At 69.5% G+C, this 55,356-nt stretch carries 56 protein-coding genes and 2 tRNA genes (2 of these 58 running past the window's edge); 28 read left to right on the forward strand and 30 right to left on the reverse strand.

All coding sequences use genetic code 11. The annotated features are described in order from the left end of the window. The 3 genes from BMH31_RS06830 to BMH31_RS06840 form a co-directional block, all read left to right on the forward strand. Positions 1–827 carry the 3' portion of an LssY C-terminal domain-containing protein gene (locus tag BMH31_RS06830; RefSeq protein ID WP_099724537.1) on the forward strand. The gene continues 40 nt to the left of window position 1, outside the view, so the window shows 827 of its 867 coding nt (coding positions 41–867); its start codon lies beyond the left edge, outside the window; its stop codon occupies positions 825–827. Next, positions 814–1,380, forward strand: a complete 567-nt coding sequence (locus tag BMH31_RS06835) for a hypothetical protein (RefSeq protein WP_099724538.1) — start codon at positions 814–816, stop codon at positions 1,378–1,380. The genes BMH31_RS06830 and BMH31_RS06835 overlap by 14 nt, the downstream gene beginning before the upstream one ends. 87 nt (positions 1,381–1,467) lie before the next feature. Further along, positions 1,468–2,331 (forward strand): siderophore-interacting protein, encoded by an 864-nt coding sequence (locus BMH31_RS06840; protein WP_099724539.1) that lies wholly within the window; start codon positions 1,468–1,470, stop codon positions 2,329–2,331. Between the two features lie 39 nt (positions 2,332–2,370). Here the strand turns inward: BMH31_RS06840 and BMH31_RS06845 are convergent, their stop codons facing one another. The 10 genes from BMH31_RS06845 to BMH31_RS06890 form a co-directional block, all read right to left on the reverse strand. Beyond that, complete coding sequence (locus tag BMH31_RS06845; RefSeq protein ID WP_099724540.1) at positions 2,371–2,652, reverse strand: hypothetical protein; 282 nt, start codon at positions 2,650–2,652, stop codon at positions 2,371–2,373. Beyond that, positions 2,649–3,257, reverse strand: coding sequence for a hypothetical protein (locus BMH31_RS06850; RefSeq protein ID WP_241898175.1), 609 nt, complete (start codon positions 3,255–3,257; stop codon positions 2,649–2,651). The genes BMH31_RS06845 and BMH31_RS06850 overlap by 4 nt, the downstream gene beginning before the upstream one ends. A 121-nt stretch (positions 3,258–3,378) precedes the next feature. Beyond that, a complete protein-coding gene (dnaB, locus tag BMH31_RS06855) occupies positions 3,379–4,758 on the reverse strand; it encodes a replicative DNA helicase (protein ID WP_046454979.1) in 1,380 nt (459 codons plus the stop codon). A gap of 521 nt (positions 4,759–5,279) precedes the next feature. Continuing rightward, positions 5,280–5,729 carry a 50S ribosomal protein L9 gene (gene rplI / locus BMH31_RS06860; protein ID WP_099724541.1) on the reverse strand — a complete coding sequence of 150 codons (450 nt, stop codon included), beginning with the start codon at positions 5,727–5,729 and terminating at the stop codon, positions 5,280–5,282. 11 nt (positions 5,730–5,740) lie between these two features. Further along, positions 5,741–6,001: a 30S ribosomal protein S18 gene (gene rpsR, locus BMH31_RS06865; RefSeq protein WP_046454977.1), complete on the reverse strand. Its 261-nt coding sequence runs from the start codon at positions 5,999–6,001 to the stop codon at positions 5,741–5,743. Between the two features lie 84 nt (positions 6,002–6,085). Then, positions 6,086–6,634 (reverse strand): single-stranded DNA-binding protein, encoded by a 549-nt coding sequence (ssb, locus tag BMH31_RS06870; RefSeq protein WP_099724542.1) that lies wholly within the window; start codon positions 6,632–6,634, stop codon positions 6,086–6,088. 3 nt (positions 6,635–6,637) lie between these two features. After that, positions 6,638–6,997, reverse strand: coding sequence for a 30S ribosomal protein S6 (gene rpsF / locus BMH31_RS06875; protein WP_046454975.1), 360 nt, complete (start codon positions 6,995–6,997; stop codon positions 6,638–6,640). A gap of 144 nt (positions 6,998–7,141) precedes the next feature. Next, positions 7,142–8,002, reverse strand: a complete 861-nt coding sequence (locus tag BMH31_RS06880; protein ID WP_099724543.1) for a hypothetical protein — start codon at positions 8,000–8,002, stop codon at positions 7,142–7,144. A 75-nt stretch (positions 8,003–8,077) separates the two neighbouring features. Then, positions 8,078–8,848 carry a PIG-L family deacetylase gene (locus BMH31_RS06885; protein ID WP_099724544.1) on the reverse strand — a complete coding sequence of 257 codons (771 nt, stop codon included), beginning with the start codon at positions 8,846–8,848 and terminating at the stop codon, positions 8,078–8,080. Then, on the reverse strand, positions 8,845–10,272 hold the full coding sequence (locus BMH31_RS06890; protein ID WP_099724545.1) for a CCA tRNA nucleotidyltransferase: 1,428 nt from the start codon (positions 10,270–10,272) through the stop codon (positions 8,845–8,847). Before BMH31_RS06890 ends, BMH31_RS06885 begins: the two co-directional genes overlap by 4 nt. Before the next feature lie 76 nt (positions 10,273–10,348). Between BMH31_RS06890 and BMH31_RS06895 the strand changes: the two genes are divergently transcribed. Genes BMH31_RS06895 through trxA form a run of 3 tightly spaced genes read left to right on the forward strand, consistent with a single transcriptional unit; the run spans position 10,349 to position 13,963 of the window. Continuing rightward, complete coding sequence (locus tag BMH31_RS06895; protein ID WP_099724546.1) at positions 10,349–12,670, forward strand: DUF6049 family protein; 2,322 nt, start codon at positions 10,349–10,351, stop codon at positions 12,668–12,670. 7 nt (positions 12,671–12,677) lie between these two features. After that, on the forward strand, positions 12,678–13,604 hold the full coding sequence (gene trxB, locus BMH31_RS06900; RefSeq protein WP_099724547.1) for a thioredoxin-disulfide reductase: 927 nt from the start codon (positions 12,678–12,680) through the stop codon (positions 13,602–13,604). A 35-nt stretch (positions 13,605–13,639) separates the two neighbouring features. After that, complete coding sequence (trxA, locus tag BMH31_RS06905) at positions 13,640–13,963, forward strand: thioredoxin (protein ID WP_099724548.1); 324 nt, start codon at positions 13,640–13,642, stop codon at positions 13,961–13,963. Between the two features lie 91 nt (positions 13,964–14,054). Here trxA and BMH31_RS06910 read toward each other — a convergent pair whose 3' ends face one another. The 9 genes from BMH31_RS06910 to rpmH all read right to left on the reverse strand — a co-directional run bounded on the left by BMH31_RS06910 (position 14,055) and on the right by rpmH (position 19,711). Beyond that, positions 14,055–14,525 (reverse strand): SRPBCC domain-containing protein, encoded by a 471-nt coding sequence (locus BMH31_RS06910; RefSeq protein WP_099724549.1) that lies wholly within the window; start codon positions 14,523–14,525, stop codon positions 14,055–14,057. A 68-nt stretch (positions 14,526–14,593) separates the two neighbouring features. Next, positions 14,594–15,697, reverse strand: coding sequence for a ParB/RepB/Spo0J family partition protein (locus BMH31_RS06915; protein WP_168187905.1), 1,104 nt, complete (start codon positions 15,695–15,697; stop codon positions 14,594–14,596). Then, entirely contained in the window at positions 15,697–16,602 is a 906-nt protein-coding gene (locus tag BMH31_RS06925; RefSeq protein ID WP_199068374.1) for an AAA family ATPase, read from the reverse strand. Before BMH31_RS06925 ends, BMH31_RS06915 begins: the two co-directional genes overlap by 1 nt. A 46-nt stretch (positions 16,603–16,648) precedes the next feature. Beyond that, positions 16,649–17,287 (reverse strand): 16S rRNA (guanine(527)-N(7))-methyltransferase RsmG, encoded by a 639-nt coding sequence (gene rsmG / locus BMH31_RS06930; protein WP_199068394.1) that lies wholly within the window; start codon positions 17,285–17,287, stop codon positions 16,649–16,651. Between the two features lie 79 nt (positions 17,288–17,366). Beyond that, complete coding sequence (locus tag BMH31_RS06935; RefSeq protein WP_046454965.1) at positions 17,367–17,867, reverse strand: R3H domain-containing nucleic acid-binding protein; 501 nt, start codon at positions 17,865–17,867, stop codon at positions 17,367–17,369. A 13-nt stretch (positions 17,868–17,880) separates the two neighbouring features. Next, positions 17,881–18,828, reverse strand: a complete 948-nt coding sequence (gene yidC, locus BMH31_RS06940) for a membrane protein insertase YidC (protein WP_099724551.1) — start codon at positions 18,826–18,828, stop codon at positions 17,881–17,883. A 6-nt stretch (positions 18,829–18,834) separates the two neighbouring features. Then, a complete protein-coding gene (gene yidD, locus BMH31_RS06945; RefSeq protein ID WP_256382376.1) occupies positions 18,835–19,146 on the reverse strand; it encodes a membrane protein insertion efficiency factor YidD in 312 nt (103 codons plus the stop codon). Next, positions 19,143–19,550 (reverse strand): ribonuclease P protein component, encoded by a 408-nt coding sequence (gene rnpA / locus BMH31_RS06950; RefSeq protein ID WP_099724552.1) that lies wholly within the window; start codon positions 19,548–19,550, stop codon positions 19,143–19,145. Before rnpA ends, yidD begins: the two co-directional genes overlap by 4 nt. Before the next feature lie 23 nt (positions 19,551–19,573). After that, complete coding sequence (gene rpmH, locus BMH31_RS06955; RefSeq protein ID WP_010155609.1) at positions 19,574–19,711, reverse strand: 50S ribosomal protein L34; 138 nt, start codon at positions 19,709–19,711, stop codon at positions 19,574–19,576. Between the two features lie 447 nt (positions 19,712–20,158). On the opposite strand from rpmH, the gene dnaA reads away from it, so the two are divergent. The 10 genes from dnaA (at position 20,159) to BMH31_RS07005 (ending at position 33,428) form a co-directional block, all read left to right on the forward strand. Then, entirely contained in the window at positions 20,159–21,562 is a 1,404-nt protein-coding gene (gene dnaA / locus BMH31_RS06960) for a chromosomal replication initiator protein DnaA (protein WP_241898211.1), read from the forward strand. A gap of 589 nt (positions 21,563–22,151) precedes the next feature. After that, entirely contained in the window at positions 22,152–23,294 is a 1,143-nt protein-coding gene (gene dnaN, locus BMH31_RS06965; protein ID WP_099724554.1) for a DNA polymerase III subunit beta, read from the forward strand. A gap of 9 nt (positions 23,295–23,303) precedes the next feature. Next, on the forward strand, positions 23,304–24,530 hold the full coding sequence (gene recF, locus BMH31_RS06970) for a DNA replication/repair protein RecF (RefSeq protein ID WP_099724555.1): 1,227 nt from the start codon (positions 23,304–23,306) through the stop codon (positions 24,528–24,530). 146 nt (positions 24,531–24,676) lie between these two features. Next, entirely contained in the window at positions 24,677–25,018 is a 342-nt protein-coding gene (locus BMH31_RS15720) for a DciA family protein (protein ID WP_255350837.1), read from the forward strand. A gap of 1,333 nt (positions 25,019–26,351) precedes the next feature. Next, entirely contained in the window at positions 26,352–28,349 is a 1,998-nt protein-coding gene (gene gyrB / locus BMH31_RS06980; protein WP_099724557.1) for a DNA topoisomerase (ATP-hydrolyzing) subunit B, read from the forward strand. Between the two features lie 46 nt (positions 28,350–28,395). Further along, positions 28,396–30,960, forward strand: a complete 2,565-nt coding sequence (gyrA, locus tag BMH31_RS06985; RefSeq protein WP_099724741.1) for a DNA gyrase subunit A — start codon at positions 28,396–28,398, stop codon at positions 30,958–30,960. Further along, positions 30,953–31,360 (forward strand): DUF3566 domain-containing protein, encoded by a 408-nt coding sequence (locus BMH31_RS06990; RefSeq protein ID WP_046454958.1) that lies wholly within the window; start codon positions 30,953–30,955, stop codon positions 31,358–31,360. Before gyrA ends, BMH31_RS06990 begins: the two co-directional genes overlap by 8 nt. A gap of 141 nt (positions 31,361–31,501) precedes the next feature. Continuing rightward, positions 31,502–31,575, forward strand: a tRNA-Ile gene (locus tag BMH31_RS06995). Positions 31,576–31,600: 25 nt separating this feature from the next. Then, positions 31,601–31,673 (forward strand) — tRNA-Ala (locus tag BMH31_RS07000). 249 nt (positions 31,674–31,922) lie between these two features. Further along, positions 31,923–33,428: a S8 family serine peptidase gene (locus tag BMH31_RS07005; protein ID WP_099724558.1), complete on the forward strand. Its 1,506-nt coding sequence runs from the start codon at positions 31,923–31,925 to the stop codon at positions 33,426–33,428. A 62-nt stretch (positions 33,429–33,490) separates the two neighbouring features. Here BMH31_RS07005 and BMH31_RS07010 read toward each other — a convergent pair whose 3' ends face one another. Continuing rightward, positions 33,491–34,009 carry a hypothetical protein gene (locus BMH31_RS07010; protein ID WP_143469803.1) on the reverse strand — a complete coding sequence of 173 codons (519 nt, stop codon included), beginning with the start codon at positions 34,007–34,009 and terminating at the stop codon, positions 33,491–33,493. Between the two features lie 91 nt (positions 34,010–34,100). Here BMH31_RS07010 and BMH31_RS07015 point away from each other — a divergent pair, with 91 nt between their 5' ends. Both BMH31_RS07015 and BMH31_RS15835 read left to right on the forward strand, forming a co-directional pair. Further along, positions 34,101–35,156 (forward strand): alpha/beta hydrolase, encoded by a 1,056-nt coding sequence (locus tag BMH31_RS07015; RefSeq protein ID WP_099724560.1) that lies wholly within the window; start codon positions 34,101–34,103, stop codon positions 35,154–35,156. 36 nt (positions 35,157–35,192) lie between these two features. Then, entirely contained in the window at positions 35,193–35,900 is a 708-nt protein-coding gene (locus BMH31_RS15835; RefSeq protein ID WP_306460334.1) for an NUDIX hydrolase, read from the forward strand. 18 nt (positions 35,901–35,918) lie between these two features. On the opposite strand, the gene BMH31_RS07025 is transcribed toward BMH31_RS15835, so the two are convergent. Beyond that, positions 35,919–36,425, reverse strand: a complete 507-nt coding sequence (locus BMH31_RS07025) for a hypothetical protein (RefSeq protein WP_046454954.1) — start codon at positions 36,423–36,425, stop codon at positions 35,919–35,921. A 96-nt stretch (positions 36,426–36,521) separates the two neighbouring features. Here BMH31_RS07025 and BMH31_RS07030 point away from each other — a divergent pair, with 96 nt between their 5' ends. Both BMH31_RS07030 and BMH31_RS07035 read left to right on the forward strand, forming a co-directional pair. Beyond that, on the forward strand, positions 36,522–37,031 hold the full coding sequence (locus BMH31_RS07030) for a peptidylprolyl isomerase (protein WP_099724561.1): 510 nt from the start codon (positions 36,522–36,524) through the stop codon (positions 37,029–37,031). A 3-nt stretch (positions 37,032–37,034) separates the two neighbouring features. Beyond that, the gene (locus BMH31_RS07035; RefSeq protein ID WP_241898176.1) at positions 37,035–37,985 is read left to right on the forward strand and encodes a rhomboid family intramembrane serine protease; all 951 of its coding nucleotides are present in this window, start codon (positions 37,035–37,037) and stop codon (positions 37,983–37,985) included. 198 nt (positions 37,986–38,183) lie between these two features. On the opposite strand, the gene BMH31_RS07040 is transcribed toward BMH31_RS07035, so the two are convergent. After that, the gene (locus tag BMH31_RS07040; protein ID WP_199068376.1) at positions 38,184–38,459 is read right to left on the reverse strand and encodes a cell division protein CrgA; all 276 of its coding nucleotides are present in this window, start codon (positions 38,457–38,459) and stop codon (positions 38,184–38,186) included. 101 nt (positions 38,460–38,560) lie between these two features. Between BMH31_RS07040 and BMH31_RS07045 the strand changes: the two genes are divergently transcribed. From BMH31_RS07045 to BMH31_RS07075, 8 genes are all read left to right on the forward strand, one after another. Beyond that, positions 38,561–39,274 (forward strand): NUDIX domain-containing protein, encoded by a 714-nt coding sequence (locus tag BMH31_RS07045; protein WP_099724563.1) that lies wholly within the window; start codon positions 38,561–38,563, stop codon positions 39,272–39,274. After that, positions 39,271–40,563, forward strand: a complete 1,293-nt coding sequence (gene nadA, locus BMH31_RS07050) for a quinolinate synthase NadA (protein ID WP_099724564.1) — start codon at positions 39,271–39,273, stop codon at positions 40,561–40,563. Before BMH31_RS07045 ends, nadA begins: the two co-directional genes overlap by 4 nt. After that, positions 40,560–42,161 carry an L-aspartate oxidase gene (nadB, locus tag BMH31_RS07055; RefSeq protein WP_099724565.1) on the forward strand — a complete coding sequence of 534 codons (1,602 nt, stop codon included), beginning with the start codon at positions 40,560–40,562 and terminating at the stop codon, positions 42,159–42,161. Before nadA ends, nadB begins: the two co-directional genes overlap by 4 nt. Next, complete coding sequence (gene nadC, locus BMH31_RS07060; protein ID WP_099724566.1) at positions 42,158–43,009, forward strand: carboxylating nicotinate-nucleotide diphosphorylase; 852 nt, start codon at positions 42,158–42,160, stop codon at positions 43,007–43,009. The genes nadB and nadC overlap by 4 nt, the downstream gene beginning before the upstream one ends. Next, entirely contained in the window at positions 43,009–44,166 is a 1,158-nt protein-coding gene (locus tag BMH31_RS07065; RefSeq protein WP_099724567.1) for a cysteine desulfurase family protein, read from the forward strand. The genes nadC and BMH31_RS07065 overlap by 1 nt, the downstream gene beginning before the upstream one ends. A gap of 77 nt (positions 44,167–44,243) precedes the next feature. Beyond that, entirely contained in the window at positions 44,244–45,218 is a 975-nt protein-coding gene (locus tag BMH31_RS07070; RefSeq protein WP_099724568.1) for a class E sortase, read from the forward strand. Further along, positions 45,218–45,376 (forward strand): hypothetical protein, encoded by a 159-nt coding sequence (locus BMH31_RS15545; protein ID WP_168187906.1) that lies wholly within the window; start codon positions 45,218–45,220, stop codon positions 45,374–45,376. Before BMH31_RS07070 ends, BMH31_RS15545 begins: the two co-directional genes overlap by 1 nt. After that, the gene (locus tag BMH31_RS07075; RefSeq protein WP_099724569.1) at positions 45,373–46,011 is read left to right on the forward strand and encodes a gamma-glutamyl-gamma-aminobutyrate hydrolase family protein; all 639 of its coding nucleotides are present in this window, start codon (positions 45,373–45,375) and stop codon (positions 46,009–46,011) included. The genes BMH31_RS15545 and BMH31_RS07075 overlap by 4 nt, the downstream gene beginning before the upstream one ends. Before the next feature lie 39 nt (positions 46,012–46,050). Here the strand turns inward: BMH31_RS07075 and arr are convergent, their stop codons facing one another. The 8 genes from arr to BMH31_RS07115 form a co-directional block, all read right to left on the reverse strand. Then, positions 46,051–46,461 (reverse strand): NAD(+)--rifampin ADP-ribosyltransferase, encoded by a 411-nt coding sequence (arr, locus tag BMH31_RS07080; protein ID WP_099724743.1) that lies wholly within the window; start codon positions 46,459–46,461, stop codon positions 46,051–46,053. A gap of 62 nt (positions 46,462–46,523) precedes the next feature. Beyond that, positions 46,524–48,218 carry a Stk1 family PASTA domain-containing Ser/Thr kinase gene (gene pknB / locus BMH31_RS07085; RefSeq protein ID WP_099724570.1) on the reverse strand — a complete coding sequence of 565 codons (1,695 nt, stop codon included), beginning with the start codon at positions 48,216–48,218 and terminating at the stop codon, positions 46,524–46,526. Positions 48,219–48,302: 84 nt separating this feature from the next. Beyond that, on the reverse strand, positions 48,303–50,051 hold the full coding sequence (locus BMH31_RS07090; protein WP_099724571.1) for a serine/threonine-protein kinase: 1,749 nt from the start codon (positions 50,049–50,051) through the stop codon (positions 48,303–48,305). Beyond that, complete coding sequence (locus BMH31_RS07095; protein WP_099724572.1) at positions 50,048–51,529, reverse strand: penicillin-binding protein 2; 1,482 nt, start codon at positions 51,527–51,529, stop codon at positions 50,048–50,050. The genes BMH31_RS07090 and BMH31_RS07095 overlap by 4 nt, the downstream gene beginning before the upstream one ends. Then, the gene (locus BMH31_RS07100; RefSeq protein WP_199068378.1) at positions 51,526–52,932 is read right to left on the reverse strand and encodes an FtsW/RodA/SpoVE family cell cycle protein; all 1,407 of its coding nucleotides are present in this window, start codon (positions 52,930–52,932) and stop codon (positions 51,526–51,528) included. The genes BMH31_RS07095 and BMH31_RS07100 overlap by 4 nt, the downstream gene beginning before the upstream one ends. Further along, positions 52,929–54,179 carry a Stp1/IreP family PP2C-type Ser/Thr phosphatase gene (locus tag BMH31_RS07105; protein WP_099724573.1) on the reverse strand — a complete coding sequence of 417 codons (1,251 nt, stop codon included), beginning with the start codon at positions 54,177–54,179 and terminating at the stop codon, positions 52,929–52,931. Before BMH31_RS07105 ends, BMH31_RS07100 begins: the two co-directional genes overlap by 4 nt. Positions 54,180–54,181: 2 nt before the next feature. Next, positions 54,182–54,772: an FHA domain-containing protein gene (locus BMH31_RS07110; protein ID WP_099724574.1), complete on the reverse strand. Its 591-nt coding sequence runs from the start codon at positions 54,770–54,772 to the stop codon at positions 54,182–54,184. Next, positions 54,769–55,356, reverse strand: the 3' portion of a protein-coding gene (locus BMH31_RS07115) for a DUF3662 and FHA domain-containing protein (RefSeq protein ID WP_099724575.1). 261 nt of this gene lie beyond the right edge of the window; 588 of the gene's 849 nt are visible here — the last part of the coding sequence; the start codon falls outside the window, past its right edge — the gene reads right to left on this strand; it ends in the stop codon at positions 54,769–54,771. The genes BMH31_RS07110 and BMH31_RS07115 overlap by 4 nt, the downstream gene beginning before the upstream one ends.

The raw sequence follows: 55,356 nt of genomic DNA on the forward strand, positions 1-55,356 counted from the left end.
GGTTCTCCCTGCTCGCCGTCGCCGACGAGTTCTTCTTCATCTTCGCCGGGATCGCGGCGATCTGGCTCGCCTGGCTGCTGCTCTCCGAGAGCTTCCACCTGGGCTGGTGGGGGATCCTCGTCTTCGTCGTGTTCTGGGGCATGCTCGCCTACCTGGTGCTCCCCCGGATCCACCGCGTGCTCACGACGATCTACGTGCCCGACTACTTCATCGGCCGCACGCGCACGAGCGACGGCCTGCTGGGCGATCCCGTCAACCTCGCGCTGCAGGGCGAGGAGGCGCAGCTGCACGCCGCGATGCTCGCGGCGGGCTGGACCCGCGCCGATCCCGTCACCGCACGCAGTTCGCTGCGCATCGTCACCTCGACGCTGAGCCGGCGGAGCTACCACGAAGCCCCGGTCAGCCCGCTGTTCCTGTTCGGACGGATCCAGGACTTCGCGTATCAGCAGGAGGTCGCGGGCAACCCGGCCAAGCGGCACCACGTGCGGTTCTGGCGCACACCCGACGACTGGCTGCTGCCGGGCGGCGCCCGCGTCGAATGGCTCGCCGCGGGCACCTTCGACCGCGCGGTCGGGCTGTCGCTGTTCACCCTCCAGGTGACCCACCGCATCGACGCCGACATCGACATCGAGCGCGACTTCATCGTGGGCTCGCTGCGCGGCGTCTCCCCCGGGGTCGAGCTCGAGATCCTGCGCGACTTCTCGACCGGCTACCACTCGCGCAACGGCGGCGGCGACAGCGTACGCACCGACGGACACCTTCCCGTGGTGGATCTGCGCGGGCTGCCCGCCGACGGCGAAGGAGGTGCGACCGATGCACCGCGATGAGCCCCGCAAGCGCGCCTCCGTCGAGTCCCCCGCGCCGCTCATCGCGCGCGAGGTCGCCATAGCGCCGCAGTCGCGGCGACCGGGCACCACGGCGCTCGGCGCCGGCCTCACCTTCGCCCGAGCACTCGTCGGGGCGTCCTGGCTCGGCGCGTACGCGCTCGTCTGGCGCGAGATGGGCGCCGAGTTCGACCTCGATACGGACGAGTCGCGGATCCTGCTCTGGCTCGTCCTCGGCTTCGGCGGCATCGGTGTGCTGGTGCTCCTCGTGCTCGCCGTGCTGATCTGGCGGGGCAGCAACTTCGCCCGGGTCGTAACGATGGCGGGGCTCACGGCGAGCATCATCACCGCGGCCGTCGACTACTTCCGCGCCGGCCAGGAGATCACGATCAACACCTCCCTGCTGACGGTCGCGCTCGACATCCTGGTGCTGCTCGCGCTGTCCGGCCGCGACGCGCGCGCGTGGGCGCGCGGCTCGCGCGTCCGGAGGCGGCTCCGGCGCGAGGCGAAGCGCGATGCTCGGAACAGCCCGCAGTCGGCGGCGTCCGAAGCCTGAGAGCCTTCGATCAACTTCATCAGATGATTGCTTCCCGGGTGCGCCTGGGCCAAGCTGGTAGGACACCGCCGAAAGGATCTGCTGCACATGTCGGAGTCCCAGGACACCACCGCTCCCGCCCGATTCGCCCGCGAGGGGAAGCGGCACCGCTTCACCGCACGCACGGGCACCGTCTCGGCCGTCAGCCGCCCGGTCGACGCCTTCGTGCGGGTGACGCTCACCGGCCCCGACTTCGCCGACTTCGTCTCCACCGGCCCGGGCGATCACGCCCGCGTGTTCTTCCCGAACCCCGCGACGGGCGAGTACCTCGCGCCGAGCCCGGCCGGACCGGACGCGGACGGCATCGTGCGGCCCGATGGTCCGATGTTCGCGCGCGATTTCACGCCGCTGAACGTGCGCCGCGACCCCGAGACGGGTGAAGTCTCGGTCGACCTCGATTTCCTGCGGCACCAGGATCCCGGCCCCGCAGCCGCCTGGGCCGAGACCGCCGGGGTCGGCGACACGATCGTCGTGGTCGGCCCGCGCGGTTCGCACGGGATCCCCCACGGCGTGCGCCGCGTCGTGATCGTGGCCGACGGCTCGGCCCTGCCGGCCGCGGCCCGCTGGGTCGCCGAGCTGCCCGCCGACGTCGAGATCGAGGTGATCGCCGACGTGCCGCCGGCCGATCTCGAGTGGGTCGACGAGTACCTGCGCCTGCAGGGCGGCCGCGAGGTGCTCGTCTCCGAGGTGTTCGGCGGCCTCGACGATGCCGTGCGCGACACCGGCGTCGACGCCGAGACCTTCGTGTTCGGCGCCGGCGAGGCATCGCGCCTCGTCCCGCTGCGCCGCTTCCTCAAGTACGAGCTGCAGCTGCCGCGCGAGCAGTACGGGCTCAGCGGCTACTGGAAGCGCGGCATGGTCGCGTTCGACCACCACGCCCCCATCGATCCCGAGGATCCCGACGAGGAGTAGGCGCGAGCGGGGCGGCCTTCGGGCCGCCGCGCGTACGCCCTAGTGCCAGACGTCGTCGGGGTGCTGCAGGTCCTTGCGCGCGGCCTCGTCCTCTGCACTCGGCTTGCCGCCCAGGCCGACGAGCGCCACGACCATCACGGTCACGATGAACGCCGCGCCGGCGAAGATGCCCGCCAGGGCGATCTCGCGCGTCGCCATGAGGACCACGAGTCCGGCGAACACCGCGAGCACCACGGCGAAGCCGATGAGCTCGAGCGGCTTCAGCCGGTCGCGACGCGAGGGATCGACGGGCTGCTTCGAGGAGGATTCGGGCTGGGTCATGCTGTGGGTCCTTGCGTGAGGGCGTCCGCGGGTGCTCCGTCTGCTGCGGCCCCGCGCGAGTCGAATGCCGAGATGCCGAGGAACACGCCGCAGACGACGGCGTACCCCCCGAAGAAGCCGATCACCGCGACCGCATCGTCACGAGAGAGGAAGACGAGAACCGCCAGGAGCGTCGAGAGCAGGACGGCGGGGAGGCCCGCGGCCGGCGTCTGCGTGGCCCGGAGCACGGTGGTGAGCTGGAGCAGCGCCACGAGGATCGCCCACGCGGCGACGACGAGCGCCATCGCGAGCGCCTGATCCGCGAACGGGAGCACCGCGAGGAGCAGGCCCGCGGCGAACGTCACGCCGAACTGCAGCACGGCGGTGCGCGCGAGGGCGGGATTCGTCCGCGATGCGCCGGCCTCGCACGCCCACGCCAGGCCGAGCACGATGAGTGCGGCGACGACGAGCCAGCGGTCGAATGCCGCCTGCTCGTGCAGGGTCGCGCTGAACGCGATCGCGAAGCCGATGACGAGCAGCACGCCCGCGCGGACGAACCGCGCGGCGCGAAGGCTTCGATCGGCCGTCTCCGCTTGGAGGTCTCCCTCGTTCACCGCAGCTGCCACGCGTTCTTCCCGCCTTTCAGGTCCGATCCAGTCTACCGCCCGGTGCTGGGAGCCGAGCACGCGGGCACGGACTCCCGCAGGAAACGCCGATGCGTGCGCGACTCGAGCTGCGGGGCGCGCGCTACATGCCGCTGGGCATGTCCTGGAAGCGCGAGTAGTGGCCCTGGAACGCGACCGTGACGGTACCGGTGGGGCCGTTTCGCTGCTTGGCCAGAATGAGGTCGGCCTCGCCGGCGCGCGGATTGTCCTTCTCGTAGCTGGACTCGCGGTGCAGCAGGATCACCATGTCGGCGTCCTGCTCGAGCGAACCCGATTCGCGCAGGTCGCTGATGGCGGGCATCTTGTCGGCGCGCTGCTCGGACGCACGGTTCAGCTGCGACAGCGCGATGACCGGCACATCGAGCTCCTTCGAGAGCAGTTTGAGGGCACGGGAGAACTCACTGACCTCCTGCTGACGGCTCTCGGACTTCTTTCCGCTCGAGAGCAGCTGGAGGTAGTCGATCACGACCATGCGGAGCCCGTGCCGCTGCTTCAGACGCCGGCACTTCGCCCGGATCTCGACCAGCGTGAGGTTGGGGCTGTCGTCGATGAACAGCGGGGCGTCGTTGATGCGCGCCTGCGTGGCGGCGAGCTTCTGGAAGTCACGGCTGTCGAGCGCACCCTTGCGCAGGGTCTGCATGGGGATCGTGGCCTCGGCCGAGAGCAGACGCATGGCGATCTCGGCGCGGCCCATCTCGAGCGAGAAGAAGACGGTGCAGGCATTGGCGTGCACGGACGCCGAGCGCGCGACGTCGAGTGCGAGGGTCGACTTACCCATGGCGGGACGCGCGGCGATGATGATCATCTGGCCGCCCGCGAAGCCGTTGGTCTTCTCGTCGAGCTCGGAGAACCCGGTCGGCACGCCCATCATGCCGCCCTCCTGGTTCTGCGCCTTCTCGATCTCCTCGACGGCGGCGAGCACGGCGTCCGAGAGCGGGACGTAGTCGTCGGCCTGGGCCGCACCGGTCACCGAGTAGATCTCGGACTGCGCCTGGTTGACCAGGTCGACCGCTTCGCCCTCGGCTGCGTACCCCATCTGAGCGATGCGGGTGCCCGCCTCGACGAGTCGGCGCAGCAGCGCCTTCTCGGAGACGATGTCGGCGTAGAAGCTCGCGTTGGCAGCCGTCGGCACGATGCTCGTGACGGTGTGCAGATACTCGGCACCGCCGGCGCGCTGCAGGTCGCCCGTCTTGGTGAGCTGGTCGGTGACGGTGATCGCGTCCGTGGGCTCGCCGTGGGAGTAGAGCGCGAGGATCGCCTCGTAGATGACCTCGTGCTTGGGGACGTAGAAGTCCTTGCCCGTGAGCAGACCGGTGACGTCCGCGACCGCATCCTTCGACAGCAGCATGCCGCCCAGCACGCTCTGCTCGGCGAGCAGGTCGTAGGGCGGGGTGCGCTCAGTACCGCGACCCCCCTCGTCGTCCATGAGGGGATCGGGGATGCCGAGGTGGGCGATCGACACTCGTGTGCTCCTTCGTGCTGGCCGGGGAGGGTGTTCACCCATCAGACACCGGGCCACCGACATTCACGGTAGAGGGGTGCTGCGAAGCCCACAAGCCGAACGGTTTCAAGCCTGTGGATAACTCGGTGGAGAAGTCACGGAAACCTCCCGCGTGTTATCCCCAAGCTTGTGGATAAGGTGTGGATGAATGGTGGAATCCTGTTCGCCGCAAGCCACTGACCAGGAGTTTTCAAGAAGCCGGCCTGTGTAATGCGAGAACTTTCATCCGAGACTTGAACGTTGCCGATCCTGCCTCCATTGTGGAGAGCAGGCTCTCCCGCCGAGGCCACGCGGTCCCGTTTCAACGGGACCGAGCAGGCGGACCCTCCGCTCGGGCCGGTTCGCACGAACGGCCCCCGGGTGCCGTCCCGGTGAACGATCGGCGAACGCGCGGCAGAACGCACTGGGGCGGCGGTTCCGAAGAACCGCCGCCCCAGTGCGTGCTCCCGCCGCTCGGCGAGCGAGCGGCGGCGCGTCAGCGACTAGCGCTGCGCGATGACCTGCAGCGTCACGTCCGCGTCGACACCCTCGAAGAGGTGGATCGTCGCGCGGTACTCGCCGGTCGCCTTGATGGTCGGGAGCGTGATCTTGCGCTTGTCGATCTGGCCGATGCCGGCCTCGGCGACCGCGTCTGCCACGTTCGCGGGCTTGATCGAGCCGAAGAGACGGCCCTCAGCACCGGTCTTCGCGTACAGGCGGATCTTGCCCTCCTGGAGCTTCGCCTTGAGCGCCTGAGCGTCCTCGGCGGAAGCGTGCGCGCGCGCCTCGCGGGCAGCGCGGATCTGCGCGACCTGGGCCTCGCCACCGCGGGACCAGTTCACCGCGTAGCCCTGGGGCACGAGGTAGTTGCGCGCGTAGCCGTTCTTGACCTCGACCACGTCACCCGCGGACCCGAGACCCTGAACCTCGTTCGTGAGAATCACCTTTGCCATGATTCGCCTCCTTAGCGGCCGGAGCCGGAGTAGGGGAGGAGCGCCATCTCGCGGGCGTTCTTCACGGCCTTCGCGATGAGACGCTGCTCCTGAACCGACACACCGGTGATGCGGCGGGCGCGGATCTTGCCGCGCTCAGAAATGAACTTGCGGAGGGTAGCGACATCCTTGTAGTCGATGACGCCGACCGTCTGCTTCTTCGCGGGCGCGGCGGCCTTCGCGTTCTTGCCGCGGCCCGGCTTGCGGCCTGCGCCGCTTGACTTGCCAGCCATATTGATCTCTTTTCGTGATCCGCCCCCGAGGGGGCAAAAGTGTAGTGAGAGGGTGTTCGCCCGAGGGCGAACGTCCGAGCCCTGTTAGAAGGGCTGCTCGTCGTCGAAGCCGGAGCCGAAGTCGCCTGCCGACCCGCTCTGACCGCCGTTGCCCGAGTTCGCCCACGGGTTGTCCCCGCCGCGCTGGGCCGGCGCCGGAGCGGCCGACTGACCCCAACCGGGCTGCCCGGCGGGCTGTCCGCCGCCGAAGCCGCCGCCCTGACCGCGCGACTGACCGCGGGTCACCTGGGTCGAGGCCCAGCGGAGCGTGGGGCCGACCTCTTCGACCTCGAGGTCGAGCGAGGTGCGCTGCTGCCCCTGGTTGTCGGTGTAGCTGCGCTGGGTGAGACGGCCCTGGACGATCACTCGCGTGCCCTTGGTGAGCGACGCGGCGATGTTGTCCGCGTACTCGCCGAAGGCGCGGCAACCGAGGAACAGCGCCTCGCCGTCCGACCAGTCGCCCGACTGACGGTCGCGCACGCGCGGCGTCGAGGCGATCCGGAACGTCACCCAGGACTTACCGGCCTGGCTGACGCGCGGTTCGGGGTCGGCAACCAGGTTCCCGACGACGGTGATCAGCGGCTCGCCGGCCATGGCTTATGCGCCCTGCTTCGCGGCGCGAGCGGCCTTGGCCTGGTCGCGCTTCGACTGAGCGGCACGCTGAGCGATGAGCTCGTCGGCGCGGAGGACCTTGGTGCGCAGCACGGCCTCGCTGAGGCCCAGCTGACGATCCAGCTCGTTCGTGGCCTCGGGCGTAGCGGTGAAGTTCACCACGACGTAGATGCCCTCGGACTGCTTCTTGATCTCGTAGGCGAGACGGCGCTTGCCCCAGATGTCGACGTTCTCGATCTCGCCGCCCGCGTTGCGGATGACCCCGAGGAACTTGTCCATGCTGGGGGCCACGGTGCGCTCGTCGATACCGGGATCGAGGATCACCATCAGTTCGTACGGATGCATTACTGACCCACCTCCTTCGGACTTCACGGCCACAGGATTTCTGTGACAGGAGGGTGTTTGTGCATTGTGTCCGTGGGCAGCGCGGATCGCGACGCGCACAGACAACCGTCACAGCCTATCAGTTCGAACGATTTCGCGCAGGCCTCACCGCTCGGTGATCGAAAGCCCCGCGAGCGCCGGATCCCCGAAGGTCCGCGCCGCCCAGCTCGGGCAATCGACCTGCGCCATCAGCGCGCTGTTCGCGGGGGTGAACGCGCGCAGCAGGATCGTGCGCTCCCGTTCGCCGTCGGCCGTCCGGTACCGGCTCGTGAGCCGCAGCATCTCGACGCTGCCGCCGCCGTCCAACGGCACGGAGACCGTGCTGTCCGGCTGCACCTCCGGACTCCCGATAGCGCCGGTCCACGGCAGCCCGATCTTCAGAGCAGCCTCGATGGTGTCGTCCGTGGCGGCCCGGTCGCTCTCCATCGACGCCTTCGGATCCCCAGAGCCCTGGAAGGTCATGAGCACGCAGCTCGTCCGCTCGTTGCGGATCCGGTTGACCCCCTGCTGATCGACGATCTCGGCCGTCCAGCCGTTGGCGGAGTCGATCGTCATCGACCAGAAGGGGCCCGCAGCGAAGTCGATCCGGGTGTCGAGCGAGTTCCCGGATCCCGCGCCGCCGTCGGACGGAGCGGTCTCGCTCGGCGCGGGGGAGGACGAGGATCCCGCCGTCGACGATCGCGGCTGCGCACCGAGCACCCCGGCGACGAGGAACACCCCGAGGGCGATCACCAGCAGGAGCGCGAGCGCGCCCGCGCCGATCCCGATCCAGGCGCCGACGGGCAGCCGGCGGACGGCGGAGGGAGGCGGTCCGTAGGGGGAGGCGGCCGGTGCGACCTGCGGGGCGGCGTACTGCGGCGGCGCGTACCGCGGGGGAGGCGCGTAGCGGGGCGCGTCCGCAGGCGCGGGGCCCGCCGGGGTGCCGCTCTGCGGGTCCGGTGCCCCGGAGAACTGCTGATCGGACATGGCGGCTCCGTTCGCTGCGAATCGCTTGCGCCTCACGATACCCGGCGCGGGAACGCGCGGATGGAATACCCGGGGTCAGCCCTCGAGGGGCACGTGCGGGACCCGTCGGAAACGCTCGATCCGCGCGATCGGCTCCCGCTGGCCGCCGACGTGCACGATGTCGTCGCCGTCGACCGTCAGCTGCGTGCCGTGGGCGCGCAGCGCGGCGACCTTGCGCTCCATCCAGTCCGAGACGTCGTGCGCCTCGACCTGCTCCTCGTCGGCGTCGGCGGTGATCGCCCAGAATGGCAGGCCGAGCGCCTGCGCGACCGCTCGGGACAGCCGGTGCGTCAGCACGTGGTCCGGGTGGCCGTAGCCCCCGTCGTCGTCGTAGCTCACGATCGCGGATGCGCCCGCCTGATAGGCCGCGGCGAGCAGATCGTTCAGCGCCTCGACCGCCGGCACGCTGGTCAGCGCATCGCGGCTCGCGTCGCCCGCGGCGATCGCGCGACCATCCGGACCCCAGGCCATGCCCGAGTCCTCGTAGATGGTGGGGGAGAGATCGTCGGCGCGGGCCGGGGGCACCCCGAGGAACGCGTGCCGCTGCACCCCGAGGAACGCGAGCGCCGCCGCCAGCTCCTGCTGCCGGTGCGGGGCGAGCCCGTCGGTCCCCGCGAGCGCCGCGAACGGCCCGGGCGTCACCTCGCCGCGCTCACCGCGGGTGAGCGTGACGAGCAGGGGCTCGCGCCCCGCCTCGGCGAGCCCCGCGAGGGTGCCGCCGGTCGTGATCGTCTCGTCGTCGGGGTGCGCGTGGACGAACATGACGCGCGCCGCCCCGTCGAACCAGTCGTGCGAATCCGTGTTCATGCGAGCTCCTTCGCGGCCCATTCCCTCAGGCGCTCCTCGGCGGCCTCGGGCCCGATGGGGCCCTCGTCGAGGCGTACCTCGAGCAGATACTTGTATGCGCGCCCGACGAGCGGGCCGGGCGGCACGCCGAGCACGGCCATGATCCGCTCGCCGTCGAGCTCGGGGCGCACGGCGGCGAGCTCCTCGGCCTCGGCCAGCTCGTCGATGCGGCGCTCGATGTCGTCGTAGGCATGCTCCAGGCGCTCCGCCTTGCGCCGGTTACGCGTGGTCACATCGGCGCGGGTGAGGATGTGCAGGCGCTCGAGCTCCTCGCCGGCGTCGCGCACGTAGCGGCGCACTGCCGAGTCGGTCCACTGCTGGTCGCTGTAGCCGAAGAACCGCAGGTGCAGCTCCACCAGCCGGGCCACCCGCTTGACCGTGCTGTTGTCGAAGCGGAGCGCACGCAGCCGCTTCTTGACGAGCTTCGCCCCGACGATGTCGTGGTGGTGGAAGGTCACACCGCCGCGCTCGAAGCGGCGAGTGGCCGGCTTGCCGATGTCGTGCAGCAGCGCGGCGAGGCGCAGCACCGCGTCCGGGGCCTCGCCCGGGTGGCGCTCGCCCTCGAGCGCGATCGCCTGCTGCAGCACGGTCAGGCTGTGCTCGTAGACGTCCTTGTGGCGCCCGTGATCGTCCTGAGTGGCGACGAGCGCGGTCAGCTCGGGCAGGAATCGCTCGGCGAGGCCCGTGTCGACCAGCAGCCGGAGGCCGGGTGCCGGGTCCGCGGCCGAGAGCAGCTTCACCAGTTCGTCGCGGATCCGCTCGGCCGAGATGATGTCGAGCCGCTCCGCGAACTCGACCATCGCCTCGCGCGTCTCGGACGCGACGTCGAATCCGAGCTGGGACGCGAAGCGCGCGGCGCGCAGCATGCGCAGCGGGTCGTCGGTGAACGACGCCTCGGCGGAGCCCGGCGTGGAGATGCGTCCGGCGAGCAGGTCCTCGACGCCGCCCGAGACGTCGACGAGGCGCAGCTCGGGGAGCATGAGCGCGAGCGCGTTGATCGTGAAGTCGCGCCGCACGAGGTCGCCCTCGATCGTGTCGCCGTAGCTGACCTCGGGCTTGCGCGAGTCGTCGCGGTAGACCTCCGCACGGTAGGTCGTGATCTCGACCGTCTCGCCGTGGACCTTCGCGGCGATGGTTCCGAAGTCCCGGCCGACGTCCCAGGTCTGCGTGCCGAGGTCGTCGAGGATCCGCTGCGTCTGCTCGGGACGGGCCGAGGTGGTGAAGTCGAGGTCGGTGACCGAGCGTCCGAGCAGGGCGTCGCGCACGGGCCCGCCGACGATCGCGAACTCGTGCCCCGCAGCGGCGAACGCCTCGGCGAGCTCGCGGACGGGCCGCGAGTCGGCGATCGCGCGCAGGTCGGCCATGGAATCGGCAAGGGGACGCATGGTTCCAGGGTACCGAGTGCGGCTGTGCGGCCCGCGCCTCAGGCCGCTCACGAGCCCGAGACTCTACACTGGGCGCATGCCCTGCCCGCCCGCCGCGCGCCGTCGAACGCGCCCCCGATCCGGCGCGCTCGCGCGGGTCGTCCGCGCGAGCGCCGCAGTGCTCGGGGTGACGATCGCGCTGATCGGCGGCCCCGTCCCGGGCCTCCCGCTCGGCGGTCCGACGGGCGCGTCGGCGCACGCCGACGGCGGCTCGGACTCGACGGGCGATCCGACGCCGGCCGCGAAGCCGGAGCTCGTGGTCGCGCCCGCGGAAGCGGTCATCCGCGACGACGCCGCGTCGGTGGTGTTCCAGGTGCTCGTCCGCAACGCGACGCAACGGGATCTGCCTGCGGGCAGTCTCGAGCTTCGGATCGATCCGAAGCGGATCGCGTCGGCCGGCGCGCTGGCCGACGGCCTCGCGCCACCGAAGGGCAGCGGGACCGCTCAGGCCGAGGCGGTTCCCGGCTCGGTACTCGCGACCCAGCGCATCGATCCGACGAGTGCGGGCAACGAGCAGACCGTCTCGGCGACGGTGCGCCGGTCCGATCTCGCGATCCTGCTGGGTCAGGTCCCCGGCGTCTTCGCCGTACACGCCTCGTTCACCCCCGACGCGACCGGGAACAGCGTCCCGCCTTCGTCGTCGCCCCCCGCGTCCCCCCTGGATCCTTCGGCCGCATCGGGCGGATCGCTCGCGGATCGCCTCGACGCGAGCGCCCCCGTCGTCTGGCGCGGGGTCGCGGCGAAGCACCGCACCGCGCTCACGGTGATCGTCCCGTTCCTCCTGCCCAGCGCGGTCACGGGCATGCCCACCCGCGGCCAGCTCGGCGACGCGGCCGCCCGGCTCACGCCCCTGCTCGACGCTGCCGAGCGGCATCAGTCCACCCTCGCGATCGACCCCCGGCTCATCGCCGCGATCCGCGGCCTCGGATCCCAGGCTCCCCAGTCCGCGCGCGATCTGCTCGCCCGCCTCGAGGCGTCGACGCTCCCGCAGTTCCTGCTCCAGTTCGCCGACGCCGACCCGGCCGCGCAGGCTGCTCTCGGATCGGATCGCCTGCTCGAGCCCAACGGGCTCGACTATTACACCGCCACCGCCTCGGCGGCGGGCACGGGCACCGGTACCGAGGACTCCGCCGGCCAGGATCAGGGCAGCAGCGGCACCACGCCGTCCGCTGACCCCGCTGCCGCTCCCACGCTCGACGAGCTCGTCGCTTGGCCGAACGGCGCCGCCCGGGCCTGGCCCGCCGACGGCCAGGCGGACGCCTCGACGCTCGCGCTGCTGCAGCACAGCGGCACCGAGTCCGTCGTGCTCGACTCGTCCAACGTCTCGCTGACGGGCGGTTCCGCGGCCCGCGTCGACGGGATGCAGGCGCTCGTGGCGGATGCGCGGCTGAGCGCCTCGGTGCGCGGCGGTCTCGCGGCGACCACCGAGGCCGAACGGGGCGCCGACACCGCGGAAGCCACCGCCCGCCTCGCCCTCCTCGCAGTACCCGACGGCACCGCGGGCGGCACCGTGCTCGCGCTCGACCGGCGCACCATGGCCGACGACGATCACCCCGAAGAGGTGTTCGAGGTGCTCGACACGCTCTCCTGGGTCTCGCCGGTGCGCGAGACCGCGCAGGCCACCGGCACGGCGACGCTGCGCCCTCTGAAGCCGTCGCAGGATCGCCTCGACCTGCTGAAGGACGCCATCGCCCGCGAGTCCGCCGTGACCGACCTCGCTCCGCTGCTGGCACGTCCCGAGAGCCTCGGCGAGTACCAGCGGGTGCGTCTGCTCGCCCTGCTCTCGACCTCGGGGGCTTCGCCGGAGGCGGACTTCGCGAAGACGGCCTCCGACTACCGGGCGCGCGACGCGAAGCTGCTGAACGGCGTCTCCGCGATCCGCAACGACCACACCCAGCTGGTGGGCGCCTCCACGCGGGTGCCCGTGCTGCTGCGCAACGACCTGCCGTTCGACGCGGTCGTCACCGTCGCCGCGTCCCCGGCTTCGGCCGGCATCTCGGTGCCGACCCGGTCCTTCCCGCGCGTCGAGATCCCCGCGAACAGCGGTCGCACCATGCTCGTCCCGGTCGACAGCCGCATCTCGTCGGGGGAGTCCGGTCTCATCGTCGACATCTCGCCCGTCGGCAGCACCGAGGTGGCGTTCACCGGCACGCTGCCGCTCACCATCCGGAGCGTCGTCGAGACAGTCGCCCTGAGCGTGCTCGGCGGCCTCGCCGCTCTCCTGCTCGGCTTCGGCATCTGGCGCAGCGTCCGCCGCCGCAGGCGACCCGGAATATCCGAGGCCCCCGAAGAGTTTCACCCCCTGAACCCTGACCCGGAGTCGGAGAACCCGACGGATCAGGGCCGTCCACACCCCTAGGAGTGTCATGCACCAGATCATCATCATCGGCTCCGGCCCCGCCGGCTTCACCGCGGCCATCTACGCCGCGCGCGCCGGCCTCGAGCCCGTGCTCATCGCGAGCTCGGTCGAACCAGGTGGCGAACTGATGAACACCACCGAGGTCGAGAACTTCCCGGGCTTCCCCGAGGGGATCCAGGGCCCCGAGCTGATGGAGAAGATGCAGGCGCAGGCCGAGCGCTTCGGCACCAAGGTCGTGTACGACGACGTGACCGCGGTCGAGCTCGCGGGCGATGTGAAGCGGATCAGCACGGGCGACGGCTCCGTGTACGAGGCGCAGTCGGTCATCTTCGCCACCGGCTCGGCCTACCGCAAGCTGGGCCTCGCCGACGAGGAGCGCCTCTCGGGCCACGGTGTCTCGTGGTGCGCCACCTGCGACGGGTTCTTCTTCCGCGAGAAGACGATCGCCGTCATCGGCGGCGGCGACTCGGCGATGGAGGAGGCCACGTTCCTCACGCGCTTCGCGTCGAAGGTCTACGTGGTCCACCGCCGCGAGGAGCTCAAGGCGTCGAAGATCATGCAGCAGCGCGCCTTCGACAACGAGAAGATCGAGTTCATCTGGAACAGCGAGGTCGCGGCGATCCACGGCGAGACCGAGGTCACCGGCCTGACGCTGCGCAGCACCGTCGACGGCTCCGAGCAGGAGCTGCCGATCGAGGGCCTGTTCATCGCCATCGGCAACGACCCCCGCGTGCACCTCGTGCACGGCCAGCTGGAACTCACCGAGGACGGCACTATCGCAGTGGAGGGCCGCAGCTCGAAGACCGGGATCCCCGGCGTCTTCGCGGCGGGCGACGTGATCGATCCCAGCTACCGCCAGGCGATCACCGCCGCCGCGTCGGGCACGGTCGCCGCCCTCGATGCCGAGCACTACCTCGCCGCGCTCGAATCCTGAGCGCTCCGAACACTCACAGAAACGAAGGAGTCAGCATGTCCCAGGCACTCGCAGTCACCGAGTCCACCTTCACCGATGAGGTCCTGAAGAGCGACACCCCGGTGCTCGTCGATTTCTGGGCGGAATGGTGCGGCCCCTGCCGCGCCGTCGCGCCCGTGCTCGATCAGATCGCCGAGGAGCACGCGGGCAAGATCCGCATCGTCAAGGTGAACGTCGACGAGAACCCGGGCCTCGCGGCCCAGTACCGCATCACCTCCATCCCCGCGATGAAGGTGTTCAAGGCGGGCGAGGAGGTGCGCGAGATCATCGGCGCCATGCCGAAGCCGATGATCGAGGAGCACCTGAACGGCATCATCTGAGCCGTTTGATCCCCGAACGCGTGAGGGCCCGGATCCATCTCAGATCCGGGCCCTCACGCGTTGGTCGCGACGCTTCGCCGCGGCGGTCCGCTCAGCTCGCGCTGCGCTCGGCCGCCTCGGTTTCGGCGAGCGCGGTCAGCCGATCGATCGACGCCTGCAGGTTCGCCGCGGTGGTCGCGCGTGCGCGCTCCTGCCGCTTCGGATCCTCCAGCTCGGTCCAGTCGTAGGTGTGGCGCACGAGCGTGCCGCCCTCGACGGGGGAGAGCTCCCAGCGCCACAGGTGGCCCGGCTCGGCCTCCCCTTCGGGGGCCGGCTTCCACGCGATGCGGCGGCCCTCCTCGAACTCCACGATGCGATTGACGCGCACGGCGGCGTTCTTGGTCAGGGTCATGCGGAAGACGTCGTCGACCGCGTGGACGCGCTGGCCGGGGGCGGCCTCGGAGAGGTTGTCGTTGCCGTCCCAGCGGGGCTGCTGGGCCGGATCGGCGATCAGTTCGAACAGCACCTCGGACGGGGCCTTGGTGGAGCCGACTGCGGAGACGATGCGCTGCTCTTCAGACATGCCGCCAGTCAATCATGCCGGGCTGAGCCCGGCATTCACCGGGCTCACAGCGGGTACGTGGCCGAGGCCTACCCGAATCCGGGATCGTCGATCTCGGCGAGGATCCGCTTCAGGTCCTGAATCGTCGCGAAGTCGATGATGATCTGGCCCTTCTTAGCCCCCAGCTTCACCGAGACGCGAGTGTCGAGACGGTCGCCCAGACGATCCGCGATCTCCTCCAACTGCCCCTGACGCCCGCCCGCCCGCGGCTTCGGCGTCTTGCGCTTCGGCTCCTCCGAGGCGACGGCCTCGGCGGCGCGCACCGAGAGCCCTTCGTTCACGATCTTGTCGGCGAGACGGAGCATCGCGTCCGCGTCCCCGTCGAGCGAGAGGATCGCGCGAGCGTGCCCCGCGGTCAGCACACCGGCCGCGACCCGGGCCTGCACCGGCTCGGGCAGCTTGAGCAGGCGGATCGTGTTGGAGATCTGGGGGCGGGAGCGGCCGATGCGCTCGGCGAGCTGCTCCTGCGTGATGCCGAAGTCCGCGAGCAGCTGCTGGTAGGCCGACGCTTCTTCGAGCGGGTTGAGCTGGGCCCGGTGCAGGTTCTCGAGCAGTGCGTCGCGCAGCATATGCTCGTCGGCGGTGGTGCGCACGATCGCGGGGATACTGTCGAGCCCCGCGCGCTTCGAGGCGCGGAGGCGACGCTCGCCCATGATGAGCTCGTACTTCGGCCCCTCGACGGGAGCGGGCTCGATCGCGCGCACGACGATCGGCTGGAACACGCCGAACTCGCGCACGCTGTGCGTGAGCTCCTCGAGCGCCTGCTCGTCGAACTCGGTGCGCGGCTGCACGTGGTTGGGGACGATGTCCTCCACCGCGAGGCGCGTGAGCGTCGCGCCGGGCACCGCCTGCAGCTCGGGCTCCGGCTCGGCCGGGGTGCTCGCCGTCTTCGCCTTGGCGCGCGTGCGCGGCTTGGCCGCCGTCGCGTCCACGGAATCGGACTCCGCGGACGGAGCGTCGGAACCGGAATCGGCGCCGTCCCAGGCCTCGTCGAGCTCGGTGTCGTTCGCCGGAGCCTCGGTCACGGTGCGAGCGGGGAAGAACACGTCGACGGGACGATCGCCCTCGGTCGTCGACTGGGGGATCAGGGCTCCGATCCCGCGTCCGAGACCGCTGCGCTTCTTCGTAGCCATCAGGCTCCTTCGTTGCTGGTGTTGACTGCGGGGGCCCCGCGCTCGGCCATCTCGGCCGCGGCCTCGAGGTAGGCGAGCGCTCCGATGGAGGCCGGGTCGTAGGCGAGCACGGTCTGACCGTAGCTGGGCGCCTCCGAGATGCGCACCGAGCGCGGCACCGCGACGCCGAGGGTCTGGGTGGGGAAGTGCTCGCGCACCTCCGCTGCGACCTCGTGCGCCAGGTTGGTGCGGGCATCGAACATCGTGAGCAGGATCGTCGAGACGTTCAGGGTCGGGTTGAGGTGCTTCTGGATCAGCTGGATATTGCCGAGCAGCTGGCTCAAGCCCTCCAGCGCGTAGTACTCGCACTGGATCGGGATCAGCACCTCCTGCGCCGCGACGAACGCGTTGACCGTGAGGAGGCCGAGCGATGGCGGGCAGTCGATGAACACGTAGTGGAATTCGCGCTCGGATCGCTCGAGGAACGAGACGACGGCGCTGCGGAGCCGCTGCTCGCGGGCGACGAGCGAGACGAGTTCGATCTCCGCGCCGGCGAGGTTGATGGTCGACGGCACGCAGAACAGGTTCTCGTTGTCGGTGGTCGGCTGGATCGCCTCTTCGATCTCGCTGTCTCCGAGCAGCACCTCGTAGACGCTGGTGATCTCGGACTGGTGCGGAACCCCGAGCGCGGTGGACGCGTTGCCCTGGGGATCGAGGTCGATGACCAGCACATTGGCCCCGCGGCGCGCGAGCGCCGAGGCGAGGTTGACGGTCGTGGTGGTCTTGCCCACCCCGCCCTTCTGATTGGAGACGGTGATGATGCGCGGCTCAGTGGGCAACGGAGACTTGGTCCTCTCGAGTTTGCGTCGACGCCTGATCTTGTCCACCAGGTGGTCGCCCACCGGGGTGTTGTTCGTTGCAGTCATGGCATCCTCGTGCGTCATCGAATCGTCGGCGGAGGAGCCGGCCCGCTCACTCCGCCCGCGAGCCACGTTCTACTGTAGCCCGGAAGACCCGAGTCGTTTCGGCGAGCAAACCCTCGCCGAGCTCCTCGACCGAGACGCCGGTCACGCGGTGCTTGCGCAGAACCTTCTCGGCGGCCCGGATCTCGGCCTCGACGGAGGCGCCCTTGAGGAACAGCATCTCGCCGCCGTCGCGCAGCAGGGGAGCGGTGATCGGGACGAGGGTGCGCAGCGCGGTGACCGCGCGAGCGGTGACCTGATCGACTTCGAAGGCGTCGTGGTATTCCTCCGCGCGGCCGCGCCGGACCTCGACGTTCTCGAGCCCGAGCCGTTCGATCTGCTCGGTCAGCCACGCGCAGCGGCGCTCCATGGGCTCGATCAGCAGGAACCGCGCGTCGGGCCGGACGATCGCGAGCACCAGCCCGGGCATCCCGCCGCCGGTGCCGATGTCGGCCACCCGGGCACCGGAGGCGATGAGCGGCGCCAGGATCGCGCTGTTGAGCACGTGCCGGGTCCAGAGCCGCGGGGGCTCAAGGGGCCCGATGAGCCCGAGGGGTTCGCCGCGCTCCGCGAGATCCGCGGTGAAGGCGCGCAGCACCTCGATCCGGTCGCCCGCGATCTGCGCCGTCGATGCCGGTTCCGGCTCCACCGGAACGGCCGGCCCGGCATCGACGGGCTCGGAGGCGTCGACCGCTTCGATCGGGGTGCCGCGTTTCACGTGAAACCCCTTATGCCTGCGAGATGACGAGACGACGGTCGCGGCCCTCGCCGCGCGACTCGGAGTGGTAGCCGCGCTCGGCGACGATGTCGTGCACGAGCTTGCGCTCGTACGACGACATGGGCTCGAGCTCGACCTCGGTGCGGCCGGCGGCGAGCTGCGCCACCGCCGCATCGACGAGGCGTCCGAGTTCGGCGGCGCGCGCGTCGCGCGAGCCGCCGATGTCGAGGATGAGCCGCGAGAAGCGGCCGGTGCCGCCCTGCACCGCGAGGCGGGTCAGATCCTGCAGCGCCTGCACGGTGTCGGGCATCGCGAGGCGGTCGAGGTCCTCGCCGCCACCGGTCACCGAGACGTACGCGCGACCGCTCGCGACCGAGATGTCGAGATCCCCGTCGAGGTCCGCGATGTCGAGGAAGCCCTCGATGTAGTCCGCGGCGAGATCACCCTCCGCCTCGAGCTCCTCGAGGGTGGGGTCTTCGTTCGTCACCACGGCGCCGTTGCTTTCGGTCATGATCCGCTCCTGCCTACTTCTTCTTCTTGGCGCGCTTGGCGCTCATCGGCTGCTGACGCTGGCCCTGCGGTTCGGCGGAGCCCTCGATGCGCTCGATCTCGGCGGCCTCCTCCTCGGTCAGCTTGCCCTTGGCCTTGAGTCGGGCCTGGCGCTGGCGCCACGCTTCGCTGCCGGGGGTCGGCATGTTCTTGATGACGATGTACTGCTGGCCCATGGTCCACAGGTTCGAGGTGAACCAGTAGATGTTGAGCGCGAGCGGGAAGGTCACGCCCGAGAAGATGAAGGCGAAGGGGATGATGTAGAGCAGGATCTTCTGCTGGCGGTACATCGGCGAGTTCTTCGTCTCGTCCGAAACGTTCTTCGACATGATCTGCAGCTGGGTGAAGAACTGCGAGGCGATCATGAGCACCATGATCACGCCGAGCAGGATGATGATGACCCAGTTCTGCTCGGCCCAGCCCTGCGTGAAGGTCATCTTCAGCGGAGCACCGAAGAGCTCGGCGGCGTTGAAGTTGTGCGTCAGCTCCTGGTTCATGAAGCCGATGCCCGTCTTGTTCTCGGCCGCGTGGCGCAGCACGTAGAACAGCGAGAAGAAGACCGGCATCTGGATCAGGATCGGCAGGCAGGAGGAGAACGGGTTGGTCCCGTGCTTCTTGTAGAGCGCCATCGTCTCGCGGCTCATCGCCTCGCGCGAGAACTGATCCGTCTTGCCCTTGTACTTCGCCTGGATCTTCTTCATCTCGGGCGCGAGATCCATCATGCGGCGCTGCGACTTGATCTGCCGCACCGTGATCGGGATCAGCGCCGAACGCACCACGAGCACGAGGCCGATGATCGAGAGCACCCAGGTCAGGCCGGACGCCGGGTTCAGGCCGAAGAAGGTGAAGATCTGGTGCCAGACCGCCAGCACCAGCTCGACGAGCCAGCGCAGCGGCCAGAGCAGTGTTTCGATGAAGTCCACTGGGATTCAGGCCTTTCGGTACGTGGGGCGGACGAATCCGCTGGAGTTCGTGACGAATCGAGGACGCCGCTTCGGCGGGACGTCGTCGATCCCTCCGGGGGTGAAGGGATTGCACCGCAGGAGGCGCCAGGCGGTGAGCGCGACGCCGGTGACGAAGCCGCGCTGTTGGAACGCTTCCAGAGCGTACCGGGAACAGCTGGGGTGATACCGGCATACCTGCCCGTAGAGCGGGGAGATGAGCCGGCGGTAGATCCGCATCACGGTGATCGCCGCGTTGCGGGGGAGGAGCCAGAGCTCCAGCACCGGAGCGGGGATCACGATCGCCTTCCCGGTTCCGGGGACGGATCCTGCGGTGCATCGCGCTCGGCGAGCATGCGCTCCACCTTGCCCAGTGCCCGAGTCACATCGCGTTCAAGACCCTCGAATCCGGCCTCAGCACTGGCCGGCAGAGCGCGGAACACGATGTCCGCTCCCTCGAACCCGGCGTGCAGCCCCCGTTCGACGAGGAACTTCAACCGGCGCCGGACCAGGTTCCGGGTGACGGCGTTGCCCACCGCCTTGGAGACGATGAAGCCGAACCGGGCAGGCTGATCCGGAGCGTCGGCCTCGCGCACATGCAAAACCGCGTGGGCGATGCATGTTGCACCACCCACGCGGTTTCCGGTTCGCACGATGCGCCGGTAGTCGTCACCCCGGGTGACGCGATGCTGCCGCGCGGGCACGATCGAACCGGGATGCGTGTGGACTAGGCCGTGAGCTTCGAGCGGCCCTTGCCGCGGCGCGCTGCGACGATGGCGCGGCCGGCACGGGTGCGCATGCGGGCGCGGAAGCCGTGCACCTTGGCGCGGCGGCGGTTGTTGGGCTGGAAGGTACGCTTGCTCATAAGAAGACTCCGTGACTTTTGGCAGTGCTCTCCGCCGCTCTCGGCGACGAAGAAGTTCGGACTCGATGGGGCGCGCGGCACCCGCGGAGAACGCTTCGCGAGCTCCGCAGCGCACACTGGCGCCCATACAAGGTGTTAACTTTACGCGCACTCGGGCCCGCAGTCAAAGCGATCCTCCCGGAACACGCGCGAACGCGCGACGAGGACACCCCGAACCGCACGGTTTCCACGACTCCGCCGGTTCGACTTGCCTGTGGACAGATCTGTGACTAACGTGGGCGCAGGTGTTCTCCCGGGCGGATCAATCTGACAGAATCTCGCCGTTTTTCCGCCCTTCTACTTGTGGATAATCTGGGGATAACGCCCAGCACAGACTCACAACTTTTCGGACGGATCCCAGTGACAGAGGACGAGGTACAGGGAGTTTGGGCGCAGATCACCCGCGCGGTGGCTGACGACCCGATGGTGGCCCGCTCCCTGATCGGCCAGCTCGGCCTCGCGGTACCCCGCGGGGTCGGAGCGGGGTCGCTGTACCTCGCGGTCCAGTACGACTTCACCCAGCGGCTGCTCGATCACGAACTGCGGCCGGCCATCATGTCGGCGATCGCCAAGACCCCCGACGCGACCGGCATCGAGAACTTCATCGTGCTCGTCGATCCGACCCTGCAGGTCGACCACAGCGTCGGCACGGCGGAGCAGGAGACCGAGGCTGAGCAATCCGCCGATGCGGGCGCACCCGTCGACGAGCAGCCCACCGCGCCGTCCGAACCGGTCCGGCCCCTGCACGAGCCCTCGCCCCGCCACGGTCGGCGCGAGGTCGAAGACAGCCGGCTGAACGAGAAGTACCGCTTCGACACCTTCGTCATCGGCCAGTCGAACCGCTTCGCCCACGCGGCCTCCGTCGCCGTCGCCGAAGCTCCGGCCCGTGCCTACAACCCGCTCTTCATCTACGGCGACTCGGGCCTGGGCAAGACTCACCTGCTCCACGCGATCGGGCACTACACCCGCGAGCTGTTCCCGGATGTCCGCGTGCGCTACGTCAGTTCCGAGGACTTCACCAACGACTTCATCAATTCGATCGCCAACAATGAGGGCGCGGCGTTCCACCAGCGCTACCGCAGCGTCGATCTGCTGCTCGTCGACGACATCCAGTTCCTCGAGGGCAAGGCCGAGACCCAGGAAGCCTTCTTCCACACCTTCAACACGCTGCACGACCACAACAAGCAGGTCGTGATCACGAGCGATGTGCAGCCCAAGCAGCTCCGCGGCTTCGAGGAGCGCATGCTCTCGCGCTTCGAGTGGGGTCTGCTCACCGACATCCAGGTACCCGACCTCGAGACCCGCATCGCGATCCTGCGCAAGAAGGCGCAGCGCGAGCAGCTCGTGATCGAGGACGAGATCCTCGAGTTCATCGCGACCAAGTTCTCCTCGAACATCCGCGAACTCGAAGGCACGCTGATCCGAGTGACGGCGTTCGCGAGCCTCAACCAGCAGCGCATCGACATGAGCCTCGTGCAGACGGTCCTGAAGGATCTGATCTCGCTCGACGACGACAATGAGGTGCAGCCCTCCGACATCATCAACCGCACCGCGGACTACTTCGACCTGTCGGTCGACGACCTCTACGGGCAGTCCCGCGCGCAGCAGATCGCGCTCGCCCGCCAGATCGCGATGTACCTGTGCCGGGAGCTGACTCCGCTTTCGCTCCCCAAGATCGGTCAGCTCTTCGGCGGCCGGGATCACACGACGGTGATGTACGCGCACAAGAAGATCGCCCAGCTGCTCAAGGAGCGCCGCGCGGTCTACAACCAGGTCATGGAGATCACCGCCCGGGTGAAGCAGGCGCGCTGACCCGCGTCCCGCGGCTCGGTGCCGATCGGCGACGGGCCGGTGAGGGCTCCGCTCGCTGCGTCGGGCGTCGGCGAAGCGTGCGCCCGGAACACGCAAGCCGGTTCTCCCCAGCCCTTACCCCACCAGGCGTTAACGTCCCGGATCGCCCGAGTTATCCACAGCTTTCCACCGGGTTGTGGGTAACTGGGGAGAACTCGGGCGAGTCTGTGCATGGATCCGGGTGGCCTGTGGAATGCCGGGAGTGTTAACACTTCGGCGTGATTCCGCGGAACCCCATCGATCCACGCCCCACTCACAAGTCACAACCGTGTAGTTTGCTTACAGGGCTTAGCGAATAGCAAGTTATCCACAGCATCCACAGGCGTTAACACCGTTAACAGTTCCATCTCTCTTACAGGGAATCTCGATCACGCGTTCCGCCTGCCGGCCCGGCCGGACTCGAAAATCTGCTCAACCGAGCGTCAGCCGCACCGTTCCGGGGTTCTCCGCTGCTGAATGACAGGATCCGTGATGCTCCGCCGATCCGAATGTGCAAGGATTGTCAGGCCCGGAACTTGGCATTCGTCCCACCATCACGAGGAGTCGCCTCATGCGTTTCACCGTCAACCGTGACGTGTTCAGCGAGGCCGTCTCGTTCGCAGCGAAGCTGCTCCCGCAGCGGCCGACGCAGCCGCTGCTGAGCGGTGTGCTCCTCGAGGCCTCCGGCGATGCGGTGACGCTGTCCTCCTTCGACTACGAGGTGTCTTCGCGTACGTCGGTCACCGCGCAGGTCGCAGACGCCGGCCGGGCTCTCGTCTCGGGCCGACTGCTCGGCGAGATCGCCCAGCGCCTTCCGCACGCCGATGTCGAGGTGTCACTCGTCGAGAGCCGCGTGCAGGTGCGATGCGGCTCGGCGTCCTTCAGCCTTCCTGCGATGCCGGTCGAGGAGTACCCGCAGATTCCGAAGATCGATTCGGTCTCGGGCATCGTTCCCGCGGACGTCTTCGCTGAGGCCATTGCACAGGTCTCACTTGCAGCCTCGAAGGACGATGTGACCCCGGTCATCACCGGCGTGCAGTTCGAGGTCAGCGAGAACGCCCTCACGCTGACGGCGACCGACCGGTACCGAGTGGCGACCCGTCGGATCGACTGGGAGGCGCAGGATGGATCCGGCGACCTGACCGCGCTCGTGCCCTCGAAGGTGGTCACCGAGGTCGGCAAGACCTTCTCGAACGCCGGCCAGGTTCAGGTCTCGATCATCAAGGATGGCGAGCGCGAGCTCGTTGCGTTCACCGGCGGAAACAAGACGGTTACCTCCCTGTTGATCAAGGGCAATTACCCGCCGGTCGGACGCCTTTTCCCTGATGGCATCGATAATTACGCGGTCGTCAACACCAGCGATCTGGTCGAGGCCGTCGGCCGCGTCGGCCTGGTGCTTGAGCGCGAGGCCGCACTGAGGTTCTCCTTCGTTGAGGGCCAGGTCACCCTGGAGGCCGCGGGCTCCGAGACCGCGCAGGCGGTCGAGGTGGTCGACGCGCACCTCGTCGGCGACGAGATGATCGTCTCGCTCAAGCCGCAGTTCCTGCTCGACGGCCTGCGCTCCACCCATGCGGAGTTCGCTCGCGTCGGCTTCACCCGCACCGACAACCCGGGAAAGCCGGGCCCCGTGCTCATCACGAGCCAGCGGAGCAAGGACGACGCCGACGAGCAGAGCTTCCGCTACCTGCTGCAGCCGAACCTGCTGCTCCGCTAAGGAGGGCCGATGCGGGTCGCGCATCTGTCTCTCGCCGATTTTCGCAATTACGCGACGGCGGAGGTGCCGTTCGCGGCAGGACCCAACCTGCTGGTCGGACGCAACGGGCAGGGCAAGACCAACCTCGCCGAAGCGATCGCCTATTTCGCTACCTTGAAGTCCCATCGGGTCACCGGCGATACGGCACTCATCCGCGCGGGTCAGGAGTCCGCGATTCTTCGCATGCGGGTGGAGTCGGGCGGCCGAGATGTGCTGCTCGAAGCACAGATCAATCGGGATCGTCCGAATCGGGCGCAGGTGAATCGCAATGCGGTTCGTCCTCGTGAGCTGACCCGGTGGTTCTCCACCGTCTTGTTCGCCCCGGAAGACCTCGGAATCGTTCGTGGAGATCCATCAGGACGGCGCCGCTTTCTCGATGAGGCCGTCGTAGCTCGATCACCGGCGCTCTCAGGAACGCTGTCTGACTATGAACGCGTCGTCAGGCAGCGTACTTCGCTGCTCAAGTCCGCTCGCAAGGGTGCGCGAAGCGCCGTCGAAGCAACGCTGGACGTTTGGGATGCGCAGCTGGTCGAGCACGGGTCGAGGATCATGCTGGCGCGGCACGAGTTGCTCCGAGCACTCGAGGAGCCGCTTCGGGCTGGATACGAAACGCTGGTCGACCAGGATCACCGGCCGCGATTGTCTCTGGCGGAGAGCGTCGCAGCGGCATGTGAGCGTGAGGGTGTTTCACGTGAAACGGGACTCGCCGAGGTGCCGGCCTCGGGCGAGGGGAGCGTTTCACGTGAAACCGCGACCATTGAACCCCTCTCCGGCGTTTCACGTGAAACGATTGCGGCCGAATTCCGGGGGGCGCTGCAAGCGGTGCGGGCACAGGAGCTCGACCGCGGCGTTACGCTGGTCGGTCCGCACCGGGACGATCTCGTGCTGGAGTTGAACGGCCTTCCGGTAAAGGGCTATGCGAGCCACGGAGAATCCTGGTCATTCGCGCTCGCGCTTCGCTTAGGGATGGCGGTGCTCCTGCGCGGTGAGTCTGCGGGCGGCGATCCTGTCATTCTGTTGGACGATGTGTTCGCAGAGCTCGACACGCGGCGGCGGTCGAAGTTGATGTCGGCGGTCCAGAGCTTCGAGCAGGTGATTGTGACAGCCGCGGTCGAGGAGGACATCCCCGAGGGAATCGCTTGGCATCGCATTGGCGTCGAGCGCGGCACGGTCTCGCTCCGGAGCGCTGAGCAATGAAGCCCGAGCATTCCGACTTCGCCAGCAGCGCGTATCTGCGCGCGAAGTCGGTGTGGAAGGGTGTTCCGTATCGGCGCCGTCGGCTCGGCTCGGATTCGACCGAGGGGGAGGGGCGCACGCCGTTCGGATCCGGTCGTGATCCGAGGATGCTCGGTGACATTCTCGCGAAAGCCGCGACGGACATGGGTTGGAGTGCAGACCTTGAGCAGGCTCGTGTCATCACGGAGTGGGCGGAGTTCGTCGGGCAGCCGACCTCGGACCACACCGAGGTAGTCGGGGTCCGCGACGGAGTACTCCTCCTGCAGTGCGACTCGACTGCGTGGGCGACCGAGCTCCGCCGACTGAGATCCGAGATCCTGACCCGGCTCCTGCGCGAGTTCCCGGATTCTGAGATTCGCGATCTCCGCTTCCTCGCGCCGGGCGCACCCAGCTGGCGACACGGCCCCAGGACGGTTCAGGGGCGCGGGCCGCGGGATACTTACGGATAGGCCGACCGCAGGATCGCTCTGAGACAAGGATTCTTGATCGTAGGACTGTGTATATTGCCCCTAACCAGGTGTTTCTCCACCGAAGGATCACGCCGGAAAGTGCCCCATTTTGGCCTCGTTTCACGTGAAACGAGGCCAAAGCGGTGAAACGGAAGGTGCTCGGGGGATTGAGTTCCTGCGATCGATGCTTCGTGCCGGGCGGGCTGGAGCCGTGAGTGGTCTCGTGTTCGGATCATGAGACCGGGCCACTTCGCGGCTTCGCTTCTGTTGAGGCGTGTCCTCCTCTGCGAAGAGGAAGCCATCTAGTTCGGCGAGCGGGAGTCCTGGCTCCCATCTTGAGTCCGCTGCCGGTACCGGGGAGGCCCGAGATCCCGTGCGCGCGGTGCGGGAGGAGGAATGTTCGGATCCCGCTGGCCGAGCCATACGACCGAGCGGTACCCCGCTGGTGCGGGAGGGTACGGGTGGGACTCCTCGGAGCGCGAGGCTTTTCCGCTTCTCGCCGAAATGTCGGGCCGTCCTTCGTCGCGGCCTCTCGGAGCCTCGCTGATGCCTGGCGGCGGGAGTGGGTCTCGCGCCCCAGTTCGGACATCCGAGCCTTCGTGCTTCGAGGCGAGTATTCCTTTCGATTCCCCTGGGGATTCGGGCTCGAGTGCATCCAGCCCCGGACTTCTGAGCGCTCGGCACTGGTGCCCGGCTCCGACGCCGGAGTGGCGGGTGGGTCGCACCTCTAGAGGACGGAGCTATTCGGCGCCTTCGGATTTCGCGCCAGCGGTTCGCGTGAGCCGGGCGAGCGCGCGCGTCGCGCACGACGAGTAGGGAAAGCGCGGAGTGAGCGTGGGCGTGCGGGATTCGGCGTGCAGGATAGAGCGGTGAGTGTGGCAGAGGGAGGACCCTCAGTCAGAAGTCGGACCGGGATCCGGTCCGGATCTGCCGGTGTCGTTGGTTCCGACGAACATCGTGCCAATCCGGATGATCTTGACTCGGCCGCCTCGGCAGGCCGGCCCGGACCGAGTGACTTCGCGCGTTGGGCAAACGGGGGAGCGGGCCGGCCGGCTCGAACCCGCGGTCACCCGGCCCGGAGCGCGCTTACTGCGACGCGGATCGAGGGCCTGCGACGCCCCGGGCAGAGAGTGCGATGCGGCACAGGGGCGGCAGCGGACGGGAGCCAGGCGAAAATCAGCCCACTTCGGAGGGGGAACGATCCCAGCCGGAATCCGTGCTCCAAAGGCCCGAAATCACCGTTCTGAGCGCCTCGAATTGATAGGCTGGGGTGTGAACGTGTCCGGGCCGGAAATCCGGCCTGAGGCGATCTTTGGAGAGTGTGACTCACAGCATGACTGATGAACAGGCTACGGCCGCGGAAGACTACGGTGCCGGAGCGATCCAGGTGCTCGAGGGCCTCGAGGCGGTGCGCAAGCGCCCGGGCATGTACATCGGATCCACCGGGCCCCGCGGTCTGCACCACCTGGTGTACGAGATCGTCGACAACTCGGTCGATGAGGCGCTCGCGGGCTACTGCGACGCCATCGACGTGACGATCCTCGAGGACGGCGGCGTTCGCGTCATCGACAACGGCCGCGGCATCCCGGTCGATCCGCACTCGTCGGACCCGAACAAGTCGACCGTCGAGGTCGTGCTGACCGTCCTGCACGCCGGCGGTAAGTTCGGTGGTGGCGGCTACGCCGTCTCGGGCGGTCTGCACGGCGTCGGCTCCTCCGTCGTGAACGCGCTCTCGTCGCGCTTCGAGGTGGAGGTCAAGCGTCAGGGTTTCACGTGGAACATGGCGTTCGACGGCAGTGTGCCGACCGGACCCCTGGTGCAGGGGGAGCCGTCCGAAGAGACCGGCACCACCATCACCTTCTGGCCCAGCCCCGAGATCTTCGAGACCGTCGAGTTCGACTACCAGACGCTGCGCACCCGCTTCCAGCAGATGGCGTTCCTCAACAAGGGCCTCAAGATCGTGCTCACCGACCTGCGCCCGCAGGAGCCGGTCGAGAACGAGGAGGGCGAGCTCGTCGCGCCGGCTCCGCCGCATGACGAGTTCCTGTACGAGAAGGGCATCGAAGACTACGTCCACTACCTGAACTCGGCCAAGCGCGCAGAGCTCGTGAATGAGGAGATCATCTCGTTCGAGCTCGAGGACACCGAGCGCAAGATCTCGGCCGAGATCGCGATGCAGTGGACCACGGCGTACACCGAGAGCGTCCACACCTACGCGAACACGATCAACACCCACGAGGGCGGCACGCACGAGGAGGGCTTCCGCGCGGCGCTGACGACCCTCGTCAACCGCTACGCGCGCGAGAAGAACATCCTTCGCGAGAAGGATGACAACCTCTCGGGCGACGACGTGCGCGAGGGCCTGACCGCGGTCATCTCGGTCAAGCTGGGGGAGCCCCAGTTCGAGGGGCAGACCAAGACGAAGCTCGGTAACACCGAGGCCAAGGCGTTCGTGCAGAAGGTCGTCGGCGATCAGCTCGGCGACTGGTTCGAGCGCAACCCCGGCCCGGCGAAGGACATCATCCGCAAGGCGATCCAGGCCGCCACTGCGCGCCTCGCCGCGCGCAAGGCGCGCGAGACCGCGCGACGCAAGGGCCTGCTCGAGTCCGGTGGCATGCCCGGCAAGCTGTCGGACTGCACCAGCAAGGACCCGACGATCTCCGAGATCTTCATCGTCGAGGGCGACTCGGCCGGCGGTTCGGCTAAGACCGGTCGCAACCCCCACACGCAGGCGATCCTGCCGCTCCGCGGCAAGATCCTGAACGTGGAGAAGGCCCGACTCGACCGCGCGCTGAACAACACCGAGGTCCAGGCGATGATCACCGCATTCGGTGCGGGCATCGGCGAGGAGTTCGATCCCGAGAAGGCGCGGTACCACAAGATCGTGCTCATGGCCGACGCCGACGTCGATGGCCAGCACATCACGACGCTGCTGCTGACGCTACTGTTCCGCTACATGCGGCCGCTCATCGACCTCGGCTACGTCTACCTCGCGCAGCCGCCGCTCTACCGCATCAAGTGGGCGAACGCCGAGCACGAGTACGTGTTCAGCGACGCCGAGCGCGACGAGCGCCTCACCGCCGGATCCCAGGCCGGCCGCCGCCTCGTGAAGGAGAGCGGCGTGCAGCGCTACAAGGGCCTCGGCGAGATGAACCACGAAGAGCTGTGGGACACGACCATGAACCCCGAGACCCGCACCCTGCTGCAGGTCACCATGGAGGACGCGGCCACCGCCGACGAGATCTTCGCCACCCTGATGGGCGAGGACGTCGAGGCGCGCCGCAGTTTCATCCAGCAGAACGCGAAGGACGTGCGTTTCCTTGACATCTGAGAACGAGACCCCCGACGTGGACGACGCCACCGAGGCCGAGAGCACCGTGGAGCTGGACGAGAACGGCCAGCCCATCGAGGCGAACCACGGACGCATCGACCAGGTCGACCTGCAGCTCGAGATGCAGCGCTCCTACCTCGACTACGCCATGAGCGTGATCGTGGGCCGCGCGCTGCCCGACGTGCGCGACGGCCTGAAGCCTGTGCACCGCCGCGTGATCTACACGATGTACGACGGCGGCTACCGCCCCGACAAGGCGTTCTCGAAGTGCACCCGTGTCATCGGTGACGTGATGGGCCAGTTCCACCCGCACGGCGACACCGCGGTGTACGACTCGCTCGTGCGCCTCGTGCAGCCGTGGTCGCTGCGCTACCCCCTGGCCCTCGGCCAGGGCAACTTCGGCTCGCCCGGCAACGACGGCGCCGCCGCGCACCGATACACCGAGACCAAGATGTCCCCGCTCGCCATGGAGATGGTGCGCGACATCGACGAGGACACCGTCGACTTCCAGGACAACTACGACGGCCGCACCCAGGAGCCCACCGTGCTCACCGCGCGGTTCCCGAACCTCCTGGTCAACGGCTCCGTGGGCATCGCGGTCGGCATGGCCACGAACATCCCGCCGCACAACCTCCGCGAGGTCTCCGAAGCCGCGATCTGGCACCTGGAGCACCCCGAGGCGAACCGCGAGGAACTGCTCGAAGCCCTCATGGCGCGGGTCAAGGGCCCCGACTTCCCGACCGGCGCGCAGATCCTCGGCACGAAGGGGATCCGCGAGGCCTACCGCACGGGCCGCGGATCCATCACCATGCGCGCAGTGGTCAACATCGAGGAGATCCAGGGACGCACCTGCCTCGTCGTGACCGAGCTGCCCTACCAGGTCAACCCCGACAACCTCGCGGTGAAGATCGCCGACCTGGTCAAGGAGAACAAGGTCCAGGGCATCGCCGACATCCGCGACGAGACGAGCGGCCGCACCGGCCAGCGCCTCGTGATCGTGCTCAAGCGCGACGCGATCGCGAAGGTCGTGCTGAACAACCTGTACAAGCACACGCAGCTGCAGGAGAACTTCGGCGCGAACATGCTGGCCATCGTCGACGGCGTGCCCCGCACGCTGGCGCTCGACGGATTCATCACCGCCTGGGCGAAGCACCAGATCGAGGTCATCGTCCGGCGCACCGAGTACCGCCTCAAGAAGGCCGAGGCGGAGGCCCACATCCAGCGCGGCTACCTCAAGGCGCTCGACGCGCTCGACGAGGTCATCGCCCTGATCCGCCGCTCGCCCACGGTCGACGAGGCCCGCGAGGGCCTCATGAAGCTGCTCGGCGTGGATCAGATCCAGGCGGACGCGATCCTCGGCCTGCAGCTGCGCCGCCTCGCAGCGCTCGAGCGTCAGAAGATCCTGGAGCTCGCGGCCAAGCTCGAAGCGCAGATCGCCGAGTACCAGGGGATCCTGGCCTCGCCCGACGAGCAGCGCGGCATCGTGGTCACCGAGCTCGGCGAGCTCGTCGACAAGTACGGCGACGAGCGGCGCTCGACGATCCTGCACGGCTTCGACGGCGAGATGTCGATGGAGGACCTGATCCCCGAGGAGGAGATGGTCGTCACCGTCACCCGCGGCGGATACATCAAGCGCACGCGCATCGACAACTACCGGACGCAGCACCGCGGCGGCAAGGGCGTCAAGGGCGCTGCGCTCCGCGCCGACGACATCGTCGAGCACTTCTTCGTCACCACGACGCACCACTGGCTGCTGTTCTTCACGAACACGGGCCGTGTCTACCGCGCGAAGACGTACGAGGTGCCCGAGGGCGGCCGCGACGCGAAGGGCCAGCACCTCGCGAACCTCCTCGCGCTCGCGCCCGACGAGTCGGTCACGCAGATCCTCGACCTGCGCGAGTTCGAAGCGGATCGATTCCTCGTGCTCGCGACCCGCGACGGTCTCGTCAAGAAGACCGCGCTGACCGAGTACGACACGAACCGCACGGGCGGCATCATCGCGATCAAGCTCCGCGACGAGGACGAGCTCGTCTCGGCCCTGATCGCGGAGTCCGACGACGACGTGCTGCTCATCTCGAAGCACGGCATGTCGGTGCGCTTCACGGCGTCCGACCAGGCGCTCCGCCCCATGGGCCGTTCCACGAGCGGGGTGCGCGGCATGAACTTCCGCGACGGGGACCAGCTGCTGCAGGCCTCGCGGATCACCGAGGGCGGCTACGTCTTCGTGGTCACCGAGGGCGGGTACGCCAAGCGCACTGCGGTCGACGAGTACCGCGTCCAGAACCGCGGCGGCTTCGGCATCAAGGTGGCGAAGCTCGACGAGGCGCGCGGCGATCTGGTCGGCGGCTTCATCGTGGACGAGGGCGACGAAGTGCTCGCCGTGCTCGCGAGCGGCAAGGTCGTCCGATCGAACGTCGCCGAGGTTCCCGCCAAGGGCCGGAACACGATGGGAGTCGTCTTTGCGAGATTCCCAGAGCGGGACCGTATTATTGGCATCGCGCGAAACACGGAGCGCGGTCTCGACGACGCCGAGGCCGAGAGCGCGGCCGGTGAGCCGGCCGAGACCGATGCTGCGGAGCACGCAGAAGACAAGGAAAGCCTGAATGAGTAACACTGTCGCCGACAAGCTGGCGCGTAAGACCCGCAAGAAAGCGCCGTCCAAGCAGGTACGCCTCAAGCTCGTCTACGTCGACTTCTGGTCGGCCGTGAAGTTCTCCTTCCTGGTGTCGGTCTGCTGGGCCATCGTCGGGATCGTCGCGACGGTGCTCGTGTACCTCGTGCTGATGCAGACCGGCCTGCTGGCCAAGGTCGACTCCCTGTTCATGGACGTCGTGGGCGACAAGAACAGCCTCATGACGTTCCTCGGCTTCCCGCAGGTCTTCGGATTCTCGGTCGTGGTCGGGATCCTGAACATCATCGTGGGCACCGCGCTCGGCGCGGTCGCATCGCTGATCTACAACCTTCTCACCCGCATCGTCGGCGGTTTCCAGCTGGGCTTCACCAGCAACTGATCGCCCCGGCGCAGCGGTTCGCGTGCCCCGACGACCTTCCCGGTCGGCGGGGCACGCGGCGTTTCCGGTCGCGGCACGCGGAGCGGATCCGGCCGATTTGTGTTTTCGGCGAGGAGCCGTGTAGAGTCGTTTCTTGGTCAAGGGGCTATAGCTCAGGCGGTTAGAGCGCTTCACTGATAATGAAGAGGTCCCAGGTTCAAGTCCTGGTAGCCCCACCGAACGACTCGCAAGAGCCGTTCCGGGTCCTTAACTCAGTTGGTAGAGTGCCTGCTTTGCAAGCAGGATGTCGGGAGTTCGATTCTCCCAGGATCCACAGACAACGCCCCCGGCTCGCGCCGGGGGCGTTCTGCGTTTTCGGGGTCACGGGAGTGGCGCGCCTGGCCGTTCGGGCCGAGCAGCAGAGCGCTCGGCAGCGGCGCGCCGGCGGCGAGGGGCGCACCCTACTGCGGCGACGGTCGATCTTCAATATTGAATCGAACCGTCCCCGGCTACTAGAAAGGGGGAGGGCAGTGAGCCCGCCCCGGCCACAAGCCGGGGTACTCCCTCGAGAGGATCCTCAACGATGAGATCATCATTCCGTCAGCGCTCCATCCGGGCGGCCGTCTGCACCGCAGCGGCGATCGGCCTGCTGGTGGGCACGGCGACCACCGCCACCGCGGCCGTCGCGGAGCCGTCCACCCCCGTTCCGGTGAATCCGCCGGACGGCACCGTCATGAGCTACGTGGTGAACGCCGGCAAGGCGAACCCTGGTCAGGTGCGCAAGGTCGAGAAGGCCGTTACCGCGGCGGGCGGCGTCGTCGTGCAGACGTGGCCCGAGATCGGCGTCGTGATCGCGCAGAGCGACCGCGCGGCGTTCCGCGATCGGGTCAAGGTCACGGGCAAGAACGCGGTCGAATCGGTCGGTGCGACCCGCACGGTCGAGGTCTCCGACCGGGTAGAGGGTCCGCAGGTGCCCTGGGGCCCCGGGGCCTCCGGCTGGAAGCAGGGCGGCAAGAACAAGCGCGTCGACGTCGACGAGCCCACCACGCCGGTGCCCGCGAAGGCGGGCGACGCCATGGAGGCCCAGCAGTGGGACATGGCCATGATCAAGTCCGATCAGGCGAACGCGATCACCGACGGCAGCCGCAAGGTGCTCGTGGGCGTGCTCGATTCCGGCATCGATCCGCAGCATTCGGACCTGGCACCGAACATCGATGTCGCGAACTCGGTGAACTGCACCGTGGGCGGCCGGCCCGATCAGACGGCCGGCGGCTGGGAGCCGACGACCTCGGATCACGGCACGCACGTGGCCGGTACGATCGCCGCGGCCCGCAACGGTACGGGCATCGTCGGCGTCGCCCCGAACGTGCGCCTCGCCTCGGTGAAGGTCGTGAACGACGACGGCTTCATCTACCCCGAGTACGCGATCTGCGGCTTCATGTGGGCCTCGCAGCGCGGCATGGACGTGACGAACAACAGCTACTACGTCGATCCCTTCGAGTTCTGGTGCGACGACCAGCCCGATCAGGCGGCCGTGCGCGAGGCGATGGCACGCGCCGTGAACTGGTCCACCTCTCGCGGCGTGGTCAACGCGGCCGCCGCCGGCAACTCGGGACTCGACCTGACCGTGAACACGCGCGACGAGGGCAGCCCGAACGACGCACCGGCGCCGACTCCGCGCACCATCAACCAGGGCTGCAAGGACGTCCCCGCGCAGATCCCCGGTGTGGTCACGGTCTCTTCGGTCACCCAGACCGGCCAGCTCTCGTACTTCTCGAACCGCGGGCTCGGCGAGATCGATGTAGCGGCACCCGGATCCCGGATCCTGTCGACCCTGCCCGGCGGCGGCTACGGCCTGAAGAGCGGCACCTCGATGGCGACCCCGCACGTCGCCGGCGTCCTCGCCCTCATGAAGTCGGCTCACCCGAACCTGACGCCGGCGCAGCTGACGGCGAAGCTCAAGGCGGACGCGACCCCGACGCCCTGCTCGGCACCCGAGCGCGGCAACGGCGCGGCCTGCGTGGGCACGACGGCGCTGAACAGCTACTTCGGCACGGGCCTCGTGAACGCGCTGAAGGCGGTGCAGTAGGGGATTGTGCCCCACCGGCGGGGCCGGGATCGCCGACCGGCGGTCCCGGCCCCGTTCCGCGTTCAGCGGCGCCCGGTGTCGGCGGAGGGGCCGGTGCGGCCGCCTCGGGACCCGCGCACGCGCAGGTAGCCGCGGATCGGCCGGGTGGCGAGCGCCACGAAGATGAGCACCGAAGCCGCCCAGGGGATCCAGGGATCGTCGTCGTTCGTCGGCAGGAGGAAGAACAGCGCAGCGAGCCCGCCGCAGACGAGCAGCGCGAACGCGAGCAGCAGCTCGGGGAGCAGGCCGGGCAGCGGCTCGGGGGGAGTCCGCCGCGAGGCCGCTCCCTCAGCGGGCGACCGCTCGGCCGCGGAACCGCCGGATCGCTGATCCGCCGCGACCCGCCGCAGCAGCGCGATCACGGCGGCGCCGGCGCTCAGCGCGGTCAGCGCGACGACCGCGAAGAACAGCGGGCCCTGCGACAGACCCAGGGGCCGTTCCCAGCACCACAGTGCGACGACGCCGACAGCGCCGAGTGAAAGCCCGGTCCAGGCGACCCAGCGCGCACCCGACGGGGTGCGGCGGCCTGGGGACTGCGGCATCTGCGGGCCTCCGATGGGTTCGAGTGCGGAATCGGGCACCCCGATCGTATCCGGACCCCTGTCGCGCAGCCGCCCCTCCTACACTGGCGATATGACGCACGATCCGGACGCCTGGCAGCCCGATGTCCTCGGACCGGGGTTCGCGCAGCGCACGATCCCGCTGGGGGAGGACGACGAGGGACCGCTGGTCGCGACCCTCGTGCGTTCGCTGCCCGGCACCGTGCGTCTCACCGATCGACTGGCGGGCCGCTCGCGGATCGTGCACCCGCTCGCGGGGGTCGACGTGCTCTACGTGCACGGCTGGTCGGACTACTTCTTCCAGCGCGAGCTCGCCGCATTCTTCACGGACCGCGGAGCGCGCTTCTTCGCGCTCGACCTCCGCAAGTACGGGCGCAGCCTGCGGCCGGGGCAGACGCCGGGCTTCATCGAGGACCTTGCGCAGTACGACGCCGAGATCGGAGCGGCGCTCGAGATCATGTCGGCCGAACCGGCGCACGGGGGATCGGCGGCCTTCGGCGGCCGGCCCCGTCGCCTGCTGCTCATGGGCCACTCGACCGGCGGCCTGATCCTCAGCCTGTGGGCCGACCGGCATCCCGGTGTGGCCTCGGGGGTGCTGCTGAACAGCCCGTGGCTCGAGTTCCAGCTGCCGGGGAGGATCCGGGCGAGCATCGCCCCCCTCGTCGACCTCAGCGCCCGGTTCAACCCGCGCGAGTCCGCGCCGCAGTTCGACTTCGGCTACTACACGCGGGCGCAGCGCGCGGTCGCCGACGACGAGCACCCGCTCAACGTGAACACCGAATGGCGGCCGGAGCAGGCGATGGCGGTGCACGCGGGCTGGCTGCGAGCGATCCTGCGGGGCCACAGCGAGGTGGTGGAGCGCGGACTGCGCATCACGGCGCCCGTGGGCGTGCTCCTGTCGCGGCGGTGGATCTCGCCGCTCCGCTGGAGCGAGGAGCTGACGAGCGTCGACTCCGTGCTCGACGTCGACGAGATCGCACGCGCGGCGACCCGGCTCGGGCCCACGGTCACCATCGAACGCATCGACGGCGCCCTGCACGACGTGTTCCTCTCGCGTCCGTCGGTGCGTGCCGAGGCGTATCGGCGACTCGAGGTGTGGCTGCGCGGCTGGATCGCCGAGATCGGCTGAGCATCGGCCCTCGCGCGAGACACTAGGCTCAGCACTATGGATATGCGGGTGGCGGCCTACGCGGTGATCGAGCGGCGCGGCTCGATCCTGCTCACGCACTGGCGCCGGGGTCGTATGCACGGGTGGACCCTGCCGGGCGGCGGCATCGAGAACGGCGAGGATCCGCAGCAGACGGTGGTCCGAGAGGTGCTCGAAGAGACGGGACTCACGGCGAAGACGGGCAAGCTCCTCGGTGTCGACTCGCGAGTCATGATCCGCGAGGAGGTCGAGGACGGGCAGGATCCGCAGCTGCACACGATCCGGATCGTCTACCGGGCGACCGTCGTCGACGGGCCGCTGAGGCACGAGGTCGATGGATCCTCCGACGAGGCGCGCTGGGTGCCGATCCGCGAGATCCGCTCGCTCAAGACGCTCTCGCTCGTGCAGACCGGGTTGCGCATGGCGGGCATCTCGCTGCGCAGTTCGGCCGGACGCTCGGGATCCCGGCGGTCCCGGCGCTCCGGCGGTGGCGCCGGCAACGGCTCCGCGGCCGCGGGCACCGGTGGATCGCAGCCGAAGAAGGCTGCGGCGGATCCGCAGCAGAGCGGCGAGAGCGCTTCGAAGGGCCCCGCGACCAAGAACGCGGCTCCCACGGGCTCCGGACAGAAGTCCGGCGCCGCGAGATCGGGCCCGCGCCGGGCACAGAAAACGGGTGGGTCCCGCACCGCGGAACCCACCCGGAAGTCCGACTCCGCGACCGGCTGACCGGCCGCTGAATCCGGCCTACTCGCCGGACTCGGGGGCGACCCAGAGCTCGTCGTCGCTGCGGAACGCCTGCCACAGGGTGTAGCCGACGCCCACGGCGGCGGCGATGCCCAGGCCGAGGGCGATGAACCCGCCCACACCGCGCTTCTTCTTCTGCGGGGCCAGGAGGCCGCGCTTTTCGCCGAAGCGGCGCACCTGCTGCGCGCCCTCGGCGTTCTCGAGCTGCTCGAGGGTGCGCACCGTGCTGGCGAGCGCGCCTGCGACGAGCGGCGCGGTCGCGCGGCGCACCTGCTCGGACGCGCGTCGGGCGGCGAGGATGCCCCGGTCGACCTGCGGCCGAACGGTGGTCATCGCGTCGTTCACCCGTGGGGCCAGGTGCTCGTCGCTCAGACGACGGGCCTGGGAACCGGCGGCCTGCAGCACCTCCCCGGCGTGGCCGAGCACAATGCGCTGCTCGTCGAGCACGTCTTGCGCGTGGTTGCGCAGTCGACGCAGCTCGCGACGGTTCTTGCGAGTGAGTGACATGGGAACCTCCGATGCTTCCGCAGGGTCGCGTGCCACCCACGCTACACCGAAGCGACGCACAGTGCCTCCCAAAGCGCTGGCCGTAGAATTACTGCCATGACTCTTCACACTGCGGTCGCAACCGTTCACACCAACCACGGCGACATCGTCATCAACCTGTTCGGCGACCACGCGCCGAAGACCGTCAAGAACTTCGTCGACCTGGCGAACAAGGGCTTCTACGACGGGGTCATCTTCCACCGCATCATCAAGGACTTCATGATCCAGGGCGGCGACCCCACCGGCACCGGCACGGGCGGCCCGGGCTACACCTTCGACGACGAGATCCACCCGGAGCTCCTCTTCACCGAGCCCTACCAGCTGGCGATGGCCAACGCGGGCAAGCGCCCCGACATGACCGGTCGTCTCGCGGGCACCAACGGCTCGCAGTTCTTCATCACCACCATCGCTCCGGCGTGGCTGAACGGAAAGCACACCATCTTCGGTGCGGTCGCCGATGACGCTTCGAAGGCCGTCGTCGATGCCATCGAGGGCGTGCAGACCGGTGCGATGGACCGTCCCGTCGAGGACGTCGTCATCACCGGCGTCGATATCGCCGAGGTCTGAGGCGTGAGCCTGGGCGGGTCGCGGCCGGAGTTCGGCGAGCGCGCGGAGTACGGTCCGAACGACGTCTGTTACCGGCACCCGGACTCGCCCAGCTTCACCCTCTGCCAGCGCTGCGGCCGCACCATCTGCGCGCAGTGCCAGACGAACGCCCCCGTCGGCGTGCTGTGCCCCGAGTGCATGCGCGAGCTCCGCGGGGGCGCTCGTGCGTCCGGGCGCGGACCCGGCCGCACGCAGAACCCGGCCGCGCGCAAGGTCACGGTGATGGGCCGCCGGCTTGCCGCGACCGATGCCCCCGTGGTGACCTACGGGATCATGATCGCCTGCGCGGTGGTCTGGGTGGTGCAGCTCCTCATCCCCGACGCTACCCGGGCGCTCTGGTTCGCGCCCGCGCACGCGGATCCGCAGCTGTACCAGCCGTGGCGCTTCATCACCGCGATGTTCACGCACTCGACGGGCAGCATCTTCCACATCCTCTTCAACATGCTCACGTTGTGGCTGTTCGGCCGCAATCTCGAGCAGTTGCTGGGCCGACTGCCGTTCTTCTGGCTGTATCTCTTCTCGGGCGTCGGAGGATCCATCGGCACGATGCTGTGGGCCTACGCCGACCCCGCAGCCGCGCTCGTTCCCACGGTCGGCGCCTCGGGCGCGATCTTCGGCGTCATGGGCGCGACGCTCGTGGCGTTCCGCGCGGCCGGCGTCAGCATCACCTCGCTCGCGGTGCTCATCGCGATCAACGTCGGCATCGGATTCCTGCCGGGCAACAGCGTGTCCTGGCAGGCGCACCTCGGCGGCCTCGCCGTCGGCGCGCTCACCATGTGGATCCTGGTGCAGACCCGCGGCCCGCGCCGCAAGGGTGCACGGATCGGTGGATTGATCGGTCTCGGCGCAGGGCTCATCGCGCTGACCTTCATGTATTTCGTCGTGTCTCCGCTCCCTGCCGCAGTGCTGATCTGACCTGGTCAGGACCGGTTTCCCGGCGCCGATGACCCGAAAAATCACACCGGTGTAGTTCGTCCCCAGTTGGGGAGAAAACTGTGGATAACCCTGGGTGTTAACGCTTCCGGCGTTCCCGGCCCGAGCGTGGATCCGAATGAAAAAGCCGCCCGCCGCATCCTGAGATGCGGCGGGCGGCTTTTTCGCGTTCGGGCGGGGCTACTTCCACCAGGGGGTCATGAGGAAGCCAATGAGCACGAGGCCGAAGCCGACGAAGATGTTGGCCTGGCCGAGCATGGGGATCGGCAGCTGCAGCGAGGAGCTGGTGATGTAGTAGAGCACGATCCAGAGCAGGCCGAGCAGCATGAAGCCGAACATGACCGGCTTGAACCACACCGGGTTCGGTGCGTCCTCGCGTGCCTCGCGCGCTTCGGCACGGGTGCGCGTCACCTGGGACGCCTTGCGCTTGCTCACGTCTTTTGCAGCTGCTGCCATGCCCAAGAGTCTATCCGGTAACCGACGGGGACCCGCTGATATTCCCGCTCGCACTAAAGGTGCCGAGGACACTAAGATGGATCCCGGAGGTTAAAGTCATCATGACCAGAAGTTCCGGGATCGACGTGGCGGTGTCCACCGCGATCCTCACCCTGCGCAGAACCGAGCGCGGCGTCGTGCTCTCGCTTCCCCTGGTGCGCCGCACCCGCGAGCCGTTCGCCGACCGCTGGGCGCTGCCCGGCGGCTGGCTCACCGCGACCGAGGCTCCCGTCGGCGCCGCCGCTCGCACGCTCGCCGAGACCACGGGTCTCGCCCCCAGCTACCTGGAGCAGCTCTACGCCTTCGGCGCCGTGGACCGCTCGCCCAGCCGCGTCGTATCCATCGTCTACTGGGCGCTGCTGCGTTCCGACCAGGTCGACGCGCAGAGCGCCGAGTACCGGCGCACGGGCCTCTCCCCCGAGAACGTGCGCTGGTTCGACGCCGACGATCTGCCGGCCCTGGCCTTCGACCACGCGCAGATCATCGAGTACGCGCTGTGGCGCCTGCGCAACAAGGTCGGCTACAGCCGCGTGGCCCAGGGCTTCCTGCCCGAGGAGTTCACGCTCGCCGAACTGCGCGAGGCCGTCGAGACGATCCTCGGCCGCAGGCTCGATCCGGCGAACTTCCGCCGACAGGTCGAGTCGAGCGGCACGCTGATCGCCACCGACGAGTTCCGCACCGGCAACCATCGACCCGCGCGGCTCTACCGCTCCAGTCCCGACGCCGAACTGGCCGACCGCGGTCCCCTCTCCTCCGAAGAAATGAGCATCCGATGAGCACCCCCGTCTCCCTCGATCCCTCCGTCGACCACCGGATCCTCGAGCTCGTCTCGGCCGGCGACGACGGCGTCTGCAGCACGGACCTCGCCGCGGGCCCGTGGACCTTCGACGCGGTGCCCGGCTACGGCCCCGGATCCTCCATGGGCGACGTGATCCCCACGGGCTCGCCGCGCCAGGGCGAGCTGCCCGCCGCGTACCGGGAGGCCGACGAAGCCGATCTGGAGGCGCGGATCGTCGCCGCGCGCGCGACCCTGGGCGACCGGGTCGTCGTGCTCGGGCACTTCTACCAGCGCGAGGAGGTCGTGCGGCACGCGGACTACGTCGGCGACTCCTACCAGCTCGCCGTCGCGGCGAAGCAGCATCCCGAGGCCGAGGCGATCGTGTTCTGCGGCGTCCACTTCATGGCCGAGACCGCCGATCTGCTCTCGGGGCCCGATCAGGCCGTGATCCTGCCGAACCTCGCCGCCGGCTGCTCGATGGCCGACATGGCCGACATCGACCAGGTCGAGGAGTGCTGGGAGCAGCTCGCCGACGTGCTCGGCCCGCTCGACGAGCCGGACACCGACGGGCTCCTGCCCGTGATCCCCGTGACCTACATGAACTCCTCGGCGGCGATCAAGGGCTTCGTGGGACGCAACGGCGGGATCGTGTGCACCTCGTCGAACGCGCGCACGGTGCTCGAGTGGGCGTTCGCGCGGGGGCGCCGCGTGCTGTTCTTCCCGGATCAGCACCTGGGCCGCAACACGGCGAAGGAGATGGGCGTCTCGCTCGACCGGATGCCCATGTGGAACCCGCACCGCCCGCTCGGCGGCTCGTCGGCCGAGACCCTGGTCGACTCGCGCGTGATCCTGTGGCACGGCTTCTGCTCGGTGCACCGCAGGTTCACGACCGCGCAGATCGACCGGGCACGCGCCGAGCACCCCGGGGTCCGCGTGATCGTGCACCCCGAGTGCCCGATGGAGGTCGTCGACGCCGCCGACGAGGCCGGTTCCACCGCCTACATCCGCGAGGCGATCGAGGCCGCGACCGAACCCGCGACCTTCGCGATCGGCACCGAGATCAATCTGGTGCGACGGCTCGCCGCCCAGCACCCGCAGCACGAGATCTTCTGCCTCGATCCCGTGGTCTGCCCCTGCTCGACCATGTACCGGATCCACCCCGGGTATCTCGCCTGGGTGCTGGAGGAGCTCGTGGCGGGACGGACGGTGAACCGGATCGAGGTGCCTTCCTCGGTCGCGGATCCGGCGCGCGTCGCGCTCGAGCGCATGCTGGCGGCGCGGCCGTGAGAGCGATCGTCGTCGGCTCCGGCATCGCCGGGTTGACCGCGGCGCTGCGCGCCGACGAGCTGGGCCACGAGGTCGTGCTCGTCGCGAAGGGCGCGCTCGGCGACGGCTGCACCGCCGCCGCCCAGGGCGGGATCGCGGGCGCGTACGGCCCGGGCGACTCCGCCGAGCTGCACGCGAGCGACACGCTGCGCGCCGGCGCCGGGCACGGGGATCCCGGGGCCGTTGAGGCGCTGACTGCGGGTGCGGCCGCCGCGATCGATCGGCTCGTCGCGCTGGGAACGCGCTTCGACCGCGACGCCGCGGGCCGGATCCAGCGCGGACTCGAGGCGGCGCACACCCTGCCGCGCATCGCGCACGCCGGTGGGGACGCGACGGGAGCCGAGATCTCGCGGGCGCTGATCGCCGAACTGCGGGCGCGTCCACGGATCGAGGTGCGCACCGGGGAGATGCTGGCGGATCTGCAGGTGGACGATGCCTGCAGCCTCGACGGTCCGCTCCCGGCTCGCGTCTCCGGGATCTCCCTGGTCTCCGGCGAGACGCTCGAAGCCGATGCGGTGGTGCTCGCGACGGGCGGCGCCGGACGGCTGTTCGCGCGCACCACGAACCCGGCGGGCGCCACGGGCGACGGGATCGCAGCGGCGCTCCGCGTCGGAGCCCGGATCGCCGACCTGGAGTTCGTGCAGTTCCACCCGACCGTGCTGGCCGAGGGCGAGCCCTTCCTGCTGACGGAGGCGCTGCGCGGGGCCGGTGCGGTACTGATCGACGCCGACGGGCGACGGTTCCTGGCCGACACGCACCCGGACGCCGAACTCGCGCCGCGCGACGTGGTGGCGCGAGCGGTCGCCGCCCGCGCCGCCGAGACCGGGGCGCCCGTGCGGCTCGACGCGACCGCGCTCGGCGCGGAGGCGCTCGCGCAGCGCTTCCCCACGGTGGATCGCGAGTTGCGCAGGCGCGGGATCGACTGGGCCCGCGAAGCCGTGCCCGTGACCCCGGCCGAGCACTACCTGATGGGCGGCATCGAGACCGACAGCACGGGTCGCTCCTCCCTCGCCGGCCTCTTCGCCGTCGGCGAGACCGCACGCTCCGGCGTGCACGGAGCCAACCGGCTCGCCTCGAATTCGCTGCTCGAGGGCGCCGTGTTCGGCGCGCGGGCGGCGGAGGCGCTGGCGAGCACGGCGTGGTCGAACGGCGGATGGCCGGTCGATGCGTGGCCCGCCGAGACGTGGGCGTTCGACGGCAGCTCGGGCGCGTACCTCGAAGCGGATCCCGCCGGTGCGCCGATCACCGCGCCGCTGAGCGGCCCGGCCTTCTCGCGGACCGCTCTGCAGCAGCTGATGTGGGAGCACGCCGGTCTGCTGCGGAGCGAGACCGGACTCACCGAGGCCGCACGGGTGCTCGACGGATGGGCCGCGGACGCGGCGGGCACCGCGCCTGAACCGGGCGATGCCCGCGCCCAGGAGGACGCGAACCTGCTGCTCCTCGCCCGCGCCACGGTCGCGGCGGCCCGCGCCCGCACCCGATCCCTCGGCGCCCACCACCGACTCGACGGCGGAGCCGAGGCGCTCCGCCCAGCACCCGAACCGATCGGAGCACGATGATCCCGCAGCACACCCTCACCCGCACGGTCCAGGCGGCGCTCGAGGAGGACGCGCCCTGGGGCGACCTCACGAGCACGGCCTTCCTGCCCGAGCACGCGCGCGCCACCGCCGACCTCGTCGCGCGCGAGCCGGGCGTCCTCAGCGGGGGCGAGGTCTTCGCGACGGCGTTCGCGCTCACCGATCCGGGCATCGACGTCGAACTGCGCGCGGCCGACGGCCACCGCTTCGCGGCCGGCGAAGTGCTCGCCTCGGTCACGGGACCCGCGCGCGGGATCCTCACCGCCGAACGGGTCGCGCTGAACTTCGCCCAGCGCATGAGCGGGATCGCGACCGTCACCGCCGAGTACGCGGCGGCCGTCGCGGGCACGGGCGCCCGCATCGCCGACACCCGCAAGACCACGCCGGGGCTCCGGTCCCTCGAACGGCACGCGGTGCTGAGCGGCGGCGGCAGCAACCACCGGCGCACCCTGTCGGACGCGGTGATGGCGAAGGACAACCACCTCGCCGTGCTGCGCGCTCAGGGCCTCGACCTCGCCGAAGCGCTGCGCGAAGGCATCGCCCGGCTGCCCCACACCACTCACGTGGTGGTCGAGGTCGACCGGCTCGACCAGATCGAGGCGGCTCTCGCGGGCGGGGCGCACACCGTGATGCTCGACAACTTCTCGCTCCAAGATCTCCGCACGGGCGTCGCGCGCATCGCCGGCCGCGCCGCGGTCGAAGCCTCGGGCGGCGTGCACCTCGGCACGGTGCGCGCCATCGCCGAGACCGGCGTCGACGTCATCTCGGTCGGCGCGCTCACCCACTCGGCGCGCGCCCTCGACCTGGGCCTGGACGTCCGGATCGACTGATGCTCTACGCCGACCACGCCGCGACCGCCCCGATCCGGCCCGAGGTGCTCGAGGCCATGCGCCCGGCGCTCACCGGCGCCTTCGGAAACCCGTCGAGCCATCACACGGCCGGCGAAGCGGCGGCCGCGCTGCTCGAGGACGCCCGGCGCAGGGTCGCCCGCGTGCTGGGCGCGCGCACCGGCGACGTGGTCTTCACCTCGGGCGGCACCGAGGCCAACAATCTCGCGCTCAAGGGCATCGCGCTCGGCACCGGCACGGATCGGGTGCTCACCACCCCGATCGAGCACGAATCGATCCTCGCCTCCGTCGACTACCTCGAGCGCTTCCACGGGGTGCGCGGGACGCGGATCCCGGTCGATCCGACGGGCCGGCTCGAACCGGAGGCGCTCGGCGCAGCGATCGATGCGGCGCTCGCCGCAGGGGACCAGCGCGTCCTCGTGAGCTTCGCGCACGCGAACAACGAGGTCGGTACGGTGCAGGACGCGGCGGCGCTCGTCGCGGTGGCGCGGCAGCGCGGCGCGATGGTGCACGTTGACGCCGTGCAGTCGGGCGGCTGGCTCGCCCTCGACGGGCTCGGGGCCGATGCCGTGTCGATCGCCGGCCACAAGCTCGGTGCGCCGAAGGGGATCGGCGCGCTCGCGGTGCGGGGCCGGGTGCCGATCGAACCCCTCGTGCACGGCGGCGGGCAGGAGCGCGGACGGCGTTCGGGCACCGAGAACGTGGCGGGGGCGATCGGGCTCGCGACCGCGCTGGAGCTCGCCGAGGCCGAGCGCGAGGCCGTCGTCGCCCGCGCGGGCGTTGCGACCGCCCGGTTCGCGGACGAGGTGCTGCGGCTCGTGCCGAGCGCGCGTGCGACGGGGGATCCCGCCTTCGGCGACCCGGCCCGCAGGCTGCCGGCGACGGCGAGCTTCACCCTGGCCGGCGTGAGCGGCGAGTCCGTCCTGCTCGAGCTCGAACGCCGCGGCGTCGTCTCGTCGAGCGGATCGGCGTGCGCGGCCGGCAGCGACGAGCCCTCGCACGTGCTGCTCGCGTGCGGCATCGATCCCGCGGTCGCGCAGACCTCGATCCGCTTCACCTTCGGCCGCGCCCCCATCTCCGATCCGGCGGGCCTCGCGGCGCTCGTCGCGGCCGCGGTGGCGGCGGTCGTCGGGCCGTGACGATCGGTCCGGGCACGCGACGCAAGAACACAGGGGCCGCAAAGGACCCGTGCACCTCGCGCACGTAGAATGAGCGAATGGTCGATCCCTCCGATTCGCGGCGCGCCCGCCGCGAACAGCGCGCGTCGTCGCCCCGACGCGACCCCGACCTCGACGCCGTGCGCTCGCTCGGCTTCGAGGTCACCGAGCCGCCCCGGCAGTCGGCTCCGCGCGCGAACGCCGCAGGCGGGGGCGCTCGGGGCCGCGGACGCAAGCGCCGCCGCGGGCGGCTGAGCCCGCTCACGGTCATCGGCGAGCTGCTGCTCGTCGCCGGCATCGCGGTGTTCGGCTACCTCGTCTGGCAGCCGTGGCACACGGGCCTCGCCGTCGTCGACAAGCAGGCCGGCCTCGCCGCGGACGACTCCGCCAAGTGGCGCGAGCAGGCCGCCGAGCAGCCCAAGTGGGACGGCAAGGTCCCCGTCGTGCCGAAGCCCGAGGCCGCGCAGGTGTTCGGAGTGCTCTACGTGCCCGCGTTCGGCAAGACCTACGCCAACCGCATGGCCCAGACCACCGACTGGTGGACCGTGCTCAACCTCGACGAGAAGGGCATCGGGCACTACGAGAACACGCAGATGCCCGGCGAGCCCGGAAACTTCGCCGTGGCGGGGCACCGATCCGGGCCCCTGATCAACTCGTTCCGCGAGATCATGAACCTCCGCGTCGGCGATCCGCTGTACGTCGAGACCGCGCAGGGCTGGTACACCTACCGCTTCCGCAACGTCGAGTACGTGCTGCCGAACGAGACCGACGTGCTCAACCCGTTCCCGCGGCTCGAAGGAACCCCGGGCAAAGATCAGATCATGACCCTGACCACCTGCCATCCGAAGCTCGCGGGCAGTGCCGAGCGAGCCATCGGCTACGCCGTGTTCGAGGGCTTCCAGCCGCTGTCCGAGGGGCCGCCCGCGGCGCTCGCCAAGGCGAACCCCGAGGTCGCAAAGCAGTCGAAGGATCCGAACGCCCCCGCCGGCAACCCCGTCGAGCACGCGGCCTCGCAGATCGGAAAGGTGGGCTGATGTTCTCCCTGCTCTGGCGCTTCTTCCCCGGTCCCGTGTGGCTCCGCATCATCGTGCTGCTACTCGTCGCGGCGGCGCTCGTCTTCGCCCTCATCACGTACGTCTACCCGTGGGTCGCCATGCAGCTCTCCACGGAGGAAGTGACGGTCACCTCATGACGCGCATCCTGGTCATCGACAACTACGACAGCTTCGTCTACACCCTGAACGGGTATCTGCAGCAGCTCGGGGCGACCACCCGGGTGATCCGCAACGACGAGGTCGGTCTGGGCGAGCTCGAGCAGCTCGCCGCCGACTACGACGGCGTGCTCGTCTCTCCGGGCCCCGGCACCCCGGCCGATGCGGGCGTCTCCATCGGCATGGTGGGCATCGCGCTGCGCACCGGGATCCCGCTGCTCGGCGTCTGCCTCGGCCACCAGGCCATCGCGGAGGCCCTCGGCGCGACGGTGACGCACGCCGAGGAGCTGATGCACGGCAAGGTGTCGCGGGTGCGCCACCACGGCGACGCGTTCTTCGCGGGAGTGCCCGATGAGTTCGACGCGACCCGCTACCACTCGCTCGCGGTCGTCAGCGGCACCGTGCCCGAGGATCTGGTGGTCACGGCCGAGACGGCGGGCGGCGTCATCATGGCGCTGCGGCACCGCGAGCTGCCCATCTACGGCGTGCAGTACCACCCCGAGTCGGTGCTCACCGAGGGCGGCTACCAGCAGCTCGGCAACTGGCTCGCGGTCACGGGCGCGGCGAACGCGGCCGAGGTCGCGGCGACGCTCTCGCCCCTGCTCGCGCGCGACTGACGCGGGTCGGCACGACGGTTCGACGGAGCCGAGGGACCCTCAGTTGATGATCTCGCCGCGCTCGTCGTCGCGGATCGCCGCCAGGCGATCCCGCCACCCCTGCAGCGCCTCGGGGCTCAGCCGGGTCCAGTCGTCGACGACGGCGACGACCCGGAGCGGGTCCGCGCTGCGGTACGAGCGCGTCGGGTTGCCCGGGAATTTCTGGTCAGTCACGTTGGGGTCGTTCTCGAAGTCGCCCGTCGGCTCGACCAGGTAGACGCGGGGTTCGCCGTCCCCGGCCGCCAGCTCCGCCGCGAGGCCTGCGCCGTCGCGCAGCGCCGTGAAGTAGATGTGGTTCATCACGATCTCGGGGCGGTAGTTCGAGCGGAACCCCGCGGTGAGCAGGTCTCCGACCCGCAGCTTGGCCTTCGTGCCGTGGAAGAACGGTCCCGCATCGAGCACCTCGGTCATCGCCACAGGCTACTCCGTTGAAGCGCGGAGCGCATGCGGGGAATGACCGGGTTCGGCGGAGATCAGCCCGCGCAGTAGAAGATCTCGAGCTTGGTGCCCTGCGGCTGCTGGCCAGCGGTGGACTGCTCGACGATCGGCAGGTTCGCCACCTGCGGGCAGGTGTTGCGCGGCGTCACCGTGACGTCGAGGCCGAGGCCGCCGAGCAGCGACTTGGCGGCGTCGAGCGACTGGCCCGTCACGTCGGGCACGTTCACGCTGCCGCTCGCGATGGTGATCTGCACGGAGTCGCCCGGCTTGAGCCCGGTCCCTACCGCAGGGCTGACCGCGAGCACGCGGTCGGCGGGTGCGACGGCATCGTCCTGCTTCTTGATCACGCCGATCGAGAGGCCGAGATCCTCGAGCTTCTTCGTGTACTCGGCGACCGAGAGGTTCTGGAAGTCGGGCACGTCCGGCGAGACGGGGCCGGTCGAGATGAGGACCCGCACCGAGGTGTCGAGGTCGATCTTGCTGCCGCCGGCGGGATCGGTGCTGATCACGTGGCCGGAGGCGACCTTGTCGTCGCTCTGCTCGACCGGGACCGCGACGATGCCCATGTCCTTCAGCGTCTTGAGCGCGGCGTCCTTCTCGACGTTCACGAGCTCCGGCACCTGCCGGGTGTTGCTCGGCTGGATGTCCTTCGGCGCGAGGGTCATGAGCCAGAACACGACGGCGATGATGACGGCGCCGACGGTGAGGATCGCGGCCCAGGTCCACATCACCGGCGGGCGGCTCTGCGTGCGGGTGCCGCCGCCCTCGGAGAGCTGACGCAGCGCGAGCTCGGACTCGGAGACCTCGTCGCCGCCCGAGAACAGCACGTTGGTCTGATCGTCGGAACCGCCGAGCTTCGGCATGGTGCCGGAGAGCGCGAGGGCGAGCGCCTCGCGGAACTCGGACGCCGACTGGAACCGGCGGGCGCGATCCTTCGAGAGCGCGTGCAGCACGATTCGCTCGAGCTCCGGCGGGATCGAGGGGTTGCGCTCGGTGGGCGGCTGGGGCCGCTCGCTGACGTGCTGGTAGGCGACCGCGACCGCGGTGTCGCCGCGGAAGGGGACGTCGCCGGCCAGCAGCTCGTAGAGCAGAACGCCGACCGAGTAGAGGTCGGTGCGGGCGTCGACCGTCTCGCCCTTCGCCTGCTCGGGCGAGAAGTATGCGGCGGTGCCGAGGATCGCGGTGGTCTGCTGCACCGTCGAGGAGGTCTCGGAGACGGCGCGGGCGATGCCGAAGTCCATCACCTTGACCTGCCCGCTGCGAGTGATCATGATGTTCGCGGGCTTGATGTCGCGGTGCACGATCCCGGCGCGGTGCGAGTACTCGAGCGCGGTGAGCACGGCGTCGACCACGCGGCACGCCTCGGCGTGCGAGAGCGGTCCCTGGCTGAGCAGCTGGCGCAGGTTCTGTCCGTCGACGAACTCCATGACGATGAACGGCAGCCGCTGCGGGCCGTCGGCGGTCTGGATCAGGTCGTCGCCGGCGTCGAGCACGCGCACCACGCTGGGGTGCGCGAGTCGGGACGCCGACTGCGCCTCCTGCCGGAACCGCAGCCGGAACTGCTCGTCGCCCGCCAGATTCGCCTTCATCACCTTGATGGCGACCTGGCGACCCAGCTTGGTGTCGGTGCCGCGGTAGACGGTCGACATCCCGCCCTGGCCGATGAACTCGCCGATGGCGTAACGACCGGCGAGGATTCGCTGCTCGCCGACGTCCGTGCTCTCGGACATGCTCACCAACCTTTCGTTGCTCGCGATCTTCTCAGTCTAAAGGCAGGATCCTGGGATCCTCGGACGAGGGTACCTTACTGGCCGTTAGGGAGTCGGAGTCGGCGTTCCGTCGCTGTCACCGTTCGCATCGGCGGTGCTCGCCGCCTGCACCTGGATGGTGAGGGTGTCGGAGGCGGGCGAGGTGCGCTGGGCGGGGCCCGAGCAGGTGAAGGTGTAGCTCACGGTGAGCGGACCCGCCGTGTTGCCGGCCTTGATCTGGGCGCTGCCCTGGCTGGGCGGGCTCACGAGCGTGCCTCCGGTGACCTTCACGTCGAAGCTGTCGACGGTGAGGCCGGTCGGGCAGCTCGCGGTGATGCCCTGCACCGTGAAGGTGTCGCCCGCGGTGACCGTCTGCGGCCCGGTCGGGGTCCCGGGCTTCGCGGCGTCGCCGAACTTCGCGCTGAAGGTCAGTACGATCGCCTCGTCGAACGGGACGTCGGTGCCGGTCGGGTTGACTTCGGTGACGGTGTTCACCTTGTCGTCGGGGCCTGGGTTCCCCGCTTCGGTCTTGACGTTCGTGAAGCCGAGGCCCGTCAGGTAGGCCTTCGCCTCGTCGGCGTTCATGCCCACGAGCTTCGCGGAGTCGACCACACCGGTGGTCGGCTTCGGGGGCTCGGTCGTCTTCGACGTGGTCGGCTTGGTCGTGGTCGGCGTCTTGGAGTTCGTCGCCTTCGGCTTGTCGCCGCCCTGGTTCATCAGGGCGATGGCGGTGCCGCCGCCGATGATGAGCAGGAGTGCGAGCAGCGTGATGAGCGGCCAGGTCCACGGGCTGCGCTTCTTCTTGGGCTTCTCCTCGACGTCGCCCTCGGGCTCGCCGTCGATCGGCAGGCCGAGCTGCGCAGTGCCGGGCAGCGCGGTGGTCTGCGGCAGCGCGGTCGTCGCGGCATCGGCGGCCTGGGTCTGCGGCAGCACCTGGGTGGCGTCGGCCGGCGCGGTGCCGAGCACCTGCGGCACGTAGCTCGCCGCGAGGCGCACGTCGCCGCGGTGCAGCGCGGTCGCCGCCTGGGCGAGCTTCGCCGCGGTCTGCGGGCGATCCTCCGCGGCCTTCGCGAGGCACGCGTAGACGAGGTTGCGCACGGGTGCGGGGATGTCCTCGGGCAGGTCCGGCGGGGTGTCGTTGATCTGCGCCATCGCGATGGCGACCTGCGACTCGCCCGTGAAGGGGCGCTTGCCGGCGAGGCACTCGTAGGCGACGACGCCGAGCGAGTAGATGTCGGTCGACGGCGTCGCGGTGTGCCCGCTCGCCTGCTCGGGCGCCAGATACTGCACGGTGCCCATCACCTGGCCGGTGGCGGTGAGCGGCACCTGGTCGGCGATCCGTGCGATGCCGAAGTCGGTGATCTTGACGCGACCCTCGGGCGTGATCAGCAGGTTGCCCGGCTTGATGTCGCGGTGCACGAGGCCGGCGTCGTGCGCGGCCTGCAGCGAGGTCGCGGTCTGCGCGACGATGCCGAGCACGCGGTCCGGCGGCAGCTTGCCCTCGCGCTCGATGATGGTCGAGAGCGGTTCGCCGGGCACGAGCTCCATGACGATGTACGCGGAGCCCTGCTCCTCGCCGTAGTCGAACACGTTGGCGATGCCCTCGTGATTGACGAGCGCGGCGTGCCGCGCCTCCGCGCGGAAACGCTCGAGGAACCCGGGGTCCCCCATGTACTCGTCCTTCAGGATCTTGATCGCGACGGAGCGGCCGATGATGCTGTCGGTGGCTTTCCACACTTCGCCCATGCCGCCGACGGCGATCCGCGAGCTCAGCTCGTAGCGCCCACCGAACGTGACTCCTGCCGTAGGTCTCATTCGCTCAACACCGCTTCCATCACTTGTTTTCCGACCTTGGTCGGGAGCTCGTACGAGCTCCCGACGTTTCCAAACCGTTCGCCGCCGCCGTTCGCGATCACCACTGCCACCGCGATCTTCGGGTCCTGCACCGGCGCGAAGCCGGTGAACCAGAGCGTGTAGGGGCGGTCCGCGCCGTTCTCCTGGACACCGTTCTCCGCGGTGCCGGTCTTGCCGGCGACGCGCACGCCATCGATGGCGGCGAGGTGTCCCGTGCCGTCGGCGTCGGCGACCACACGCTCCATCATGTCAGTCATCGTCTGTGCCGTGGCTTTGGAGATGGGCTGGCTGAACTCTTCGGCCGAGAACTTCCGCTCGACCCGCAGGTCGGGAGTGATGATCTCGTCGACGAGCTGGGGTTTCATGACGGTGCCCTCGTTGGCGATGCCTGCCGAGACCATGGCCATCTGCAGCGGCGTGGCGCGCACGTCGAGCTGGCCGATCGAGGCGCTCGCGGCCTGGGCCTTGTCGATGGGGTTCGGCGACGCGCTCTGGGTGACCTTGAGCGGGATCTGCAGATCCTGCTCAAAACCGAACTTGCGGGCCATGTCGGACACCGTGTTGAGGTCCATGCCCATGGCCATCTCGGCGATCGGGATGTTGCAGGAGAGGATGAGCGCCTTCTCGAGCGACACCTTGTCGCCGGGGCCGCAGGTGGTGCGCGAGGCGTTCTGCATCACGGAGCTCGACTGGGGCAGGGTCAGCCGCGCCGGGTTCGGGTAGGTGCTCGTCGGCTTGGCCTTGCCCGCCTCGATGGCGGCCGCGGCGGTGACGAGCTTGAACGTCGAACCGGGGTGGTAGGTGTCGCCGGCGATCGCGCGGTTGTCCAGCGGCTTGGCCGGATCCGCGGTGAGCTGGTGGTAGTTCGTGATGATCTGCGCGTCGTCGTTCGACGAGAGCTTCGCAGGATCGAAGCTCGGGGTCGAGACCATCGCGAGGATCTTGCCGGTCTTGGGGTCGAGCGCCACGACAGCGCCCTCGAAGCCCTGCATCGCGTCCCACGCGGCGCGCTGCGCCTTGGCGTCGATGGTGGTCGAGACCGAGCTGCCCTGCGGCTCCACGCCGGTGATGGTGCGCATGAGGCGCGTGAAGAACTGCGAGTCGCCGATGCCCGAGAGCTCCTGGTTCATGGCCGACTCGAGGCCGGTCATGCCCTGGGAGTGCGAGTAGTAGCCCGTGATGGGCGCGTAGATCTCGCCGTCCTTGTAGTTGCGGGCGAAGCGGTACGTGTCCTTGGTGGGCGTCGAGTAGGCGACGGGGTTGCCGTCGACGAGGATCGATCCGCGCTCGACCTTGTAGCTGTTCTTGACCGTGCGCTGATTGAGCGCGTTGGAGCGCAGGTCGTCGGCCGAGACGAACTGGATCATCGTCACCGCAAAGAACAGCACGAAGAACATGCCGAACACGGTGCGGGTGAGGAGCTTGAGCGGTTTGTTCATGCGCGGATCACCAGCTTGGGTCGGTTGCGCACCGAGTTCGACAGGCGCAGCAGCAGGGCGACGATGATCCAGCTCGAGACGAGCGCGGACCCGCCGGCCGCGAGGAACGGCGCGGTGAGGCCGGTGAGCGGGATCACGCGGGTCACGCCGCCGACGACCACGAAGACCTGCAGCGCGAACGCGAAGCCGAGGCCGGCGCCGAGCAGCTTGCCGAAGTCGTCCTGCGCCGCGAATCCGATGCGCAGGGCGCGGCCGACGAGCAGCAGGTACGCCGCGAGCACGACGAAGAGGCCGATGAGGCCGAGCTCCTCGCCGAGGCTGGGGATGATGTAGTCGCTCTCGGAGACCGGGGTGTCCTGCGGGAATCCCTGGCCGAGGCCCGTGCCGGTCATGCCGCCGTTGGCCATGCCGAAGAGGCCCTGCACGAGCTGGTAGCTGGCACCCTGCGGGTCGGCGAACGGGTCGAGCCAGTTCGCGAAGCGCTTGTGCACGTAGGCGAGCGTCTGGCTCGCGATGAGGCCGCCGGCGAGGAAGAGGCCGCCGCCGAGGATGATCCAGCCGATGCGGCCCGTCGCGAGGTACAGCAGCGACAGGAACAGGCCGAAGTAGAGCAGCGAGGTGCCGAGGTCGCGCTGGAACACGAGCACCGACATGGCCGCCAGCCAGAACAGCAGCAGCGGGCCGAGGTCGCGGCCGCGCGGGAACCGGATGCCGGCGAACTTGCGGCCGACCATCGAGAGCGCCTCGCGGTTGCGGATCAGGTATCCGGCGAGGCAGACGGCCAGTAGGATCTTGGCGATCTCGCCGGGCTGGAACGTGAAGCTGCCGAGCTGGATCCACACCCGTGCGCCGCCGCGCTCGATGCCGATGCCCGGAAGCATCGGCAGGAGCAGCAGCACGACGGCCGCGAGGCCGGTGAGGTAGGTGTAGCGGAACAGCACCAGATGGTTGCGGATCACCGCGATCACGACGATGGCGGCGACGATGGCGATCGTCGACCAGACGAGCTGCTTGACCGAGAACGAGTCCCAGCCGGTGAGCTTCTTGGCGAGGTCGATCCGGTAGATCATCGCGATGCCGAGCGAGTTCAGGAACACGGCGATCGGCATGATCAGCGGGTCCGCGTCGGGCGCGACCCAGCGCACGGTGAAGTGCAGCCCGAGCACGGCGACCACGAACATGATCCCGGTCGGCAGCAGCGTGCTGCTCGGCTTGCCGGTCAACGTGAGGTCTGTGATGACGACGGCCGCGACGCCGATGGCGAGCGCGAACAGCACGAGCGCGAACTCGAGGCCGCGCAGCAGGCGCGGTGCGCGGATCGCGGTGATGCGCTGCAGCACGGTCTCGCTGGTGCGGGTCTGCTCGAAGGTGCGCGGCTCGTTCGTCTTGCTCTGCTTGCTCACTTGCCCGGCACCCCCAACCGCAGCACGATGTCGCGGGCCTCCTCGAGGGAGTCCGCGCTGAGCGTCCGCTTCACCTGGCGCTGCTCGTTGCCGTCGAGGGCGTCGAGCGGGATCTCGGTGTTCTCGGCGACCGAGTGCAGCGAGAACGAGCCGATGTCCTGCTGCACGCCGCGGTAGATGATCACGGTGCTGCCGTCGGTGCCGACGTAGTACCGGGTCTGGGTCCACTGGTAGCCGAGCACGAGCGCGGCCGCGATGCCGCCGAGGATCGCGAGCACGCCGAGCAGCCAGAGCAGGCGGCGCTGCCGGTTGCGGCGACGCGTCTCGGCGATGAGCTCGGCCAGGTACTCGTCGACGCGCGGCTCGAAGTGGCTCTCGGCGACGGGCGTCGCGCGGCGCACGGTGCGTCGGCGGTTGAGGATCTTGTTGCGGGCGGTGCTGATCCGCTCGCCGCCGGGGATCTCGGCCGCGGCGCTGCCCGCGAAGCGCGCACCGGGCAGCTGCTCCTCGGGGATCGGCTCCGGCGTGGTCTCGACGAGCACGACGGTCACGTTGTCGGGGGCGCCGTGCGAGAGGCTCTTGTCGATCAGCGCGTCGACGGCGCCCTGCAGCGAGCTGCGCCGGCGCATGATCTTCTCGATGTCGACGTCCTCGACATAGCCGCACAGGCCGTCGGAGCAGAGCAGCCAGACGTCGCCGGGCACGGTGTCGAGCACCGCGGTGTCGATCTCGGGGCTCGAGTCGACGTCGCCGAGCACACGCATGAGCACCGAGCGGCGGGGGTGGGTCTTCGCCTCCTCCTCGGTGATGCGGCCGCTGTCGACGAGGCGCTGCACGAAGGTGTGGTCCTTGGTGATCTGCTGCAGGCTGCCGTCGCGCAGCAGGTAGAGGCGGGAGTCGCCGATGTGGGCGAGCGCCAGGTGGTCGTCGACGGTCATGAAGCCGCAGAACGTGGTGCCCATGCCCGACAGCTCGGGGCGGTCGGAGACCGTGGAACGGAGCATGCGGTTCGCGTCGAGCAGCGACTGGCGCAGGGTCGAGGTCGCGGCCTCGGGGGTGGCGAGCTCGTCCTCGTCGAGTCGCGCCATGGCCTGCGTTGCGAGTGCGGAGGCGACGTCGCCGCCCGCGTGGCCGCCCATGCCGTCGGCCACCAGGAAGAGCTGCGTGCCGGCGAAGCCCGAATCCTGGTTGTTGGATCGCACCATGCCGACGTGGGAGCCGATGGCGCTCGCGAAACCGAATGCCACGGTCAGGGCCTCAGCTCGAAGGTGGTCGTGCCGATCGTAACCGGGGTGAACGTGGGGAGGGGGACCGGACCCGAGACGCGCTGGCCGTCGAGCTTGGTGCCGTTGGTCGAGTCGAGATCGGTCAGGGTCCACTGCTCGCCGACGCGGTTGAGGCGTGCGTGGTAGGTCGAGGTGTACTCGTCGACGATGACGAGGGTGGAATCGGGGCTGCGGCCGATGGTCACCAGATCCTCGTCGAGGGGGATCGCGGTGCCCGAGGCGACGCCCGAGGTGATGACGAGGGAACGGGCGGTACTGCCACCGGCAGAAGGGAGCGCGCCGCCCGTGGGGGTGACCACGGGTGCTGGCGGGATGCGGATCGAATCGGGCACCTGCGGTGCGGTGACGGGCGGTGCGGCCGCCGGAGCGGGGGCGGGCACGCTCGCGACGCCCGGGATCGGGCTCTGCGCGCCGCGCCCGCGGCCCTCGCCGCCGAGCTTGCGCACCGGGGCGCCGAACAGGTCGCTGCGCAGCGCGTAGACGATCGAGAAGATGAAGAACCACAGCAGCAGCAGGAAGCCGATGCGGAGGATCAGCAGAGTCAGCTCGCTCACAAGCCCCTCCAGAAGTCCTGGTCGATGCCGGGGGAGTCGCCGCCCGCCGAGGGCGCCGCGCTCGAGGCGCCGCCGGCGCGGGATCCCTGCTGCGGGTCGCGCGCGAGGTCGCGCTCGTGCTGGGACGGCACCGCGGTGGTCGGTGCCGCGGCGGGGCGCTGCGCCGGGGCTGCGCTCTGGGTGCGTGCCGGGACGAGCTGGAACCGCAGCTGGGTCTGGCCGATCGTGATGACCGTGCCGGGGCTCAGCGCGGCCTCGCGGAAGCGCTGCCCGTTGATCTTGGAACCGTTGGTCGAGCCGAGGTCGCGGGCGAGGCCGGCCTTGCCGTCCCAGAGCACCTGCAGGTGCTGGCGCGAGGCGCCCGTGTCGTTCAGCCGGATGTCGCAGTCGCTGCCGCGGCCGATGACCGTGGTGCCGGTGCGGAGCTGATGCCGCTGCCCGTCGACCTCGAGGGCGGGGATCCACTCCACGCCGCCCTTGACCTGGCTGGCGTCGACCTCGAGCACGCCCGTGGTGAGCTGCGGATCGACCCGGATCTCGACGTCGGGCTCACCGAGCAGCTGGTACTCCTGACGGGCGGCGTG

The organism is Leucobacter sp. OLIS6 (assembly GCF_002752355.1).
GTDB lineage: Bacteria > Actinomycetota > Actinomycetes > Actinomycetales > Microbacteriaceae > Leucobacter.

Bases quoted from the DNA above. Each gene is read 5' to 3' on its own strand.
- gyrB (WP_099724557.1), top strand. From the start codon at position 26,352: ATGACTGATGAACAGGCTACGGCCGCGGAAGACTACGGTGCCGGAGCG.
- pknB (WP_099724570.1), bottom strand. From the start codon at position 48,218: ATGTCCGAGAGCACGGACGTCGGCGAGCAGCGAATCCTCGCCGGTCGT.
- BMH31_RS07045 (WP_099724563.1), top strand. From the start codon at position 38,561: ATGACCAGAAGTTCCGGGATCGACGTGGCGGTGTCCACCGCGATCCTC.
- BMH31_RS06840 (WP_099724539.1), top strand. From the start codon at position 1,468: ATGTCGGAGTCCCAGGACACCACCGCTCCCGCCCGATTCGCCCGCGAG.
- trxB (WP_099724547.1), top strand. From the start codon at position 12,678: ATGCACCAGATCATCATCATCGGCTCCGGCCCCGCCGGCTTCACCGCG.
- recF (WP_099724555.1), top strand. From the start codon at position 23,304: ATGCGGGTCGCGCATCTGTCTCTCGCCGATTTTCGCAATTACGCGACG.
- BMH31_RS07090 (WP_099724571.1), bottom strand. From the start codon at position 50,051: ATGAGACCTACGGCAGGAGTCACGTTCGGTGGGCGCTACGAGCTGAGC.
- BMH31_RS07095 (WP_099724572.1), bottom strand. From the start codon at position 51,529: ATGAACAAACCGCTCAAGCTCCTCACCCGCACCGTGTTCGGCATGTTC.
- arr (WP_099724743.1), bottom strand. From the start codon at position 46,461: ATGACCGAGGTGCTCGATGCGGGACCGTTCTTCCACGGCACGAAGGCC.
- BMH31_RS06990 (WP_046454958.1), top strand. From the start codon at position 30,953: ATGAGTAACACTGTCGCCGACAAGCTGGCGCGTAAGACCCGCAAGAAA.
- BMH31_RS07005 (WP_099724558.1), top strand. From the start codon at position 31,923: ATGAGATCATCATTCCGTCAGCGCTCCATCCGGGCGGCCGTCTGCACC.
- BMH31_RS06835 (WP_099724538.1), top strand. From the start codon at position 814: ATGCACCGCGATGAGCCCCGCAAGCGCGCCTCCGTCGAGTCCCCCGCG.
- BMH31_RS06890 (WP_099724545.1), bottom strand. From the start codon at position 10,272: ATGCGTCCCCTTGCCGATTCCATGGCCGACCTGCGCGCGATCGCCGAC.
- rplI (WP_099724541.1), bottom strand. From the start codon at position 5,729: ATGGCAAAGGTGATTCTCACGAACGAGGTTCAGGGTCTCGGGTCCGCG.
- rpsR (WP_046454977.1), bottom strand. From the start codon at position 6,001: ATGGCTGGCAAGTCAAGCGGCGCAGGCCGCAAGCCGGGCCGCGGCAAG.
- BMH31_RS15720 (WP_255350837.1), top strand. From the start codon at position 24,677: ATGCTCGGTGACATTCTCGCGAAAGCCGCGACGGACATGGGTTGGAGT.
- nadA (WP_099724564.1), top strand. From the start codon at position 39,271: ATGAGCACCCCCGTCTCCCTCGATCCCTCCGTCGACCACCGGATCCTC.
- BMH31_RS06935 (WP_046454965.1), bottom strand. From the start codon at position 17,867: ATGACCGAAAGCAACGGCGCCGTGGTGACGAACGAAGACCCCACCCTC.
- BMH31_RS06925 (WP_199068374.1), bottom strand. From the start codon at position 16,602: ATGACTGCAACGAACAACACCCCGGTGGGCGACCACCTGGTGGACAAG.
- BMH31_RS07030 (WP_099724561.1), top strand. From the start codon at position 36,522: ATGACTCTTCACACTGCGGTCGCAACCGTTCACACCAACCACGGCGAC.
- nadC (WP_099724566.1), top strand. From the start codon at position 42,158: ATGATCCCGCAGCACACCCTCACCCGCACGGTCCAGGCGGCGCTCGAG.
- BMH31_RS15835 (WP_306460334.1), top strand. From the start codon at position 35,193: ATGGATATGCGGGTGGCGGCCTACGCGGTGATCGAGCGGCGCGGCTCG.
- BMH31_RS06845 (WP_099724540.1), bottom strand. From the start codon at position 2,652: ATGACCCAGCCCGAATCCTCCTCGAAGCAGCCCGTCGATCCCTCGCGT.
- BMH31_RS07010 (WP_143469803.1), bottom strand. From the start codon at position 34,009: ATGCCGCAGTCCCCAGGCCGCCGCACCCCGTCGGGTGCGCGCTGGGTC.
- rpsF (WP_046454975.1), bottom strand. From the start codon at position 6,997: ATGCATCCGTACGAACTGATGGTGATCCTCGATCCCGGTATCGACGAG.
- BMH31_RS15545 (WP_168187906.1), top strand. From the start codon at position 45,218: ATGTTCTCCCTGCTCTGGCGCTTCTTCCCCGGTCCCGTGTGGCTCCGC.
- trxA (WP_099724548.1), top strand. From the start codon at position 13,640: ATGTCCCAGGCACTCGCAGTCACCGAGTCCACCTTCACCGATGAGGTC.
- BMH31_RS06915 (WP_168187905.1), bottom strand. From the start codon at position 15,697: ATGGCTACGAAGAAGCGCAGCGGTCTCGGACGCGGGATCGGAGCCCTG.
- BMH31_RS06885 (WP_099724544.1), bottom strand. From the start codon at position 8,848: ATGAACACGGATTCGCACGACTGGTTCGACGGGGCGGCGCGCGTCATG.
- dnaN (WP_099724554.1), top strand. From the start codon at position 22,152: ATGCGTTTCACCGTCAACCGTGACGTGTTCAGCGAGGCCGTCTCGTTC.
- BMH31_RS07015 (WP_099724560.1), top strand. From the start codon at position 34,101: ATGACGCACGATCCGGACGCCTGGCAGCCCGATGTCCTCGGACCGGGG.
- rpmH (WP_010155609.1), bottom strand. From the start codon at position 19,711: ATGAGCAAGCGTACCTTCCAGCCCAACAACCGCCGCCGCGCCAAGGTG.
- BMH31_RS07065 (WP_099724567.1), top strand. From the start codon at position 43,009: ATGCTCTACGCCGACCACGCCGCGACCGCCCCGATCCGGCCCGAGGTG.
- BMH31_RS06910 (WP_099724549.1), bottom strand. From the start codon at position 14,525: ATGTCTGAAGAGCAGCGCATCGTCTCCGCAGTCGGCTCCACCAAGGCC.
- BMH31_RS07070 (WP_099724568.1), top strand. From the start codon at position 44,244: ATGGTCGATCCCTCCGATTCGCGGCGCGCCCGCCGCGAACAGCGCGCG.
- BMH31_RS06880 (WP_099724543.1), bottom strand. From the start codon at position 8,002: ATGTCCGATCAGCAGTTCTCCGGGGCACCGGACCCGCAGAGCGGCACC.
- BMH31_RS07040 (WP_199068376.1), bottom strand. From the start codon at position 38,459: ATGGCAGCAGCTGCAAAAGACGTGAGCAAGCGCAAGGCGTCCCAGGTG.
- ssb (WP_099724542.1), bottom strand. From the start codon at position 6,634: ATGGCCGGCGAGCCGCTGATCACCGTCGTCGGGAACCTGGTTGCCGAC.
- BMH31_RS07025 (WP_046454954.1), bottom strand. From the start codon at position 36,425: ATGTCACTCACTCGCAAGAACCGTCGCGAGCTGCGTCGACTGCGCAAC.
- BMH31_RS07075 (WP_099724569.1), top strand. From the start codon at position 45,373: ATGACGCGCATCCTGGTCATCGACAACTACGACAGCTTCGTCTACACC.
- BMH31_RS06895 (WP_099724546.1), top strand. From the start codon at position 10,349: ATGCCCTGCCCGCCCGCCGCGCGCCGTCGAACGCGCCCCCGATCCGGC.